The organism is Streptomyces sp. NPDC051907, from assembly GCF_040681075.1.
Taxonomy (GTDB): Bacteria; Actinomycetota; Actinomycetes; order Streptomycetales; family Streptomycetaceae; genus Streptomyces.
The window spans coordinates 56,109-101,104 of the sequence record NZ_JBFAYB010000016.1; the positions used below are offsets into that span (position 1 = coordinate 56,109).

The 44,996-nt window shown below is 69.8% G+C and carries 51 protein-coding genes and 1 tRNA gene (1 of these 52 only partly in view); 37 read left to right on the plus strand and 15 right to left on the minus strand.

Going from position 1 to position 44,996, the window contains the following annotated elements; translation table 11 throughout:
- On the plus strand, positions 1–121 hold the 3' portion of the coding sequence (locus AB0M39_RS12465) for a hypothetical protein (RefSeq protein WP_365363117.1). The gene continues 218 nt to the left of window position 1, outside the view; 121 of the gene's 339 nt are visible here — the last part of the coding sequence; the start codon falls outside the window, past its left edge; its stop codon occupies positions 119–121.
- Positions 118–900 (plus strand): hypothetical protein, encoded by a 783-nt coding sequence (locus AB0M39_RS12470; protein ID WP_365363119.1) that lies wholly within the window; start codon positions 118–120, stop codon positions 898–900. The genes AB0M39_RS12465 and AB0M39_RS12470 overlap by 4 nt, the downstream gene beginning before the upstream one ends.
- 561 nt (positions 901–1,461) lie before the next feature.
- Here the strand turns inward: AB0M39_RS12470 and AB0M39_RS12475 are convergent.
- On the minus strand, positions 1,462–2,088 hold the full coding sequence (locus tag AB0M39_RS12475; protein ID WP_365363121.1) for a hypothetical protein: 627 nt from the start codon (positions 2,086–2,088) through the stop codon (positions 1,462–1,464).
- A gap of 111 nt (positions 2,089–2,199) precedes the next feature.
- Positions 2,200–2,808, minus strand: a complete 609-nt coding sequence (locus AB0M39_RS12480; protein WP_365363123.1) for a hypothetical protein — start codon at positions 2,806–2,808, stop codon at positions 2,200–2,202.
- A 205-nt stretch (positions 2,809–3,013) separates the two neighbouring features.
- Between AB0M39_RS12480 and AB0M39_RS12485 the strand changes: the two genes are divergently transcribed.
- The 4 genes from AB0M39_RS12485 (at position 3,014) to AB0M39_RS12500 (ending at position 6,660) form a co-directional block, all read left to right on the plus strand.
- Positions 3,014–3,460, plus strand: a complete 447-nt coding sequence (locus AB0M39_RS12485) for a helix-turn-helix domain-containing protein (protein ID WP_365363125.1) — start codon at positions 3,014–3,016, stop codon at positions 3,458–3,460.
- On the plus strand, positions 3,457–4,689 hold the full coding sequence (locus AB0M39_RS12490) for a terminase family protein (RefSeq protein ID WP_365363127.1): 1,233 nt from the start codon (positions 3,457–3,459) through the stop codon (positions 4,687–4,689). The genes AB0M39_RS12485 and AB0M39_RS12490 overlap by 4 nt, the downstream gene beginning before the upstream one ends.
- A gap of 68 nt (positions 4,690–4,757) precedes the next feature.
- A complete protein-coding gene (locus AB0M39_RS12495; RefSeq protein ID WP_365363129.1) occupies positions 4,758–5,195 on the plus strand; it encodes an HNH endonuclease signature motif containing protein in 438 nt (145 codons plus the stop codon).
- Positions 5,179–6,660 (plus strand): phage portal protein, encoded by a 1,482-nt coding sequence (locus AB0M39_RS12500; protein ID WP_365363131.1) that lies wholly within the window; start codon positions 5,179–5,181, stop codon positions 6,658–6,660. The genes AB0M39_RS12495 and AB0M39_RS12500 overlap by 17 nt, the downstream gene beginning before the upstream one ends.
- Before the next feature lie 170 nt (positions 6,661–6,830).
- On the opposite strand, the gene AB0M39_RS12505 is transcribed toward AB0M39_RS12500, so the two are convergent.
- A complete protein-coding gene (locus tag AB0M39_RS12505; protein WP_365363133.1) occupies positions 6,831–7,097 on the minus strand; it encodes a hypothetical protein in 267 nt (88 codons plus the stop codon).
- Positions 7,098–7,105: 8 nt separating this feature from the next.
- On the minus strand, positions 7,106–7,546 hold the full coding sequence (locus AB0M39_RS12510) for a hypothetical protein (protein ID WP_365363135.1): 441 nt from the start codon (positions 7,544–7,546) through the stop codon (positions 7,106–7,108).
- Positions 7,547–8,049: 503 nt separating this feature from the next.
- Here AB0M39_RS12510 and AB0M39_RS12515 point away from each other — a divergent pair.
- Together AB0M39_RS12515 and AB0M39_RS12520 are read left to right on the plus strand one after the other, a co-directional pair.
- Positions 8,050–10,305 carry a phage minor capsid protein gene (locus tag AB0M39_RS12515; RefSeq protein ID WP_365363137.1) on the plus strand — a complete coding sequence of 752 codons (2,256 nt, stop codon included), beginning with the start codon at positions 8,050–8,052 and terminating at the stop codon, positions 10,303–10,305.
- A gap of 11 nt (positions 10,306–10,316) precedes the next feature.
- On the plus strand, positions 10,317–10,532 hold the full coding sequence (locus tag AB0M39_RS12520; protein ID WP_365363139.1) for an Rmf/CrpP family protein: 216 nt from the start codon (positions 10,317–10,319) through the stop codon (positions 10,530–10,532).
- On the opposite strand, the gene AB0M39_RS12525 is transcribed toward AB0M39_RS12520, so the two are convergent.
- Positions 10,520–11,167, minus strand: a complete 648-nt coding sequence (locus AB0M39_RS12525; RefSeq protein ID WP_365363141.1) for a restriction endonuclease — start codon at positions 11,165–11,167, stop codon at positions 10,520–10,522. The two genes, AB0M39_RS12520 and AB0M39_RS12525, sit on opposite strands and share 13 nt — an antisense overlap.
- Positions 11,168–11,214: 47 nt before the next feature.
- Between AB0M39_RS12525 and AB0M39_RS12530 the strand changes: the two genes are divergently transcribed.
- From AB0M39_RS12530 to AB0M39_RS12560, 7 genes are read left to right on the plus strand one after another with little or no spacing between them, the layout of a single operon-like run.
- Complete coding sequence (locus tag AB0M39_RS12530) at positions 11,215–11,904, plus strand: hypothetical protein (protein WP_365363143.1); 690 nt, start codon at positions 11,215–11,217, stop codon at positions 11,902–11,904.
- Between the two features lie 14 nt (positions 11,905–11,918).
- Positions 11,919–12,926, plus strand: coding sequence for a major capsid protein (locus AB0M39_RS12535; protein ID WP_365363145.1), 1,008 nt, complete (start codon positions 11,919–11,921; stop codon positions 12,924–12,926).
- On the plus strand, positions 12,926–13,168 hold the full coding sequence (locus tag AB0M39_RS12540) for a hypothetical protein (protein WP_365363147.1): 243 nt from the start codon (positions 12,926–12,928) through the stop codon (positions 13,166–13,168). Before AB0M39_RS12535 ends, AB0M39_RS12540 begins: the two co-directional genes overlap by 1 nt.
- A gap of 10 nt (positions 13,169–13,178) precedes the next feature.
- Positions 13,179–13,577, plus strand: a complete 399-nt coding sequence (locus AB0M39_RS12545; RefSeq protein WP_365363149.1) for a hypothetical protein — start codon at positions 13,179–13,181, stop codon at positions 13,575–13,577.
- Positions 13,574–13,891, plus strand: a complete 318-nt coding sequence (locus tag AB0M39_RS12550) for a hypothetical protein (protein ID WP_365363152.1) — start codon at positions 13,574–13,576, stop codon at positions 13,889–13,891. Before AB0M39_RS12545 ends, AB0M39_RS12550 begins: the two co-directional genes overlap by 4 nt.
- A complete protein-coding gene (locus tag AB0M39_RS12555) occupies positions 13,888–14,247 on the plus strand; it encodes a hypothetical protein (RefSeq protein ID WP_365363154.1) in 360 nt (119 codons plus the stop codon). Before AB0M39_RS12550 ends, AB0M39_RS12555 begins: the two co-directional genes overlap by 4 nt.
- Positions 14,237–14,662: a minor capsid protein gene (locus tag AB0M39_RS12560; protein ID WP_365363156.1), complete on the plus strand. Its 426-nt coding sequence runs from the start codon at positions 14,237–14,239 to the stop codon at positions 14,660–14,662. Before AB0M39_RS12555 ends, AB0M39_RS12560 begins: the two co-directional genes overlap by 11 nt.
- A 16-nt stretch (positions 14,663–14,678) precedes the next feature.
- On the opposite strand, the gene AB0M39_RS12565 is transcribed toward AB0M39_RS12560, so the two are convergent.
- The gene (locus tag AB0M39_RS12565; RefSeq protein ID WP_365363158.1) at positions 14,679–14,879 is read right to left on the minus strand and encodes a hypothetical protein; all 201 of its coding nucleotides are present in this window, start codon (positions 14,877–14,879) and stop codon (positions 14,679–14,681) included.
- 435 nt (positions 14,880–15,314) lie between these two features.
- Here AB0M39_RS12565 and AB0M39_RS12570 point away from each other — a divergent pair, with 435 nt between their 5' ends.
- The 11 genes from AB0M39_RS12570 (at position 15,315) to AB0M39_RS12620 (ending at position 25,787) form a co-directional block, all read left to right on the plus strand.
- The gene (locus AB0M39_RS12570; protein ID WP_365363160.1) at positions 15,315–15,788 is read left to right on the plus strand and encodes a hypothetical protein; all 474 of its coding nucleotides are present in this window, start codon (positions 15,315–15,317) and stop codon (positions 15,786–15,788) included.
- Positions 15,785–16,240, plus strand: a complete 456-nt coding sequence (locus tag AB0M39_RS12575) for a hypothetical protein (RefSeq protein WP_365363163.1) — start codon at positions 15,785–15,787, stop codon at positions 16,238–16,240. The genes AB0M39_RS12570 and AB0M39_RS12575 overlap by 4 nt, the downstream gene beginning before the upstream one ends.
- Positions 16,241–16,488: 248 nt before the next feature.
- Positions 16,489–18,657 carry a hypothetical protein gene (locus tag AB0M39_RS12580; RefSeq protein ID WP_365363165.1) on the plus strand — a complete coding sequence of 723 codons (2,169 nt, stop codon included), beginning with the start codon at positions 16,489–16,491 and terminating at the stop codon, positions 18,655–18,657.
- A gap of 3 nt (positions 18,658–18,660) precedes the next feature.
- Entirely contained in the window at positions 18,661–19,569 is a 909-nt protein-coding gene (locus AB0M39_RS12585; protein ID WP_365363167.1) for a hypothetical protein, read from the plus strand.
- A gap of 12 nt (positions 19,570–19,581) precedes the next feature.
- A complete protein-coding gene (locus AB0M39_RS12590) occupies positions 19,582–20,565 on the plus strand; it encodes a hypothetical protein (RefSeq protein ID WP_365363169.1) in 984 nt (327 codons plus the stop codon).
- Between the two features lie 14 nt (positions 20,566–20,579).
- Entirely contained in the window at positions 20,580–21,683 is a 1,104-nt protein-coding gene (locus AB0M39_RS12595) for a hypothetical protein (RefSeq protein WP_365363226.1), read from the plus strand.
- Positions 21,683–22,540, plus strand: coding sequence for a hypothetical protein (locus AB0M39_RS12600; protein WP_365363171.1), 858 nt, complete (start codon positions 21,683–21,685; stop codon positions 22,538–22,540). The genes AB0M39_RS12595 and AB0M39_RS12600 overlap by 1 nt, the downstream gene beginning before the upstream one ends.
- A gap of 36 nt (positions 22,541–22,576) precedes the next feature.
- The gene (locus tag AB0M39_RS12605) at positions 22,577–24,334 is read left to right on the plus strand and encodes a hypothetical protein (RefSeq protein WP_365363173.1); all 1,758 of its coding nucleotides are present in this window, start codon (positions 22,577–22,579) and stop codon (positions 24,332–24,334) included.
- 66 nt (positions 24,335–24,400) lie between these two features.
- Entirely contained in the window at positions 24,401–25,195 is a 795-nt protein-coding gene (locus tag AB0M39_RS12610; protein WP_365363175.1) for a peptidoglycan-binding protein, read from the plus strand.
- Between the two features lie 77 nt (positions 25,196–25,272).
- A complete protein-coding gene (locus tag AB0M39_RS12615) occupies positions 25,273–25,536 on the plus strand; it encodes a hypothetical protein (RefSeq protein WP_365363177.1) in 264 nt (87 codons plus the stop codon).
- Positions 25,533–25,787, plus strand: coding sequence for a hypothetical protein (locus tag AB0M39_RS12620; protein WP_365363179.1), 255 nt, complete (start codon positions 25,533–25,535; stop codon positions 25,785–25,787). Before AB0M39_RS12615 ends, AB0M39_RS12620 begins: the two co-directional genes overlap by 4 nt.
- Before the next feature lie 66 nt (positions 25,788–25,853).
- On the opposite strand, the gene AB0M39_RS12625 is transcribed toward AB0M39_RS12620, so the two are convergent.
- On the minus strand, positions 25,854–27,206 hold the full coding sequence (locus AB0M39_RS12625; protein WP_365363181.1) for a transcriptional regulator: 1,353 nt from the start codon (positions 27,204–27,206) through the stop codon (positions 25,854–25,856).
- A gap of 136 nt (positions 27,207–27,342) precedes the next feature.
- Here AB0M39_RS12625 and AB0M39_RS12630 point away from each other — a divergent pair, with 136 nt between their 5' ends.
- The 5 genes from AB0M39_RS12630 to tgmC all read left to right on the plus strand — a co-directional run bounded on the left by AB0M39_RS12630 (position 27,343) and on the right by tgmC (position 31,302).
- A complete protein-coding gene (locus AB0M39_RS12630) occupies positions 27,343–27,759 on the plus strand; it encodes an ATP-binding protein (protein ID WP_365363183.1) in 417 nt (138 codons plus the stop codon).
- Positions 27,753–28,253 carry a hypothetical protein gene (locus AB0M39_RS12635; RefSeq protein WP_365363185.1) on the plus strand — a complete coding sequence of 167 codons (501 nt, stop codon included), beginning with the start codon at positions 27,753–27,755 and terminating at the stop codon, positions 28,251–28,253. The genes AB0M39_RS12630 and AB0M39_RS12635 overlap by 7 nt, the downstream gene beginning before the upstream one ends.
- A gap of 662 nt (positions 28,254–28,915) precedes the next feature.
- Positions 28,916–29,179: a putative ATP-grasp-modified RiPP gene (tgmA, locus tag AB0M39_RS12640; RefSeq protein WP_365363187.1), complete on the plus strand. Its 264-nt coding sequence runs from the start codon at positions 28,916–28,918 to the stop codon at positions 29,177–29,179.
- A gap of 1 nt (position 29,180) precedes the next feature.
- Positions 29,181–30,152: an ATP-grasp ribosomal peptide maturase gene (tgmB, locus tag AB0M39_RS12645; protein ID WP_365363189.1), complete on the plus strand. Its 972-nt coding sequence runs from the start codon at positions 29,181–29,183 to the stop codon at positions 30,150–30,152.
- Positions 30,142–31,302 (plus strand): ATP-grasp peptide maturase system methyltransferase, encoded by a 1,161-nt coding sequence (gene tgmC / locus AB0M39_RS12650; RefSeq protein ID WP_365363191.1) that lies wholly within the window; start codon positions 30,142–30,144, stop codon positions 31,300–31,302. The genes tgmB and tgmC overlap by 11 nt, the downstream gene beginning before the upstream one ends.
- Before the next feature lie 153 nt (positions 31,303–31,455).
- Here tgmC and AB0M39_RS12655 read toward each other — a convergent pair whose 3' ends face one another.
- Positions 31,456–31,674 carry an integrase gene (locus AB0M39_RS12655; RefSeq protein WP_365363192.1) on the minus strand — a complete coding sequence of 73 codons (219 nt, stop codon included), beginning with the start codon at positions 31,672–31,674 and terminating at the stop codon, positions 31,456–31,458.
- A 137-nt stretch (positions 31,675–31,811) separates the two neighbouring features.
- Between AB0M39_RS12655 and AB0M39_RS12660 the strand changes: the two genes are divergently transcribed.
- Together AB0M39_RS12660 and AB0M39_RS12665 are read left to right on the plus strand one after the other, a co-directional pair.
- Complete coding sequence (locus AB0M39_RS12660) at positions 31,812–32,510, plus strand: hypothetical protein (protein ID WP_365363194.1); 699 nt, start codon at positions 31,812–31,814, stop codon at positions 32,508–32,510.
- A complete protein-coding gene (locus tag AB0M39_RS12665; RefSeq protein ID WP_365363196.1) occupies positions 32,507–34,165 on the plus strand; it encodes a tyrosine-type recombinase/integrase in 1,659 nt (552 codons plus the stop codon). Before AB0M39_RS12660 ends, AB0M39_RS12665 begins: the two co-directional genes overlap by 4 nt.
- Positions 34,166–34,209: 44 nt before the next feature.
- Here AB0M39_RS12665 and AB0M39_RS12670 read toward each other — a convergent pair.
- A tRNA-Thr gene (locus AB0M39_RS12670) sits at positions 34,210–34,283 on the minus strand.
- Positions 34,284–34,464: 181 nt separating this feature from the next.
- Between AB0M39_RS12670 and ugpC the strand changes: the two genes are divergently transcribed.
- The 3 genes from ugpC (at position 34,465) to AB0M39_RS12685 (ending at position 36,987) form a co-directional block, all read left to right on the plus strand.
- Positions 34,465–35,601, plus strand: a complete 1,137-nt coding sequence (gene ugpC / locus AB0M39_RS12675; RefSeq protein WP_365363198.1) for a sn-glycerol-3-phosphate ABC transporter ATP-binding protein UgpC — start codon at positions 34,465–34,467, stop codon at positions 35,599–35,601.
- Between the two features lie 202 nt (positions 35,602–35,803).
- Positions 35,804–36,226 carry a hypothetical protein gene (locus AB0M39_RS12680; RefSeq protein WP_365363200.1) on the plus strand — a complete coding sequence of 141 codons (423 nt, stop codon included), beginning with the start codon at positions 35,804–35,806 and terminating at the stop codon, positions 36,224–36,226.
- Between the two features lie 38 nt (positions 36,227–36,264).
- A complete protein-coding gene (locus AB0M39_RS12685) occupies positions 36,265–36,987 on the plus strand; it encodes a nucleotidyltransferase family protein (protein ID WP_365363202.1) in 723 nt (240 codons plus the stop codon).
- Between the two features lie 149 nt (positions 36,988–37,136).
- Here the strand turns inward: AB0M39_RS12685 and AB0M39_RS12690 are convergent, their stop codons facing one another.
- The 6 genes from AB0M39_RS12690 to AB0M39_RS12715 form a co-directional block, all read right to left on the minus strand.
- Positions 37,137–38,705, minus strand: coding sequence for a DoxX family membrane protein (locus AB0M39_RS12690; RefSeq protein WP_365363204.1), 1,569 nt, complete (start codon positions 38,703–38,705; stop codon positions 37,137–37,139).
- 162 nt (positions 38,706–38,867) lie between these two features.
- Positions 38,868–39,821, minus strand: a complete 954-nt coding sequence (rlmB, locus tag AB0M39_RS12695) for a 23S rRNA (guanosine(2251)-2'-O)-methyltransferase RlmB (protein ID WP_365363206.1) — start codon at positions 39,819–39,821, stop codon at positions 38,868–38,870.
- Positions 39,822–39,905: 84 nt separating this feature from the next.
- Complete coding sequence (gene cysS, locus AB0M39_RS12700) at positions 39,906–41,303, minus strand: cysteine--tRNA ligase (protein WP_365363209.1); 1,398 nt, start codon at positions 41,301–41,303, stop codon at positions 39,906–39,908.
- A gap of 134 nt (positions 41,304–41,437) precedes the next feature.
- Positions 41,438–41,944: a 2-C-methyl-D-erythritol 2,4-cyclodiphosphate synthase gene (ispF, locus tag AB0M39_RS12705; protein ID WP_365363212.1), complete on the minus strand. Its 507-nt coding sequence runs from the start codon at positions 41,942–41,944 to the stop codon at positions 41,438–41,440.
- A complete protein-coding gene (ispD, locus tag AB0M39_RS12710) occupies positions 41,934–42,671 on the minus strand; it encodes a 2-C-methyl-D-erythritol 4-phosphate cytidylyltransferase (RefSeq protein WP_365363214.1) in 738 nt (245 codons plus the stop codon). The genes ispF and ispD overlap by 11 nt, the downstream gene beginning before the upstream one ends.
- 517 nt (positions 42,672–43,188) lie before the next feature.
- Positions 43,189–43,671, minus strand: coding sequence for a CarD family transcriptional regulator (locus tag AB0M39_RS12715; protein ID WP_003953493.1), 483 nt, complete (start codon positions 43,669–43,671; stop codon positions 43,189–43,191).
- A gap of 571 nt (positions 43,672–44,242) precedes the next feature.
- Between AB0M39_RS12715 and AB0M39_RS12720 the strand changes: the two genes are divergently transcribed.
- Complete coding sequence (locus AB0M39_RS12720) at positions 44,243–44,953, plus strand: DUF461 domain-containing protein (protein WP_365363217.1); 711 nt, start codon at positions 44,243–44,245, stop codon at positions 44,951–44,953.
- Positions 44,954–44,996: the final 43 nt, after the last annotated feature.

Consider the following 44,996-nt stretch of genomic DNA (forward strand, 5'->3'; position numbering starts at 1 on the left):
GCTCCGACTGCGCCACCGGGTCGACGCCGCCGAGCAGACCATGCGCGAGATCGAGGCCGAGCGCGACCGGTACGCCGCCGAGGTCGAGGCGCTGCTCGCTGCCAAGGAGGGGAGCCGATGAGTTACGCACAGGCTGTGGGCGAGACTGTGCGCGCCCTGCGGACGATCCGGCGTCAGTGGGCCGATCTGCTGCTCGCGATCGAGACGCCGCCGGCGGCGGATCACTGGCCGCCGAGGCAACTCGCGCACACCATGCGCGAGGGCGACGACGAGCTGCTCGTCGAGGACCGAGCGCCGCTCGTGCTGCGCGAGCACCCCGCCCCGCTGAACCTGTCCGCCCTCGATGCGGGGCGGGCGGTCGAGCGGCTGCTCTTCGATCTCGCCGACACCCTCGCCGCCGCCGTCCAGCGCACCGAGCAGGGCGACCCCCGGGGGTGGCTATCCCGGGACCCGAACGCACCCGACAGCCGGCGCACCGCGGGCAGCAGACGGCACGGTCTGCACTGGGCGTCAGTGTGGGTCGAGGGACGCGTGCTCGACGAGGACACCGCCCCCGAGCACGAGCTCGACGGAGCAATCAGCGCGCCGCCGTTCGAGGTACTGCCGCTCCACCTGCTGCACGAGGCACGGCGTACCGCGCAGATCGCCGAGGGTCGGCTGCTGCGGACGCTCCGCCTCGACCAGCGCACCACGCCCGTACCCGACCGACCGTGCCCGTGGTGCGGCGGCAAGCTCACCCTGCACACCACACCGGACGGGCCACCGAGCGTGACCTGCTCGACCGGCAACGACTGCACCGCGCCCGTGCCGCTCGACAGCCGCGGTCGCCGCGTATGGGGATGGGCGGACCTCGTCGCCTTGGTCGGAGCACTCGCCGCCGCGGAAAGCATCGCAGCGTGAGGGAGTGTCTCGGGGCGGCGCCTCGCCGCCCCGAGGGCCGTTCACTTCCGCCGCCACTCGGCGCGGAGCCGCCGCGCGGCGGCGATGGCACGTACTCCCTTGTCGGAGAGTGCGGGCACTTGATCGAGGACGTACCCAGCACGAGGACACACCCACCGAGTCCAGCCACCGACGTAGCCCAACCGACCGTTGCCATACGGACCGATCCGCCTTCCATGAAGGGTGATCGATCCGGAAACGTGGCATGCTCAGACCGACCACCAGTGTTGGTGATCTAGTCGAGAGCCAGGCCCGCACGCCGTTTCTCGGTGCAATATTCGAGTCAGTGCCTCTTGGGGGTCGCGTACCGCTTCCCCGCCTAAGAGGGAGTGAGTGCCGCCCCATCACAGATCCCCGGAGATGTGTCGGATATACCGGAGTTACCGCCCAAGCGGAGTCTTCCTCGGCCCGAGCCCCGCTCGGGCTTGCGTCGTTATTGGTTCGTGACCTAATGTTGGGGGCACCTCCGGCGTGCCCAGAACTCACACGTCGGTCGAGCGCACTCCACAACCCAGTGCCCGCTCAAGCACTCTGATCGAGCTTGAGCCTCTCCCCGGACTGATCCATCTGCCACCGCCGCCCGTTGGCGTCAGTGAACGTGAGGACCGGCGGATAGTTGCCGATGCGCGTCGACACCCCCGGGGTAATGAAGAAACTGAACTTGCGTCCCGGGCCGATCACAGGCACTGGTGCCCCCACTCGTCGCGGGTTTCCGTCATCGGTGCGCCCTGGCGTGAAGTCCCATACCGCGTCAGCGTTGTACGGGTCGCACCGCACATTGACGTCGCGAATGGCCTCGTCGCTGTCATTGGCGATGGTCACTTCCCAGCAGCGATGGTTCTCGATCCCGGCGTACAACTCCTCGGGGCCGACTCGCATCACGGCCAGCATCGAGACCCGCCGCGCCTGTGCCACTGCTCGTTCGTCTGCCAGCGCGACGAGCTCGCTCTCTTGCAGCGCGAGAACCTCTGACTGCCGCTCGATGAACGCCCGTTGATCGCTCATGAACGTTATCTGCTCGTCGATGAAGGTGCGCTGCTCACCGATCTGCTGTCGCTGACTGGCCAGCGTCCAGATCGCTCCAGCCGCGGCAGCACCAGCAAATATCGCGCCGAACCACGTAGGGACGTCTCCCCAATTGATCGCCATGCGCCACACCCTACGGCGACCGGGAGATGAGCAGTCGTGGCCGAGCCGCAGCAGGCAGGATCTCGCGACTCGTCCCGCCGCCCCCGCCGGGCCAGACATCGGTAGCCTCGATCACAAAGTGACTTCGCGCATGACCTTGATCTGCCCGATAACAACTTCAGCGGCAACTGTGTAGAAGTGTGCCGTAGCGTTCGTGGGAATCAGACCTTGAGAACCAGATTGCATCGGGGCTGGTTCCATTCCGTGAATTGCTCCTCCCACCCTCACCAGCTTTGCGACATTGTCGCCGACTACGAGCCATCGCAGGTCCCTGGTCTTTTCTGCTAAGTGTCGCCCTGCCCTCTTGTTGCGATTTCCCCACTGTGGCGGCGCTACCCCAGCTTGGCTACAGGCGGCTTCGAACTCGCATGTCACCCTATATAGCGCATCGTCTACAGCCTCGATTTTGAGCGGTGGCGTGATCCAATACCCCGTGACGCCCTTCCAGCTCAGCTCCCTCTTGAGCCTCCCCAATTGAATGGGCCGCACCGCAGCTAGCGCGCGTTCCCGCTGCCGCTTCTCGTCCCGCTCCCGTGGCTCCCGGTCACGCCGTTCCTGTTCTTCCCGCTGCCGCTGCTCTTCCTGCTGACGCTGCTCTTCCAGCTGACGCTCTCGCCGCCATTCCATAGAACCAGCGAAGGCGTAGATCAATAGAGCTCCCAGAATTACCCACAATTCCATACCGTTGGGGACTTGGATAAAACTAGTGACCACACCTCCAACGGAGCTCACAATTACTGTGGCCAGAAGCCAACGACCGATTACCGATGATCTCCCCATTTCCCCCCCAGCGCCGATTTCGAACGACCGATCGAATCCGGCCGTCTTGTGACTCACTTCCTACGCTTCCCAAGGTAGAGCGATTCACATGTCGCCAGGAGGGCATGTGGCCAAATCGATCCATGACGACGACCGCGAGCAGGTTCGCCGGCTGCACGCCGAGGGCATGACTCGTAACCAAATTGCACGGACGACCGGGCGCGCCGCCGCCACCGTAAGCAAGATCGCCGGCGAACTCGGTCTTACCTTCGCTGGCGGCGCCCGCGTGGCTGCGGCGACCGAGGCGCGGCAAGCCGATGCCGCCGCGCGGCGCGAGCAGCTCGCCGACGAGGCCCTCGACGGTGCCCTCGGCCAAGTCGCCCGCACCGCCGACGCAGAGAGTGCACGGGATGCTCGCGACCACGCCACCGCCGCCCGCGCGCTCACCGAAGTGCACGCCAGGGTCGCCGAGCTCGCTCGACACAACGGCACCGGAAGCAAGGGGGCCGCCATGCTCGACCGCCTCGCCGACGCCCTGTACGGGCCGGCTGGAGGTGACACAGAGGGGGAGTGATGCCCACCCTTCCCCTCTCCGAGAAGCAACTCGGCTCGATCAGGCAGGCAACCGCCCGCATCAACACTTGGCACGGCAGCGTGAGGTCGGGCAAGACCATCGCGTCGTTGATCGCGTTCCTGCTGGCAGTGCGACGGGCGCCGGCGTCCGGGCTCATCCTGATCTGCGGGCGCAGTCTCCAGACGATCGAGCGGAACGTTCTTGAACCCCTCGCCGATCCGGCTCTGTTCGGGCCGGTCGCCGCCGAGGTGCGCCACACCCGGGGCGCGACGACGGCGGTCGTCCTCGGTCGAGTCGTCCACCTCGTGGGCGCGAGCGATGCTCGGGCCGAGGGCAGGCTGCGCGGTCTGACCGCCTCGCTCGCCTACTGCGACGAGATCACCCTCATGCCCGAGGGCTTCTTCACACAGTTGCTCGCGAGGCTCAGCGTGCCCGGGGCGCGGCTGCTCGGCACCACGAACCCCGACTCTCCGAGACACTGGTTCAAGGTCAATTACCTCGACCGGCAGGGCGAGCTCGACCTCGCGTCGTGGCACTTCCGCCTCGCCGACAATCCCTCTCTAGCCCCTGCGTACGTCGCTGCTCTGTCCGCCGAGTACTCGGGCCTCTGGCGCCGGCGGATGATCGACGGCGCATGGGTGATCGCCGAGGGCGCGGTCTTCGACATGTACGACGAGCAGCGGCACGTCGTCGCCGAGCTGCCACCGATGCGCCGGTACTGGACCGGCGTGGACTACGGAACCGTGAACCCGTTCGCCGCGCTGACCCTCGGGCTCGGCGACGACGGCCGGCTCTACGTCACGAGCGAGTGGCGGCACGACTCCCGAGCGAAGCATCGGCAGTTGACCGACGCGCAGTACAGCCGCGCCGTGCGCGAGTGGCTCGACGAGCTCGACGTCGAGCCCGAGTGGACGTTCGTCGACCCGTCGGCGTCGTCCTTCTCCACGCAGTTGTGGGCGGACGGACACCCCGGGGTCACTCGGGCCAGGAACGACGTGATCGACGGAATCCGTTCGGTCGCGTCCGCGCTCGACGCCGACCTGCTGCTCATCCATGAGTCGTGCGAGGGGCTGCTCGCAGAGCTCCCCGAGTACGTGTGGTCGGACGAAGCGGCCGCGCGCGGCGAGGACCGACCGGTGAAGCTCAACGATCACTCGGTCGACGCACTGCGCTACGTCGTCCACTCCACCGCGCACGAGTGGCGCGGGCTGCTGGCCTCCGCCGCCTGAACCTGCCTCCTCTCTCCTGCCCCGAGTGCGGCCGCGCCCGGGGCCTGATGTGTCGAGGGGGTGATCGCGTGCCCTCTGCGCTGACCGACCGGTTCCTCGCGAAGATCGTCGACGGTCCCCTCGGCTGCTGGGACTGGACGGGGCACGTCAAGCCCAACGGGTACGGGCAGTTCAAGGTGAACGGCCGACCGCAGTACGCCCACCGGGTCGCCTACACGCTGACGCGCGGGAAGATCCCCGACGGGCTCGTGATCGACCACCTGTGCCGACGGCGGCACTGCGTGAACCCCGACCACCTCGAACCCGTGCTCATCCGAATCAACATCCTGCGCGGGGTGAGCCCCGCAGCGCGCCGTGCCCGGCAGACGCACTGCCTCCGGGGCCACGAGTTCGACACGGCGACGACGTACGTCGCCCCGAACGGCACCCGGCACTGCCGACGCTGCTCGGCGGCGCGCGCCCGGACGAGACGACGGCGGGGGGTGCACTGTGCCCCTGCCCGATAACGGCGTCGCCTGGCCGCCGCCCCAGCTCGCCCGGCACTACGCCGAGATCAAGGTCGACGACGCCTGGTACTCCGGTGATCACGGCAAGCTCGCCGCCGTCTACCGCGACAACCCCGTGCGCCGCGACGGTCGCCGCCGCCTGTGGGGGCGCGACCGGCAGCAGCGCCCCAACGTCCGCGATCAGCGGCTGCACATCCCCCTGCCCGGCGACATCGCCGGCGCGAGCGCCGATCTCCTGTTCAGCGAGCCGCCCGAGCTGACCGTGACGGACACCGCCACGCAGGACCGGCTCGACGAGCTCGCCGAGTCCGACGGCATCGCGAACACGCTGCTCGAAGCCGCCGAGGTCGCCGCCGCGCTCGGCTCCGTGTACCTGCGCGTCACGTGGGATCGGTCCCTTGCCGACCGGCCCCTGCTGACCAGCGTCCACCCCGACGCCGCCGTGCCCGAATTCCGGTGGGGCCGCCTCGCCGCCGTCACCTTCTGGCGCGAGCTCACCTCGACCACGGCTGTCGTGTGGCGACACCTCGAACGACACGAGCCGGGCCGCATCCTGCACGGGCTCTACCAGGGTTCGGCCGACTCCCTCGGCGTCCGGGTTCCGCTGACCGAGCACACCGAGGTCGCCGCCCTGGCCGTATCCCTCGGCCCGGACGGCGACGCGATCGAGACGGGGATCGAGCAGCTCACCGCCGCCTACTGCCCCAACATCCGGCCCAACCGCCGCAACCGCGGTTCGGTGTTCGGCCGCTCGGACTACGCCGCCCCGATCTATGACCTGTTTGACGCGCTCGACACGACATGGACCTCGTGGATTCGCGACCTGCGCCTCGCCCGCGCGCGGCTCCTCGTGCCCGACGGTTACCTGCGCGACCACGGCCCCGGACAGGGCACGAGCTTCGACGACGACCGGGAGATCTGGCAGCTCCTGAACATCCCGCCGACCGAGCAGGGCGGGAATCAGATCACCCTCTCGCAGTTCGCGATCAGAGTCGACGAGCACGATCGGACCGCGAACGCGATCACCCGGCAGGCCGTGCAGAGCGCCGGCTACTCGGTGCAGACGTTCGGCCTCGGCGACCAGGGCGCGGCTGTGACTGCGACCGAGGTCAAGGCGCGCGAGCGCCGGTCCATGACCACGCGCGGAAAGAAGGTCCGTTATCTGTCGCCGCCTGTCACCGACATGCTGCTCGTGATGCTGCTGCTCGACCGGCAGTTCTTCACCCCGTGGATCGTGCCCGCTCGGCCGACGGTGTCGTTCGGCGACTCAGTCACCGAGGACACGTCCTCGCTTGCCCAGACCCTGACTCTCCTTCAGCAGGCGCAAGCGGTCTCAACCGAAACAAAGGTTCGGATGCTGCACCCCGAGTGGGATGCCGTCGACGTGCAGGCCGAGGTCGACCGCATCAACATCGAGTCGGGCGCAATATTGCCCGACCCGATGCAGAGCGGGCAGCTTTCCTAGCTGACCGGCCACCCGCAGCGCCACCTCGTAAACGAGGGGTCATCACGGCAGCGTCGGCCAAGGCCCACCGATCGCGGTCGGGGCAAGCCTTGTTGAGCCAGGCGTCATCGAATGATGGCGACTACCCCTTATGCCCGTTGATTTACTCCAACATTACAAGCGAATTTTCCTCAGCGTTCAATTTGAGGCCTCTTGACGAGGTTGCCGTATTTCGTCCAAAGAACAGCCTTTACGCCACACTTCTCCTCGATTTGCGGATCGATGTGATTCATGATGTCGGCAGCCGCCTTTGGGTACCGCTCAATACTCTCCCCGTAGTTCTGGTACTGCTCACCACAGGGAACCGTTTCATGCGTTTCCGACACATTCCCCCATACGGTGGCGGAAATATCGCACCCTCCTACAACCAGTGCGGCGAGAAGGGTCGCCTTTACCATAGGATCACTCAGCCAAGAGGCCACGTGTCACCGACTTCACGGCGGGCCGCGGCAACGCGACGAGCGGCGCTGTAAGCTCCAGAGCGGATCAGAGAAGACTCGACGTACCTCAATGCTGCGATATCGCGCCGCACAGCGTCACCTTTGCGCCCATCGCGAGACCGAATAGCTGCCGCGAGATCCAGCGCCAGGTTCTCCATCTGAGAAACAATCTTTCCCCTTCTGTGGAGCCCCGCCACAATGAAACCAGTCAACGCGATCAGATAAATGGTGCCGATGTCAAATAGAATTTGCACGAGCGCACCATTCGCTTCGCCATTTGCATACTCAAACAAGGACAAGGCGGCCATGAACCCTGCAAAGAGGCCGGCTCCTGCATAGAAGGCAATTGGCGGCGGCTGCGGAAGTTCCCTAATGAGCGAGTCAATGTCAACGCTTGACCTATCCACGCCAGTCAGGTTAACCCCTTTTGCGTGCGTCAACTTCCGCGCCATGCTCGGGGCAGCCAATTCATGCATTCGGCCGCAAGACGTGGTCGAACATGCCGCAGCGGGATTACATCGCTCGTAGTGGCCATGATCGGCTTAGGTGCGGCTAGAACCAATTCGCTGATGGGCGCCGTCGGCAGCTCGGTAATGACCGTCTCGTCAGCGACCGGACGAAGTCCTTGGGCGCCTGCTCCACTACGGCCATGAGCCGCAGTCGGAAGGCGTACACCCAAGCTATTGCCTGCGCAGAGACGAGACCTGCCGCATGACAACGGGTTCGTCCTCGTCGACGGTGGACTCGCCGACGTACCTGTGTATCCGAGTGCCCGGTGCCCCCGCCGACGTACCCGCCAGTGATGGTAGGTGCAGCACGCTGCGTGGCGCTGCCCGCGCCTTCCTGGTGCTGGGCTTGACCTGCGCAGGCCAGGTCTGGCAGTTCATGCCGACCCGCGTTTGGGGGTGCCATGCCGGTCAACCCCGCCGTGGCGGAGGATCTCTCAGCCACCGTCCGTGACCTTTACGCGGACGCCGAGCAGCGGCTGCTCTCGCTCGTCGCGCGGCAGCTCACCGACGGGTTCGAGGCACCCGGTTGGGCAGTCGCGAAGCTCGCCGCGATCCAGCCGCTGCGGCGCGCAGCGCAGGGCGTCGTCGACGTCCTCGCGACCGCGATGCAACTGGAGGTGTTCTCGGCGGTCACCGAGGCGTACGACATCGGGGCGCGGGCCGGCCTCGCCGAGCTCGGCGCGCTTTCCGACGCCGATGCTCGACTGGTCGCCGACAGCACCCCGAACACTCAGGCCGTTGACCGGCTCGCCGCCGAGACCGTCGAACTTGTCACCGAGACCCATCGGGGCATTCTGCGCGGCGTGCTGGACGCCTTCCGGACGGTCATCGCCGCAGTGTCGGCGACGCCGCTGCTCGGTATCGACACCCGCCGGCAAGCAGCGCAGCGCGCCATGCAGCAGTTCGCCGACCGGGGGTTGCGGTCGTTCGTCGACCGGCGCGGCCGGTCGTGGCAGATGACGAGCTATGCCGAGATGGCTGTACGGACCGCCGTTGGGCGTGCCGCGGTCGCGGCGCATGGCGACCGATTGCGTGCCGCCGGAATCAGCCTGGTGATCGTCTCCAATGCCCCTCATAACTGCGAGCTCTGCGCCCCGTACGAGGGCAAGGTGCTTGCGCTCGACGGGCCGGACGGCGCGCGGACGATCGAGGTCGAGCACGCCATCGACGACGACCGCATCGTGCGGGTACGCGTCGCCGGATCGCTCGACGAAGCGAGGCAGGCCGGTCTCCAGCACCCCAACTGCCGCCACTCGACGAGTGCCTACCTGCCCGGCGTCACCCGCGCTCCGGTCGAGCATTCCGAGGATCCCGACGGGTACGCCGCATCCCAGCGGCAGCGCGCGATCGAGCGGGCCATACGCAAATGGAAGAACCGCGGTTCGGCCGCGATGACCCCCGAGGCCAAGAGAGCGGCCGAGGCCCGGGTGCGGCAGTACCAAGCCAAGATGCGCGAGCACCTGGCGGTGCATCCCGAGCTCATCCGCCGACGCGAGCGCGAGCAGCCCGGGGCCGGAAACCTCCCGAGCACCGCGCCGCTGCCGCCGGCCGATGCGGTCGAGGCCGCCCGAGTTCGGGCGGGCGACGTGCGCACCCTGCCCGAGATGGCCGACGAGCAGCTCGGTGCCGCACTGCGGCCCGGGGTGCTCGACGCGCGCGACCGCGACCGGATCGCCGCCGAGGCGGACCGCCGCGACGAGCAGGCGCTGCTCGACCGCATCCGTCCCGGCGGGCGCATGGTCGACAGCCTCGCCGAGTTCAGCGACGACGAGCTCGCTCGCGTCGCGCTGCACCTCGACGACGAGGGGCTGCTGCGTGTCATGGCCGAGGCCGACCGGCGCGACATCGACGCCGCATTGCCCGACGTCCGACGCGACTTGGTCGGCATGTCCGAGCAGGCGCTCGCCAACCGGGCTCGTAACGTCTCCGAGGACCGGCTGGCCATCGGCGCCGAGATCCACCGCCGTCGTCTGCTCGATGTCCTGTTCCCCGGCGGGCGCCTCGCCGGGGATCTCTCCCAGCTCGGCGACGAGCTACTCGTATGGGGCATCCGCTACGCCCGCCCCGCCGAGGCCGAGCGGATCGCCGCCGAGATCGACCGCCGACACCCGCCCGCGCCGCCACCGCCCGCGGTCGGCGCGACGGTCCGCGACACCCTCGCCGCCCGAGACGCCCTCGATGCCGCCATGCACCCGATCCGCCTCGACGATCCTCCGCCAGCGGACTCTGACGAGTGGGGGCCGTACGGCGCCGACGTCGAGCGCGGCCCGGACGGGACCGAGAACATGTCCGCAACCGAACGGTGGGTGTACGAGCGCGAGCTCGAAGCCCGCGCCGCACGCGAGGCATACAGCCGCGACGAGATCCGAGCCATGTACGAAGAGCACATCTATGTGCAGTGGCTCGCCGCCGAGGACGCCACCCGCGGCCACATGCTCACCAAGAAGGCTGAGGCCGCCGGCGTCGACCCGCGCAACCTGTTCAAGGGCCCTGCACACGTCGCCTACGCCCGCGCGTCAGAGGACCTGATTCGCTATTGGGAGGACGTCTCCCCGCGAATCACCCTCGCCGAGTTCACCGAGCAGGTGACGGGCGTGCGGACGGGGGCCGGCGAGACTGCCCGGCAGTCCACACACGCCCAACGGCTCAAGCAGTAGGGGGTGATCCGTTGGGGTTCCGTGAGGACGCGCTGCGTGCCCGCCGCGAGGGGCTCGCCGCCGCGCGAGCCGGTCGGCCTCCCACTGTGTGCCCTCGATTCACCGACCCGCGACTCACCCTCGCTTGGGTCCGGGGATACCGGACTGCCCAAGTACCTTTCGACGCCGCGCAGTCGAGGCAGGAAGTCACGTCAGGCGCGGTGCCGAGTGCAGCTCACGCCTTATAGAAGAAGGCTTCACCGAGCAGAAAGGCCCGGTAGTTGGTGGTGGTGGGTGCGGACGGCTTGTACGGCTCTTCGATCAGGAGTGCCCTCTCCACCGCCAGCAGGTTGTGCGCATCCGAGCGTTGCGAGAGTCGCGAGAACTCGTGCACGAGCGGTGGGGTACGGGTGAGACGAGCCATGTCGTCACGGTCGTCACGACGTGGTGCCGCGTCAGGCACTGGCCGGGGCGGGATGAGGTTCGCGAGGTGTTCAAGGGCAACACGGGGGTTCAACGCCCGCTCCGCCCGCTTGACCGCTCCGTCTGTGAATCCGCCTGCGGCATAGAGAATGCCGCGCTCAGCGCCCAGATCGATCAACTTGCCGATGAACTCATCAACGGTGCCGATCGAGACACGTCGCCCATAGCACTTGGCTTCGATGACGACGTTCATCTTCTGACCGGCGACAGAGCCAACAGCCAGCGCATCGATCTGGCGCGGGACCCCGCTCAGCGCGCCGATCTGCTTCTCGTTGTGCGTGATCGTTGCGTTGGCATCCAGCGCCTTGACGAGTTTGGCCACCCGCTTCTCATACGCCAGCCAGAAGGCGGCGTCAGCAGGCTTCCGCTTCTTGGGCCGCCTGTTCACAGCTTTGGTCATTCAGGAACTCTAGCGCCGCCACCCACCCCGATTTGGAGATCATCATCATGCGCCCCACCAAGTCTTTGCCGGTCCACCCGCGTACGGGCGACCGCGCCCTCGGCTACCGCCGAGACGGCCGCCCGATCTGGCCCGTCAAGGGCGGCTCGGGAGAGAGTGGCGAGCCCGCCACCCCACCCGCCCCGCCGACCGGCGTCCCGAACACTCCGCCGACCCCGCCGGCATCGGCGGGCGATCCGGCTGGCGAGCAGCAGCTCGCCGACGCCAACACCCGTGCCGAGCAGGCCGCGACCGAGCGCGACGAGCTGCGAGCCGCGCTCGATGCCGTGACCCGCGCGCTCAATCCCAACGGCGGCGAGGCCGAGCAGGACCCCGCCGCCCTCGCCGCCGCCGTAGCCGAACGCGACCGGCTGCTCTCCGAGAACGCGACCGCTCTCCGGTCGGCGCGCGTCGAGCTCGCCGTCGCCCGGGGCGCCGCCGACCAGGGCGCGCGCGGCGACCGTCTACTCAATAGCCGCTCGTTCCTGGCCTCGGTCGCCGGCCTCGACCCGCTCGACAGCGGGTTCGGCGACAAGCTCACGGCCGCGATCAAGGCTGCTGTGGACGCCGATCCCGACCTGTACCGCGCTGCCTCGACGCCGCCGCGTGGGGGCGGCGAGTTCAACGGCCCGCCCGCCGGCGAGCGCCGCGCGAGCACCCTGCATGACGCCATCGCCGCCCGTATGAGCAGCGGCTGACCTAGGAGAATCGTTTGCCTACCTCTCTCGCCGAGGCGCGGAACAACGCGGTCGATGACGTCGACCTGAACGTCATCGACGAGTTCCGCAAGTCCTCGGACATCCTCGACCGAATGACCTTCGACGACTCGGCTAACCCGACCGGCGGCGACACCATCAGCTACGGGTACCGGCGCCTGATCACGCAGGCGAACGCCGAGTTCCGAGCGCTGAACAGCGAGTACACCCCGGCCGAGGTCACCTCGCAGCGCTACACGGTCGACCTCGCACCGCTCGGCGGTAGCTTCCGGATCGACCGCGTAATCTCGCGCATCGGTCCTGCGGCGTCCGGCGCGGTCGCACTGAACATGTCGCAGAAGATCAAGGCGTCGCGGGCGAAGTTCGCCGACGCCGTGATCAACGGGGACAAGGCTGCGGACGCGAACGGGTTCGACGGTCTGTCGAAGATCCTCACTGGGACCGACACCGAGTACCTGCCGCTCTCGAACGGGGTCGCCTCCGGTTACCTCGACTGGACCACGATCGGCGACAAGGCCGCAGCGCTTGCCGCGCAGCGGCATATCGACTCGTGGCTCGCCACCATGGATGACACGCCGGATGTGATCTACGGCAACGCGAAGACGCTCGCGCTGTTCAAGACCGTGGCCGCGTGGACTGATCAGCTCGACAAGGGTACGGACGCTTTCGGTCGCCCCGTCACCGCGTACAACGGCATCCCCCTTATCGACCTCAAGAGCAAGGCAGGCAGCAACGCCCCCGTAATCGGTCTCGTCGCCCGCGACCCCGACGGCGCTGGTGCCGGCGGCAACGTGTCCGGGCTCGGCGACCTTTACGCGATCCGCTACGGACTCGACGGTTTCCACGGTGCCTCGGTCGCGTCCGTTCCGCTCGTGCAGACATGGCTCCCCGACTTCAACAACGCCGGTGCCGTCAAGCTCGGCGAGGTCGAGATGGGGCCTCTCGCCCCGGTCCTCAGGGCGACCCGCGCCGCGGCCGTTCTGCGCAGCATCAAGAGCGCGTGATGCCCGTGAACGTGCGCATCACGGCCCCGATCAGCGACTACACCGGCGACGGTCCCGGCGGTCTCCAGTTCATCGACGGCACAGCGACCACGGACGACGTGGCGATCATCGGCTACTGCCAGGGGGCCGGCTACGCGGTCGAGACCTTCGACGATCTGCCTCCGCCGACCGTTCTGCAGGACGTCCCGAACGGCCCGCCCGACGAGGACTCGGCGGGCCGTTCTGCTGCCCCCGGCGAGTAGAGGGGTGAACGTGGCCCGACAGCCCTACGCGACCCCCGAGGCCCTCGCCGCGTGGCTCGGCACGCCCGCGCCTCCGGATGCCGACCGGCTGATCGCTCGGGCCGGCGAGGACATCGACTCGGCGCTGCTCACCGCGATCTACGCCGTCGACGACGACGGCGACCCTGCCGACTCGACGATCGCCGCCGCCCTCGGCTCGGCGGTCTGCGCACAGGTCGAGTTCTGGCTCGCCGCCGGCGACGACGGCACGGGCGCGTCGGGCAAGTGGGACTCGGTCTCGATCGGTCCCGTGTCCCTGTCCGGCCGCGCCGCCTCGACCGCCGGCGCGTCCGGCGTCGAACTCGCCCCACGTGCCGTGCGCGCGCTGCGCCGCGCTGGACTGACCCCCGGGGAGGTACAGCAGTGGTGACCCGCGTTCCCCCGTCCCTGCTCCGCCACCGGATCGGCGTCCAGCCGTACGCCGGCGACTCGGCGTACGGGCCGACGTACGGCCCGCTCGTCGAGCACCCCGCGCTCGTCGGCCAGGCGGTCCGCACCGTGCGCGCCCCCGACGGCCGCGACGTGATCAGCACCGCGCAGATCATCGCCGCCCCCGGCATGGAATGCCCGCCCGGATCGCGCGTCACCCTGCCCGGCGGACGGATCACCACCGCGATCAGCACCGCCTCGCACACCGCCCCGGGCCTGCCGGTCCCCGCGTCCACAGAGGTGATGTGCGAATGAGTCCGCAGCGTTCCCGCCTCCGGCTCACCGGCGACCAGGTGCTGCGCGGCGCCCGCGCGGGCGCGCTGCGCGGGCTGCTGCTCGGCGCCGAGCACGTCCTCGCCGAGTCCCGGAAGCTCGTCCCGATCGACGAGGCGACCCTCGAACGGTCTGGAACGGTGTCGGTCGACGAGCAGGAACTGACCGCCGCCGTCAGCTACGACACGAAATACGCGGTCAGGCAGCACGAGGAGCTCGCCTACCGGCACGCCCCCGGGCGGTCCGCGAAGTACCTCGAACGCCCGATGCAGAGCGAGGCGGCGACCGTCGCCGCGCTGATCGCGGCCCAGCTCCGGCGGTCGCTCCGTGGCCGCTGACCTGCTGGACGGGGTCGCCCGCTACCTCGAGGAGCAGGGCCTGCTCGTTTACTCCCCGGCCGGCACGAGCGGCGACTGCTTCATCGAAACGCTTCCGCCCGAGCCGGCCGAGGCGGTCGGGCTGTGGCTGTACGACGCCGGCCCGCAGGACGCCCGCAACGCCTACGACACCCGCGCCCTACAGGTGCGCGTGCGCGGCACGGCCGACCCGCGGGTATCGCGTCGCCGCTGTGAGGCGATCTACGGCGCGTTGCACGGGCTCGCCGGAGTCCAGCTCCCGGGCGGTCCGTGGCTGATCCTCGCCGCCGCCCGCTCCACCCCGGCCCCGATGGGCGCCGACGCGACCGGACGGCACGAGCACGTGGTGAATCTCGTCGTCGACGTCGCCAACCCCACTCAGCACCGTGCTGAATGAGCGATGGTCGGGTGCTCTACGCCGCAGAAGGCGGCTCGTCCTCCCCGCCTGTCACAGGCAAGGTGCCGGGATCCCGGAAGCGTCGCCAGGCATCGCGGGCTCGTCTCGCAGAATCGAGCAACTCGCGCACCTGGTCCAAAAGGCCCTTCAGGGCAGAGAGAAATATCGCGGCCACGCCAGCGATGGCGAGAATGAAGCCGATGGCTGTGATCTCCACCGATCCTTACCTTCCCTGTCATGGGTCGGATCGGGTGCGCAGGCAGCCTCGATCCGAACCCTTCGGTTCGGACCGAGACACCTACGCCGACGCACTGCACGCAAATGTTCTCGGGTGGGCTGATTGCAGCCCGTGTCTTGCAAGTGGTTCGTCCTTTGGCGGTGGCCCCGGCTTCACAGCTTTGTGCGTCCAAACCCCCCACAGGATGGAGGGGGGTTCGCAGCTCCAACGGGGCGGCGCGTCCTGGTTCCCGGCGTGATCGCCAGGCCGCCCAGGTGCGAGAGGCCGTGATCGGCCTTCCATCACGATCGTAGCGCACAGCGATGACCAGGACAGCGATTCACAAGTAGTCCCAGCACAAGGGGAGTCGAGTCATCCAACGACGCCCAAGACAAACGACAGCCGAATCAGATGACCCCCTAGGAGGTACCGGCATTGGGCCGCCCCATTGACGCCCGCGGCTGGATCTTCGAGGTTCGCGACGAGAAGGCCGCCACCGAGACGTGGCTGCGGATCGGGAACCTGAAGAGCTGGAACCGCAACGAGTCGGAGAACGAGGAGACCGCGGACACCACCACGAACGACAGCGAGGGCTATTACGAGCAGGACGTGATGCAGCGCGGCGCCACGATCGAGGTCGAGGGCCTTTACGCGCAGGTCACGACCGGCGCCCCCGACCCCGGGCAGGCGTACATCGACAACGTATGGACTTACCGCCTCGGCGCCGACTCCCGAGGGCGTATCCGCTGGCGCCACCAGACGCAGAGCGTATGGGTCCTGTGGGATGCCACCGTGACCCCCGGCGAGCAGTCCGGCGGCACGAACGACAAGACTTCTTGGGGCGCATCGTTCACCCGGTGCGGCAAGCCCAAGACCGAGGCCGTCGCGGGCGGAGGCACGCCGACATGAGCGAGGAAACCCGCGACCTGGTCGCGCAGTCTCAGAGCGTCGCCGACTTCGACGCCTTTTTCACCGAGCAGGCCGAGCAGCACGAGGGCGTGCCTCTCAAGCTGTACGGCCGCGAGTACGTGCTGCCGACAAGCCTGCCGCTGCTGTTCACTCTCCAGATGGAGCGGCTGAAGAACTCGGCCGACCCCGACGACATCCGCAAGATGCTGGCCTCGCTGTTCGGGCCGGACGCGCTCGACGCATGGGCCGTGCGCGGCATGACCGACCGGCAGCTCGGCGTCGTCCTCGTGTGGTCGACGGCGAACTGCCGTACGCCCGGCTCGGTCTCGATGGCCGAGGCCGCGCGGCTGTACGACGAGCGCGAGGGCACGGCGGGAAAAGCGCCGGGCAATCGAGCGGAGCGCCGGGCCAAGCCCAAGGGGAAGAAGCCAGCGAGCTCTGGCAGGCGGTAGTCGCCAACTGGGCTGCGGTCGAGTCCGATCTCGCCCGCGAATACCACCTCGGCGCCGGGCAGCTCGCTCGCCTGTCTACCCGCAGGTTCCTTGTCCTGCTCGGCGGACTGCCCGCCGAGTCCGCGTTCGCCCGCCTGTGGCATCGCACGCCCCGCACGGTCACCGACCCGTCCGAGATCGCACGGCTCACCGGAGTGCCCATGGATCGCTGAACAACTGAATAGCGCAGCCGAGGGGGTGGTCGCCCCTTGGCTCTCACGATCGGCGAGCTCACCGGTTTCATCGACCTCGACGACAGCGGCGCGCAGCGCGGCGTCGCGGCGGCCGAGGGCGCGCTGCGCGATTTGCAGCGTGGTGCCGACGGCAGGCTGCGTGACATCCGGGGCCGGTTCGTCGCCGAGGCCGCCGAGATGGGCGCCTCGCTCGGCGAGGGGGTCGGCGACGGCGCCGATCGAGCGTCGGGGCGGCTCGCGCTGCTCGGAAAGGCCGTTGCCGGGGTCGGCGTCGGTCTGCCCGCAGTGGCGGCCGTCGGCGTCGCGGTCGGCGGACTCGCCGCCGCGGCGGCGTCGGCGCAGGCTGCGGTCAAGGCGTTCACGCTCGCCGCCGGACCGCAGCTCGAACAGGTCACCGGCGCTTACGAGCTCTACACCGCGGCGCAGGCGGCCGCCGCGAAGGGCGGCGCGGAAGCCGCCGCAGCGCAGAAGGCGTACCAAGACGCCCTCGCCGAGATGCCGCCGGCGACGCGGGAGACCGCGCGCTCGTTCATCGGCCTGAAAGAGGACGTCAGCAAGTGGTCGGACTCGCTGAGCTCCACCACGATGCCCGTCTTCACCAAGGGCATCGAGCTGCTGCGCGACCTGCTGCCGGCCCTGACGCCGTTCGTCAAGGGGGCGGCGGCCGCGTTCGGCGGGTTCCTCGACGAGGTGCGCGCCGGGGTCGAGTCGGCGCCGTTCAAGCGGTTCGCCGCCGACATGGGCGAGGCCGCCGGGCCGAACCTCGCGAACTTCCTCGCCGTTCTCAAGAACATCGCGGTCGGGTTCGCCGGCGTCCTCTCGGCCTTCCTGCCGGTCTCGACCGGCATGTCGGGCGGGCTCGTCGACCTGACTGCGAGGTTCGCCGCGTTCGGCCAAGGGCTCGGCGACTCCTCCGGGTTCGAGACGTTCCTCGATCTGGCCCGTACCGGGGCGCAGACCCTTGGCAGCCTCGGCGGCGCCGCGGTGAACCTGCTCGTCGCGCTCGCCCCGCTGCTCGGCGTCACCGCTCTGCTGATCAACGTCTTCGCGCAGGTGATCAGCGCCGTGCCGACGCCGGTCCTGTCGGTACTCGCGACCCTGATCGCCGTCGTCACGATCGCGGTCAAGGCGTGGACCCTGTGGCAGACGATCAGCGCGACCGCCACGAAGGCTTGGGCGTCGACGCAGGCCGCATGGAACGCCGTGATGGCCGCCAACCCGATCCTGCTCGTGGTCGGGCTGATCGCGCTGCTCGTCGCCGGCGTCGTCCTGGCCTACCAGAAGAGCGAAACGTTCCGGCAGATCGTTCAGGCTGCTTGGTCCGGAATCCAGGCGGCGGCGTCGGCCGCCTGGGGGCTGCTGAAGGCAGCGTTCGACGGGATCGTGTCCGGCGCCGGGTGGGTGATCGCGTTCGTCAAGGCCAACTGGCCGACGCTGCTCGCGATCTTGACCGGGCCCGTCGGGATCGCGGTCGTTCTGATCGTCACGTACTGGGACAAGATCGCTGCCGCTTTCGATGCGGCGTGGTCCGCTGTGCGCGACCTCGGCGTGTCCGCCGTCGTGTGGGTGACCGGGCTGCCGGGCCGCATCGTCGGCGGACTGGCGAGCCTCGGCTCGAAGCTGTGGATCGCCGCGACATCAGGGTTCCGTCGTTTCCGCGACGGACAGATCCAGCTCGCGCTCGCCGCCGTCGACTGGCTGCGCGGACTGCCCGGCCGCCTCGCCGGCTCCCTCGGCGACCTCGGCTCGCTCCTGCTCGACAAGGGCAAGGACATCGTCCGCGGGCTCTGGAACGGGATCAAGTCCATGGGCGGGTGGATCAAGGACAAGCTGATCGGCTGGGCCACGGACATGGTCCCCGGGCCGATCGCGCGGGCGCTCGGCATCGCCTCGCCCTCGCGCGTCATGGCCCGCGACGTCGGGCGCTGGATTCCCGCCGGTCTCGTGCGCGGCATCGAGAGCGGGCAGAGCGCCGTCGACCGCACCATGCGCCGACTCGTCACCCCGCCCGCAGTCCCCGCGATGGGGCAGCTCGCCCCCGGCTCGTACGGGGCGGGCGGCGCGCTGCTCGGCTCGGGCGGCGCCGGCGGCCCGGCGGTCCACATCGAGCACTGGCACGGCGGCGAGCAGAGCCCCGAGCAGAACGCGACCGCGCTCGCGTGGCACATGAAGGCAAGGGGGTGAACCGTGGCCCCTGGCGACAAGGTCACCCGCCCCGGGCACGTCCAGTTCGGCGACGAGCTGCTGCTCGGCCCCGACACGCCGTACCGGTGGCGCTCCCTGTCCGGGTGGGAGGACCTTCCCGCCCTCGACTCAGGCAGCGTCAACCGGGCCGACGGACACGGCAGCTACCCCGGCCGCCTGCTCGCGCAGGCACGTACGATCGGCCTCGACGACGTGATCGTGCGCGCCCCGCACGGAACCATCGGCGCCGTGGTCCGCGCGCTGAACGCCGCGACCGCCCTCGGCGACGCCGAGCAGCCGCTCGTGATCTGGCTCGACGAGCGCGGCCCGATGCTCAGCTTCGCCCGCGTGCTGCGCCGTGCCGTGCCCGTCGGCAACGGCTACCGGCTCGGCACGATCACCGGGGCCGCGATCCAGTGGGAGGCATCCGACCCGCGCCGCTACAGCGTGATCGAGCAGCAGGCGACGACGAGCCTGCCCGCCCCTGAGCCCGGTCTCGAATGGCAGGCGACCCCCGGTCCGGAACGGCTCGCCTACCCCATCGACTTCGGCGCCCCGGGCAGCACCGGAACCCTGCTCGCCCTCAACGACGGCGACGCCCCGAGCCACCCGCTCGTGACGATCCGGGGCCCGGTCTCCCGACCGTCTGTGACCAACCTCCGCACCGGCGAGGCGATCGAGTACGACATCGACCTCGCCGCCGACGACGAGCTGCTCGTCGACACCGGCGACGGCGCGGTGACGCTCAACCGCACTGCCTCGCGCCTCTACACGGCGACCGCACGCAGCGTGCCCGAGCAGCTGTTCGCCCTCGCCCCCAGCAGCGCGACGACGCTCGCGTTCCGAGCCGCGCCCGGATCGACCGACCGTCGCGCCGCCGTCTCCATCCGGTGGCGCTCCGCCTTCTGGTAAGGAGGACCCCCCTTGACCGTGCGCGCCGGATGGCTGCTCCCCAACGGGCAGACCCGCGAGGACACCCGACTAGTGCCGCTCGGCGTCATGTCGCCCGACGCTGCGATGACCACCCGCGACGGCGTGATCGCCGGCGGAACCGCGCTCGCCGCGACCGGCGTCGGCGCCATGCAGGTGCAGATCGCCGTCGGGCGCGCCCTGGTGCAGGGCACCGAGGCACAGGGCGCCTACCCCGTCGCCGTCACCGCCCCCGAGACCCTCACCGTCGCCGACGGGAACGCGCAGCACGGGCGGATCGACGCCGTGGTGCTGCGCGTGTACGACGAGCTGTACGACAACGGCGACAAGACCCTCGCCCGCGTCGAGATCGTCCAAGGCGCCCCCAACGCGACGCCGACCCCGCCCGCCCTGCCGCCGGCCGCACTGGGGCTGTGGGAGATCACGGTTCCCGCCGGGGTGTCCGCCGGCACCGGCGGGATCACGTGGGGCTCGGCGCTCGCGGACCGGCGCCGCTACACCTCCGCGTACGGCGGGATCATCCCCCGAGGCTGGGGGCTCAGCTTCCCCGGGGCCTACGTCGGGCAGTACCGCGACAACGGGACCGGCCTTGACCGGTGGGACGGCGCGGCATGGCAGACCCTCGCCCCCGTCGTCGAGTGGACCGCGCCCGCGCTCGCCACCGGCTACACCAACGGGGGCAACAGCCAAGGGCCCCTGCGCTACCGGCGGATCATGCTTGGCGGCGTCCCGCACCTGCAATGGCGGGGCGGCGTCGCGTGGACGGCGAACGCGGCCCCGCCCAACAGCGGCCAGCCCCTCGCCGCTCCCCTTCCTGCTGAGGCCCGTCCCGCGCTGCCCGCCTCGGCGTCGATCGCCGCCGGCGGCGTGCCGATCAAGGTGGACTGCCTGACGAACGGACATCTCAAGTTCATCGGCAATCCGAGCCTGACCACGTGGGCCGCTCTGTCGGGCCTGATCTATCCGCTCGACGCGTAGGGGGTGATCGGTTGATCGCCCCCACGTACAGGGTCGTCTTGTGCGACCTGCGCACCGACCAGGTGCTCGACGTACTTCCGATCACCGACGTCGCGCTCGACGACTACATCGGAAAAATCGGGTCGGCCACCGCGACGGTCCCCCTTCCGAACCGGACGGTCGCCGCCCGCGCCCGCGCCGCCGTCGAGCCCGGCCGCACTGCCCTGTGGATCGAGCGCGGCTCGGAGATCTGGTGGGGCGGGGTGCTGTGGACAGCGAACCTCACCAGCAGCACCCGAGGGTTTCTCGGCCTACAGGTACAGGCCGGCGGGTGGGCGTCGTACCTCGACCACCGCGCGATCCTCCACACGCAGCAGGCCGTGCGCGTTGATCAATACGACATCGTGCGGGGGCTGCTCGACTACGCGGCGAGCCTGCCCGGGGGCGACATCGGCATCGAATACGACGCCGAGCAGCTCTCGGGCACCCTGCGCGACCGGACTTTCCGCCGCTACGACGTCCCCCGCGTTCGCGAACTGATCGACCAACTCGCCAGCGTCGAGAACGGGTTCGAGTGGCGGATCGCAAGCTATCGAGACCCAAGCAGCGGCCGACGCGTCAAGCAGCTACAGCTCGGCGCCCCCGTGATCCGCACGGGCGCGAGCGAGGTCGTCCTCGACCACCCGGGCCCGATCCTGTCCTACGGGTGGCCCGTCGACGCGACCGTGCAGGCCAACGCATGGCAGGCCCGGGGCGCGTCGGGCAACCGGAACCAGACGAAGGAGTCGCTGCCGCTGATGAGCGAGCTCCTCGTCGACGAGGGACAGCTCGCCGCCGGGTGGCCGCGACTGGACGGCACCTCGGACTACTCCACCGTGGTCGAGCAGGCCACCCTCGACGCGCACGCCCGCGCCGACCTGGCCGCCGCGCTGCATCCGCAGACGATGCCCGAGATCACGGTCGCCCTCGACCGCACTCCTCTGTCGCCGGCGCTGCTCGGCGCCACCGTTCGCGTGCGCATCCGTGACGACTGGTGGACCGAGGGACTCGACCGCCGGTACCGCGTGGTCGGCCTCGCGATCTCCCCTCCCCTTCGCGGTCGTTCCGAGACCGCCAGACTCCAGTTGGAGGCCGCCTAGTGGCAGCGATCCCCCTCGACCTGCTCGACCAGATCCGGACCCTTCAACGCGATGTGCGCGCCCTCATGGGACGCGTGAACATCCGGCCCGCCCTCGACGAGATCACCGCCGGCCGCGTCAAGATCGGCGAGGGCGGATCGCTGGAGGTGTACGCCCCCGACGGCACCGGGATCTTCGGCGTCGGGCGCACGGCGGACGGATCGTACGGCGTTGAGATCCAGCGTCCCGACGGCTCCAACGCGTTCACCGTGGGCGGCACCGGCGAGGGCTCGAACATGATCCGCACATGGTCGCGCGTCGGCGACGTCATCCTCATGGACGACTACCACTCGCCGCGGTTCCTGGGCCGACCGTGGATGCCCGTTCCGCTCTATCCGACCAAGCAGCAGGGCACCACGTCGTCGACCTACCAGTACGGATGGGTCGGCGGCGCCCCCGCGCACAACGCCGTCATGGTCCTGAACATCTCCTCGTTCGCCGGACCCGGGGGCGGACAGGTGCGAGTCAACATGCTTCCGCCCTCGGGCGGGAGCGTCGAAGTCGCCGAGTACGACATCCCCGCCAACAAGTGGACCGACAAGACGATCGTGAAGCCCCTGAACGGCGTCGGATTCCTCGAATACGTCGGATGGAACATCGCGCACCGCGCCAAGACAGACGGCACAGCGGTCGAGACGCGCGTGTTCACCGCCTACACCCGAAACACCTTCACCGCAGCCGAGGCGCCAGCCGCGCCGGCCGGCGCGGCCGCAGCGGAGCATCAGCCGCTCGGCGCACCGATCCACAGCGCCGCACCGTCGACCCGGGAATCGGCTGCGGACCGCGTCGAGCCGGGGCTGCGCACCATCGACGACTAAGGAGGGTCCGCCCTGCTGCCCCCGTCCATTCCCACCGTGACTGTGCGCGGACGGTTCCTCGCCCCCGACGGGCGCCCGCTGTCGGGGGCGATCGTCTTTCGCGCGCCCGCGCAGCTCACCTTTCCTCAAGCCGACGTGATCCTCGGCGGTCCGGTGACCGTGCAACTCGACGCGCAGGGCGCGATCGAGGTCACGCTGCCCGCCACCGACGCTCCCGACATGGACCCGTCCGGGTGGGCGTACATCGTGACCGAGCAGCTCGCCGGAATCCCCGTCGGCCGCTCGTACAACGTGCTGACGCCGCGGGCGCGGCCCGAGGTCGACCTCGCCGACATCGCGCCGACGGACCCCTCGAAACCGAACTACGTCGGCGTGCCGGGACCGCAAGGCGGCCCGGGGCCGGTCGGCGCTCCCGGATCGCAGATCTTCACCGGCTCGACCGCGCCCCCGGCCGCCCTCGGCCGCGACGGCGACCTGTACGTGCGGTACGAGAACGGAACGTTCCTGGACGTCGCCTCGACGACCGTCACGACGTGGCAGAAGTCGGCGGGAACGTGGGCGCAGTTCGGCGGCGACGTCCGCGGAGCGTCTTGGTACGCCAGCACGACCACGCCCCCCAGTGCGAGCACCCGCCCCGGCGACCTGCTGCTGCGCACGGACACCGGCGACGTCTGGCAGCGCTCCGCCAACGGGTGGGGAACCGCGCTCGGCAGTCTCAAGGGACCGAAGGGCGACCCCGGCGCCGCGGGCGCCGCCGGTCCGGCCGGCGTCGTCCAGTCCGTCAACGGCCGGTCGGCGGCCGCGATCACCCTCGCAGCGGACGACGTCGGCGCCGTCGCGGTGGGCGCGGCAGGCGCAGCGAACGGCGTCGCGACCCTCGGCGCCGACGGCAAGGTGCCCGCCGCGCAGCTCCCGACGAGCTCGGGAGGGGGCGCGGTCGACTCGGTCAACGGCAAGACGGGCGCCGTCGTGCTCGTCGCCTCGGACGTCGGGGCGCTCGACCAGGGCGCGGCCGACGCGCGGTACCTCCAGCCGTCCGGCATCCCCGTGCAGTCCGTGAACGCCCAGACCGGTGCCGTCTCGCTGACCGCCGGCGACGTCGGCGCACTCGCCGCCGCCGCCCGCGGTGCGGCGAACGGCGTCGCGTCCCTCGACGCGGCGAGCCGACTGCCCGTCGCTCAGCTTCCGAGCGTCGTCGCCAAGAACACGTGGACGCCGCAGGCCCTCGGCTTTCAGGCGTGGTCGTGCGACCCCGCCCACGTGCCCAACCCCACCACGCCCAAGGCCGCTGTAGTACAGCGCGTCTACATGAGCGGCATCTGCATATCGGAGCCGACGCAGGTCAACCGCGTGGTGATCTTCGCCCGAGGCTGGGCCGGCTCCAGCGCTGTGCCCGCCGCACGGTTCTTCGCCGGCATCTACAACGAGGCCGGCTCGCGCGTCGCCACCTCCGGGCAGATCTCCAGCCTGCCGGCGGCCGGTCAGATCACCGGCACGGCCCCGGGCGCGAACGCCAACCACATCGGCGTCGTCCCCGTCCCGCTGACGGGCACGGTCACCCTGCAACCGGGCCGGTACTGGGCCGCGTTCCTGCTCTCAGCGGGCAGCGCCACCGATTTCTACTACATGCACGTACAGAACGAGAGTCCGAGCGCGCCCGCGAACTTCTTCATGGGCACGGCCTTCCAGCGCGCGTGGTGCATCAACGCGCAGACCTCGCTGCCGGCCACGGTCAACCAGGCAACGGGCGAGGTCGGCCTCGACCCGGCGATCATGGCGCTCGCCCTCGTCTAGCCCGCACCCGATACCGCACGCCCCCGGCACCCCGCCGGGGGCGTTTCTCATGCCCGAGGAGGGCTCTTGCAGTTCGTATCCCGCGCCCAGTGGGGCGCCCGTCCCTCACGCTACGAGCTCACCCGCATAGGGAGCACCCGAGGCGTGAAGATCCACTATGAGGGGACCTACGTCCCTGAGGGCCTTGCCCGGCCCGAGGCCCACGGACAGTGCGCGTCCCGCGTCCGCACGATCCAGGCGAGCCACCTCGCCAACCCCAAGGAGGACTACTCCGACATCGCGTACAACGCGGTCGTCTGCCCGCACGGCCACGTCTACGAGGGCCGAGGCGCGCACCGCAAGACCGGCGCCAACGGCACCGGCCCCCTGAACCTCGTGCACTACGCGGTCTGCGCCATGGTCGGCGACAAGGGACTGACCACGCCGACCGACGCGCAGCTCGGCGGGCTGCGCGACGCGATCGAGTGGCTGCGCAGGAGCGGGAACGCCGGCGACGAGATCAAGGGCCACAAGGACGGCCACGCGACCGCCTGCCCCGGACCGGCCCTGTACGCGTGGGTCCAGCGCGGCGCCCCTCGCCCCGGCGGTGCCACACCGCCCAAGCCTCAGCCGGGGTACGAGCCGTTCCCCGGGGCCGACTGGTTCCGACGCGCCCCGCGCTCCGCAGTCGTCACGGCCATGGGAAAGCGGCTCGTCGCCGAGGGCTGCTCCGCCTACGCCACCGGCCCCGGACCGCAGTGGACCGACGCCGACCGCCGCAGCTACCAGCGGTGGCAGAAGCGCCTCGGCTACTCCGGCACGGCCGCCGACGGATGGCCCGGCCCCACGTCGTGGGCCGCGCTCAAGGTCCCCAAGGTCTGACCCCTCGCACCACCGCGCCCGCCCGCACCCGCGGGCGGGCGCCCCTGTCTCCCCACCCCAGAAAGAGGTACTCCCGCATGACCGACTCCACCCGCCGCACCCTGCGCACCGTCGTGCAGACCGTGCTCGGCCTCGCCGCCGGACTCCCCCTGATCATCGACGCCGCAGGCATCCCTCAGACCGCCTCCGGCGTCGCGCTCGCACTCGCCGTGGCCAGCGGCGCCACCCGCGTCATGGCGCTCCCCGTCGTCGAGGCCCTGCTGCCCCGATGGCTGCGCGCCGCGCCGCACTCCGACGACGAGCTGCTCACCCTCGACCGCAACCAGGACGGGCGCCAGTGACCGATCCCTCTCCGTCCGACGTCGCCCTCGAACTGGAACGCCTGCGCGGCGTCGTCGAGGCCGGTTTCGCGCGGGCTGACGGACAACTCGCCTTGCTCGTGCAGCGCGGCGACCAGGTCGACCGGCAACTCGCCGACCATGAACAGCGCCTCGACACACTCGAACGCGGCCGGTGGCCGCTGCCGAGCGTTCTCGCTCTGGTCGCCGTCGTCGGACTCGCCCTCACCCTCTGGCAGATCGCCAACCGCTGAACGCATCACGCCCCCGCCCCCGGCTCATGCCGGTAGGCGGGGGCGCTGTTTGCGTGGTGCCCCGTCCTAGGCTGCGACGACCAGTTCCCGGGCCCGCTCGTTGAAGTCGGCAACGAGGCGATGCGTTCCGAACGGTTCCATCCGGCGCTGCAAGTCCTGCACGGCCTCGACACAACGCGAGCTCTTGACCCGCCGCGACAAGGTGAGCGTTCGCACCCCTGCCGCGTGGGCTGCTTCGAGGTCGCCCCGCTGGAGATGAGACACGGCGAGGGCAGCCTGCGACATCGCTCCGCGACGGGCTCGCTCCTGCTTGCGAGCGTGGTCGATGGACTGTTGTGCGTGTTCCTCGGCGGTTGCCGCATCCTCGAGGTCGCGGAAGGTGTTCGCGTGTTCGCCATGCAGATATGCGGGGTCGATGAACGCTGCCCACTCCGGCTCGCTCTGGAGCTGTACGCGGCCGTAAGCCGTTTCCGACTGAGTCACCGCACGAGTTGCGGCGGATTTGTCGCCGAGCTTTGCGAGGGCTCGCGCTTCTAGGGCCCACAGATCGGCCAGGCACGCCGCCGATGTGCTCCTGCCGAGTCCGGCCCGGCCTGCCTGCGCCAGGCGCCGCCCCTCAGCAGGATTGCCGAGCAGCGTCGCTTGATCGGCCATGCCTGCGAGGACGTGCGCACCGAGCGCTGCGTTCCCGGACTCTTCGGCGAGCCGCAGAGACTGGATCAAGTAGCGCTGCGCGGTTCCGTGCTCCCCGTTGTCGTAGCTCATCCAGCCGAGAAGATAGGTCTGCTCTGCCGCCGCCTCGCACAGGGCACGCCGAACGTCCTCGGAGTGCGTACGGCGCAGCAGCGGGTAAACGTGCTGGTTCATGTACTGCGCGAGGATGAGACGTCCCGAGCCGCCGCCTTGCAGTACATCCATCTTCTGGAACTCGCCGAACATGTTCTTAACGGCAGTCACGTCCTCAAGACGGACGCGCTGTCCCGGTTCGGGCTGCTGGTCGAGAGTGTTGAGCAGCCAGTCTCGCGACGGTCCAACGGCGGCGACCGCAGCAAAGGGCGCCGCTGCCAGGAACTTACGACGGTCCACGTCTGCCCTCCCCAAATCGGCAACGGCTTCAACCGTAACGGCGAACGAGGAGTTGTAGACGAGGGACCGGTCTGCGCTGCCGCCCTCGGTGAACCCCAAATCGTACGTAGTGACTCGAAATCCAACCTTCGCCGAGATGACGTCGGCGATGATCTCCGGCACGGGCTGGCGCGGCTGAAGTCCGTTGAGCCATCGACGGACAGCTGTCGCGTCCGGCTGAATGTTCGGCTGGCCCCACACTTGAGCTGCACTTTTGATCTGGCGAGCGAACTCCTTATTGCTCATTCCGGACCGTTCAAGCCACATCGCGAGATCAGTATTTGGCGACGTCATGCTCGGTACCTACCCCTTCGACAGGTGCGGTAGTTCAAGTGCCACCCTTTGCCACCCCCGCTGACGGTACCCCTGCTGCTGGCATCCCGGTTGGCTAGTTGCTTGAACCAACCGCGCAGGCAAGGGAGTTGCACTCATGCCGAGATCGGTGGCGCACAGGTTCCCGCGGGCAGATGACGCGGTACCCGAGGCGCGTTCCTTCTTAGGCGGCGTACTGGAGGACTGGGAGATCACGGACCGCTCAGACGATGCGGTGCTGTGCCTGTCCGAGCTCGCGACCAACGCGATCCGCCATAGCACCGCCCCTGGCGGCTTCCTGGTCGAGGTCTCCCTCGATGACGAGCTCTTGCGCGTCGAGGTGCACGACACCACGGACAGCACGCCCCGAGTCAGGACGCCAAGCACGGAGGACACCGACGGGCGAGGGCTGCTCATCGTGACGTCACTGGCGGACGGATGGGGGGTGAAGCCGCACGACTCGTGCGGCAAGACCGTATGGACGGAGTTCAAGACCAGTACGGGCGGGTTACAAGGCGGTGCGGCCCCGTGGTGACCGATACCGCTGCCGCGCCTACTGCCGGTCTTCTGGCATCACTTGGTATTTGGTTCTGGGTCGACCTCACCGAGGCCGGTCACGTCGCATTCCTGCTTCTCGCGCACCCTCCGGCGCGTCGAGACGGCGAGTCGTCGGAATCGATCGAGGACCGGATGCGCGGGCTCGCCAACGCGCTGACGCTCGCCGATCCATCCGCCCAGCTCCCCGACATCGGACCTCGCCTCTTCGTCCACGGCCGGTACGCCGTTCTGGACCTCGACGCGTGCAGCTTCGTCCTACGCGTGCCAGTCAGCGCCCAATGGGCAAGTTTCGTATCCGCCGGCGCTCCGGTCGTGGTCTCGGTCGGCCTCGATCCTCTTCAACCGCTCACGCCGTTCGACGCGATCAGGCCGTACCTATCGGGCGCGGCTCGGCACGCACGGCTCTACCTCGGCAAGACCCGGGCCGAGGACCCCCGGAGGTTCACCGGAACAGTCGGGCCGCCCGTCTGACCCCGGCATGCCCCCCGTACCACCACAACCAAAAGACCCGACGGTCGCGGACACGACCGCCGGGCAGCGACGCCAACAGCTGATTAGGAGCTGACGACGACATGCGCGACTTTATCCCCTGTCTCTGGATCTGGTTAGGGCCGGGCATTTGCCGGGCCTTCTGCGCCGCGCGCCGGCGCTTATCCGAGCACCGCAGGTGCTCGGCGCCCTCCACGCAACTCCCCCCGGTGCTTCCCCCCATTCCGGCCTACGCCCGCCAGCCTCTTCCCTCCCACGTTCGTGCCCGCCTGCTGCCGATCGACGGTCACGCCTTCTTCCTGCGCCCGTATGTGCAGCCTCATGCATCGGTGATCCACCGTGGATAGCGCCGCTGTACTCGTGCGGTGCGGTACGCCTGCCGGAGCTCCCTGAGTGAACCGCGCCCGGACCGTCGGTCAAGCGCGCCCCGCCGTCCGGGCACCGCTCCACCCTCGCCGTGCTTGCGGCGCCCATGGCGACCATCCGGGTCAGGGTCGCACCAGAACTCCCGCATCGCGGGGCGGCTCGTCGCCGCTCCCCCGGCGCGGGCTACCTCGTCGGCGCGGCCTTGTCGCCGAGCCGAGGAGGGCGCACCGTATGGCAACTCACAGCATGTGCCCGTTACTCAGAGATCAGGAGACTCGATGACCACCGCTGTAGCACCGTGGGGAACCAAGCGTTTAGCGCCGTACCCCAGCATCACCGAAGTGCCTTACGTACGAACGGAGATCGACCCGGACACTCAGACGACCCGCTACTTCGACGCGAGCGGCAAGCGCATCGAGATGGGTGAGCACGGCACCGGTACCGCCACGGCCAACCAGACCTCGACGTCGGCCGACGGCGGGGGCAAGAACCCGCCCCCGCCCGCCGACTCCGACCTCACCGAAGACAGCGACTCGGACTGACATGGCCGATGGACCGGTTCTCGTCGTCACCGCGCTCGGTGACATCACGGCGGATCTGGTGTTGGACGAGCTGTGCGGCCGGGGTGTCCCGGCCGTACGGCTCGACCCCGGCACCGACTTCCCAAACACCGCCAGCATGAGCGCTCGGATCGAACGGGGCGCCTTCACCGGGGATCTCACCACCTCGACTCGGCACCTCAACCTGTCCGACGTCCGCTCTGTCTACTGGCGCCGCCCGAGCCCCTTCAGCGACCCGCAGGCGTCCGAGACTCCCGAGCAACGGTTCGGGGTCGAGCAATCGCGCCGAGGCTACATAGGGGCCCTGACCGCGCTCCCCGGGGCGTTGTACGTCAACCACCCATCACGGAACCGCGATGCCGAGAACAAGGCGCAACAGCTCGCCACCGCCGCACGCCTCGGATTCACGCTCCCCGACACCCTGATCACGAACGTGCCGGCGGACGCCCGGAAGTTCGCGGCCGACCACGGAACCGTGATCTACAAGCCCGTTCATCGCGTACACCTCGCTGGCGAGGACGGACAGAACCGAACCGTTTGGGTGCGCACCCTCCAAGCTGACGAGCTCGACGACTCGATCGCCCTGTGTCCCCATCTCTTCCAAGCCTGCGTGCCGAAGATCGCCGACATCCGTCTCGCCGCCATCGGGGATGACGCGTTCGCGACCCGGATCGACACCGACGGCGACCACCTCGATTGGCGCCAAGACCAAAGCCTGATCACCTGCTCCCCGATCTCGGTCCCCTGTTCCGTTCGCGAGGCTGTACGCGCGTTCCTTCACGCGTTCGGACTCAGCTTCGGCGCTTTCGACTTCGCCCTCGACTCGGACGGTCAATGGTGGTTCCTCGAATGCAACCCGAACGGGCAGTGGGCGTTCGTCGACGAACCCACAACCCGTGCCATCGCGAGCGCACTCGCCGACACCCTCCAGAAGGGCACCCCGCATGACCAATGAAACCGCCGCCGCGCTACGCCGCCGACTCGTCGAGCAGCTCGTCGCCGACGGCGTGGTGCACGACGCCGAGGTGCGACGCGCAGCCGAGACCGTCCCTCGTGAGTTGTTCCTCGGCCCCGCGATCTACAAGCCGAGCAGCCCCCCGGGCGTCACGGTCTGGACCCCCACCCGCCGCGACGACACCCCCACCGACGAATGGCTGCGCCTCACCTATCAAGATCAGACATGGGTGACTCAACTCGACGGCGTGCTCGCCGAGGACGCCGCCGGCCCCGTCACTGGAGGTAGTCCGACCTCGTCCTCGACCCTGCCCAGTGTCATTCTCTGGATGATCGAGCAGGCGGGCGTCACCCGGGGAAAACGCGTGCTGATCGTCGGCGCCGGAACGGGCCTCTCGACCGCCTACGTCTGCGAGGTGGCCGGCGAGGACCACGTGACCTCGATCGAGACCGACGCCGCCGCAGCAGAACGGGCTCGAAAGGCCCTCGCCGAGGCCGGCTACGCCCCGACGCTCATCACCGCCGACGGCCTACGCGGCTACCCCGACCGGGCCCCGTACGACATCGTGATCGCGTTCTGTTCGATGCGACACGTCCCCTACGGCCTGCTACAGCAGATCGAGGTCGGGGGAACCCTGCTCGTCACCCTCGCGGGGTGGGGAGTCGCACACGGCCTCGCTCGCCTCGCGGTCGAGACGGACGGCGTCGCGGAGGGCCGCTTCCTGCCCGGATACACCTCGTTCATGATCGCCCGTCCCCACGATCGGCCGCCGCACGGACCGTTCGAGCTGCTGCCCGGGGACGAACGTCCGAGCCGGATCGACCCTGCTCTGCTCGACGACTGGACTGGTCGATTCGTCGCACAGCTCGCCGCGCCCTCGGCCGAGCGCCTCGGCGCCGGGGCCGAGCAGATCCTGCTCGACGTCGCCACCGGCTCGCAGGCACGGACGCGCCGGGCGGACCATGGCGACGGGTGGACAGTCATCCAGCGCGGACCGATCAAGCTCTGGAACGCGGTCGAGGACTCCATCGCGTTGTGGGAGAGCCAAGGCTCGCCGCACCTGTCCGAGTTCGGAGTGACGATCACATCGGACACTCAACGGGTCTGGCTCGGCGAACCCAACGGGCCGAGCTGGGCACTGCCCATCTAGCAAGGCCAAACACGGCATGCCGCCGCCGGCCCGCTCCCGGCGCGATTGGCCATCTCGCTCACGACTGGGTGACCTACTGGCGCGTGCAAGCCGCATAGCCCTCCGCCCGTCGGCGCCCCTCCCCCGAGGCCCGGCGGGCGGAGTCCTTTCGAGCTACAACTCGCGGTCTGAGGGCACTTCCGCCGCGACGCCGAGGTGCCGGTGCAGGTCGTACCGCGACACCTTGTACGCGCGCCCGTGGCGCAGGACTCGCACCGGGTACCGGCCTGTCCGGGCAAGGTGATATCCAGTCGTCCGGCCGAGGTGCAGCGCCCTGTTCGCGGTCTCCAGAGGGACCGCGACGGGAAGCGTCATCAGCTCGTCGTGTGTCATCCCCTGCTCTGTGGTGCCCATCATCTGCCCCCTGCGACATCGGTGTGCACGACGGCCTGTTGGTGCCGAGTAGTGCCTAGATCAGCAACGTACGATCAAGACTGGCGCTTTGCAACTAACAAAGTTAGTTTTGCAATATGCACAGTCACCACACGGCGGGCGACCTCCTCGCCTCGCAGATCCGCCGACACCGCGAGCGCCTCGGCATGAACAGGCACGAGCTCGCCGCCGAATGCGCGCGCCTCGGGCGCCCCGACATCACGTACGCCGTGATCGTCACCATCGAGACCGGGCGCGCGGACGGCAAGAGCAAGAAGCGCCGTCCGGTGACCGTCGACGAGCTGCTCGTGTTCGGCCTCGCGCTCGCCACTCCTCCGCTGCTCCTGCTGCTCCCCCTCGGAAGCGAGCAGGCCGTGCCCACCGTCCCGTCCGCCGACGCGCGCGACCCGTACACGGTGTGGCAGTGGATGACCGGCGAGGCAACGCCAACGCTCGACGGCCCGATCGACGGGCGGTACGTCCCCGACTCCCGGCAGATCGCCGGAACCGGGCAGACGTGGGCCGCCGCATGGGCCACAGCGGCCTATCCGGCCTCGCTGTACCCCGAACTCGCACGGCGCCGCGAAACGGCCCACAAGGCCCGGCTACGCGCCGCGCTCGCCCCATCCGCACAGACCGATTACCTAGACCGCCTCGAGGAGCTCGCGCAGACCGTCAACGACATGCACCAAGCGAGCCTCACCGTCCCCGACCTACCAACCGAGTTGACCGAGGACTTGAAACGGCTCGACCTGCTCGACCACCCAGACCAGATCAACCCGAGAGGTATTGAGTGACCGCGAAAGGCACAACGACGAAACGCTGCTACTGCCGCCGCAAGGACGGCAAGCCGCTGGGCAGCTCCTGCCCCAAGCTCAAGCAGCGCGCACACGGCGTGTGGTCGATCCGGCAGGAACTGCCGCCGACCAAGGACGGCGATCGCCGACTCTTCCGCCGCGCTGGATACGACACGCAGACCGAGGCGCAGGCAGACCTCGACAAGGTTCGCGCCCTGCTGAACATCGCCGACAAGGACGACAAGGACGGCCGCGCCCGCATCGGGGACCTGCTCGAATCCGTCGGCGCTGCCAAGGAAGCGATCCCCGACTACGACGAGACAAAGCGCAAGTTCGGCACCGGGCAGTCGCTCACCCAGCACATGACTGTCGCCGAGTGGCTCGACCTGTGGCTCGCCGGCAAGAAGGCGCTGCGCAAGAGCGGACGCGACCGGTACGAGCTCGACATCCGATGCCATCTGCGCCCCCGGATCGGTCACATCCGGCTCGACCGCCTCACCGTGCCGCACCTCGACGCCATGTTCGAGGGCATCGCCGAGACGAACATCGAGATCACCGAGGCGAACGCCACCCGCCGCGCTGCGGTTGCCGAGCTCAAGACGATCCCGCGGAAGGGAGGAGAGAACCGCGCACGGCGTAAGGCCATGCGAGAGGCAATCGACGCGATGAAGCCGTTCCGGCGAATCACCGGTCCCTCGACGCAGCAGCACATCAGGGCGACCCTGCGGGCTGCACTGAACACGGCGATAGCCCGAGGCTCGATCACGTTCAACGCCGCGCAGCATGTCGAGCTTGGTCCCGCCAAGCGCCCAAAGGCCATGGTGTGGACCGACGAGCGCATCGCCGAGTGGGAGCGGACCGGCGACAAGCCGAGCGCCGTCATGGTGTGGACGCCCGAGCAGGCGGGCCACTTCCTCGACTTCCTCGCCGAGTTCCGGCACCGGCTGCTGCCGCTGTTCCACCTGATCACGTTCCGAGGTCTGCGCCGTGGCGAGGCGTGCGGCGTCCGGTGGTCCGACCACAACACCACCACAGACGAGCTCACCGTCGCGACACAGCTCGTGCAGGACGGTTGGGAAGTCGTCGAGTCAGCGCCCAAGACCGACAGCGGCGAGCGGGTCATCTCGCTCGACGAGTACACCGCCGAGGTGCTGGAGGCGCACCGGATCAAGCAGGGGGCCGAGCGTCTCGAATGGGGCGAGGCATGGACCGACACCGGCCGCATGTTCACGCAGGAAGACGGATCATGGCTGCACCCCGGCACCCTGACCGACACCTTCGAGCGGCTCGTCGAGGCGTCCGGTCTGCCACCGATCCGGCTGCACGACCTGCGGCACGTCGCGGCCTCGCTCATGCTGGCCGCCGGCGTCGACGTCAAAATCGTGTCCGAGACGCTCGGCCACAGTGACAGCCGGATCACTCGGGACATCTACCAGTCGGTCATGCCCAAGGCCGCGCGCGACGCCGCCGAGGCGACGGCCGCCCTGGTGCCGAGGGGGGCCGTGCGGCGGCCCGTCGCGGTCGACACTGAGGTCGAGGTCGAGCCCGCGAACGCCGAGGCCGCACCGATTCCTGCCCAGCAGATTGGGCACGCAATGGGCACGCAGGGGGGTACGAAGATCATCGCGTTCCTCTCCCGCTTGATCAGGGCATAAGAAAAACCCCAGGTCACGGCGAGTGAGTCCTAGGGTTCCTCTAGAGCCCCCTGTCGGATTCGAACCGACGACCTACGCATTACAAGTGCGTTGCTCTGGCCAGCTGAGCTAAGGAGGCGCGTCCGCAGCAGTCTAACCGGACCCGGCCCGCCGCCCGCTCGAAAATTTCATCGCCCACCGGCTACTGACAGAACGGACATCGCCAGGTAGCGTCACGGCAGGTCTACCCCCGGTGGACTACACCACTCCCTTACTCGGATCGTCCGGCACGTTCCTGCCGGTGAAGGAGCTACATCACCATGGCCACTGTCACGTTCGACAAGGCGACCCGGATCTACCCGGGCTCCGAGAAGCCCGCCGTCGATCAGCTCGAGATCGAGACCGAGGACGGCGAATTCCTCGTACTCGTCGGCCCCTCCGGCTGCGGCAAGTCGACCTCCCTGCGCATGCTCGCCGGTCTCGAGGACGTCAACGGCGGATCCATCCGGATCGGCGACCGCGACGTCACCCACCTGCCGCCCAAGGACCGGGACATCGCCATGGTGTTCCAGAACTACGCGCTCTACCCGCACATGTCCGTCGCCGACAACATGGGCTTCGCCCTGAAGATCGCCGGCGTCAACAAGAGCGAGATCCGCAAGAAGGTCGAAGAGGCCGCGAAGATCCTCGACCTCACCGAGTACCTCGACCGGAAGCCCAAGGCCCTCTCCGGCGGTCAGCGCCAGCGGGTGGCGATGGGGCGTGCGATCGTCCGTGAGCCGCAGGTCTTCCTCATGGACGAGCCGCTGTCGAACCTCGACGCCAAGCTCCGCGTCTCCACCCGTACGCAGATCGCCTCGCTCCAGCGCCGTCTCGGCATCACCACGGTCTACGTCACCCACGACCAGGTCGAGGCCATGACCATGGGCGACCGCGTCGCGGTCCTCAAGGACGGTCTGCTCCAGCAGGTCGACTCGCCGCGCAACATGTACGACCGGCCCGCCAACCTCTTCGTCGCCGGCTTCATCGGCTCCCCCGCCATGAACCTCGTCGAGGTCCCGATCGCCGACGGCGGCGTGAAGTTCGGCAACAGCGTCGTCCCCGTCTCGCGCGAGGCCCTGAGCGCCGCCGCCGACAAGGGCGACACCACGGTCACCGTCGGCGTCCGCCCCGAGCACTTCGACGTGGTCGAGCTCAACGGCGCGGCGTCCGCCTCGCTCTCCAAGGCCGCCGAGGACGCCCCGGCCGGTCTCGCCGTCTCCGTGAACGTCGTCGAGGAGCTCGGCGCCGACGGGTACGTGTACGGCTCCGCCCAGGTCGGCGGCGAGCACAAGGACCTCGTCGTCCGCGTCGGCGGCCGCTCCGTCCCGGCCAAGGGCGCCGAGCTGCACGTCGTGCCGCGGCCGGGCGAGATGCACGTCTTCTCGACCTCGACGGGCGAGCGCCTCACCGACTGACGGGCCGAGCCCGGCCCCGAGTTCGACGACGGCCCCGCGCCTCAGCGCGCGGGGCCGTTCTTCGTATGTCGACAAATACCCCGGCAGATCGGGCATTTCGCTCCCGTGGCGTCAACGCCCCTTTCGAAAAGGTTCGTCGAACCATCCCCCGCACGAGTGACTAAATGTCGCCAAATCATCACTGACCGCTACGCTCGCTCGCGTGACCCACACAGCACGCCGAATCGGCCGCACTCTCGCCCTCGTTCTGCCCGTCGTCCTGGTGCTCTCCGGAACCCTCGCGGTCACCAGCGTCCCGTGGGCAGGGCCGAAAACCGAGTCGCAGATCCTCACCGCGTCCTCGGAGAACGTCTCCGTACGCGCCAAGCCCCGCGCCGCCCAGGACATTCTCCGCGACCGGCTTCTGACCGAACTCCAGGAGAAGAACCCGGGCGTCGCCCTCACCGGCCTCCAGCGCGCCGTCGAGGAGAAGCCCTCGCTCGCCAAGTACTGCGTGTCGATCGCCCGCGCCCTCGGCGCCGCCGCCGTCGAGCGCTTCGGGCCCGCCCGCGCCCAGTCCTACTCCCGGCCCGTCTGCGACACGGCCTTCGCCACCGGCGTCGCGCAGCAGACCCAGGGGAGCTGACCGCGGGCCCCGAGCCCGCGCCGCATATCGTTCACGGCATGCATACGCCTACGTATCCGACGCAGGCCGTGGTCCTGGCGGGCGGCCAGGGCTCGCGGCTGCGCCCGTACACCGACGACCGCCCCAAGCCGATGGTCGAGATCCCGGGGACCGGGACCCCGATCATCGGCCATCAGCTTGCCTGGCTGGCCGACGAGGGCGTGACCGACGCGGTCGTCTCCTGCGGCCACCTCGCCGAGGTCCTCCAGGAGTGGCTCGACAGCGCCGTGCTGCCGCTGCGCGTCACCACCGTCGTCGAGACGGAGCCGCTCGGCCGCGGCGGCGGCCTCAAGTACGCCGCCGCCCGCCTGCCCAACCCGGACCAGCCCTGGTACGCCACCAACGGCGACATCTGGACCCGGTTCTCGCTGCGCGAGATGGCGGCCTTCCACGCCGAGCGCGACGCCATCGCCACCCTCGCCCTCGCCCGCCCCCGGATCCCGTGGGGCGCCGTCGAGACGGACGCCTTCGGCCACATCACGGACTTCATCGAGTCCCCGCCGTCGCCGTACCTCATCAACGCCGGCGTGTACGTCTTCTCCGCGGCTTTCCCCGCTCTCCTGCCCGACCAGGGCGACCATGAGCGCACCACGTTCCCCCGCCTCGCCCGCGAGCGCAGGCTGGCCGGCTTCCCGCTGCCCAACGGCGCGTACTGGCGGGCCATCGACACCGCCAAGGACCTCACCGAGGCGGCCAAGGAGCTCGACGCACAGGCTCGTTGAGGCCCGTCTGCCAGAGCAGCACACACGAGGCCACGCACGAGCAGCCAAGGGCGCCCGTCTGCCGGCAGCGCGCACGAGACGCACGCACAAGACTGGGGCGGCCACCGGATTCCCGGTGGCCGCCCCAGTCTCGTCCTGACCCGTGCCGCTCAGCCCAGCAGGCCGCCGATCACCCGGCCGCCGCCCGAGCCGCCGCTCGACGAGCCTCCGCCACCGCCGCCGCTGCCGCCCGAGCCGCCGTCGGAGCCGCCCGACGAGCCGCCGCTGCCGGTCCCGCCGGTGGAGGTGGGCCCAGAGCTGCTGGAGGGGGGCTGGACGGGCGCGGGCTGGCCGGGAGGCTGCTGACCCGTCCCCTGGGTCTGGCTGGGCGCTCCGACGCCCACACGGCCCGTCTCGCGGACCGTGCCGCCGGAGGGCGTGGACTTCTCCGCCGGCGGGGCGCTGGAGCTGGTCGACGCGGACGGCGACGGCTTCTCGTCCTCGGCACTGGCGCTCGCGGAGCCGGAGCTGGACGCGCCCGGCTCCTTGGGCAGCGGGGATCCGGGCAGATGGTTGGTCGGGTCCTGGTTGGGCCCGGGCACCGTCACCATGTCCGTGGAGCGCACCGCGCCGCCGAGCACCGAGCCGATCAGCAGCGTCAGGCCGACCACGACCGCCGAGACCACGCTGCCGCGCCGCAGCACGCGCCGCCGCAGCTCCCACAGCTCCGAGCGCGGACCGAGCTTGCGCCAGGCCTCGCCGGCGAGCTTTCCGTCCACGGAGTACACCGGCGCCCCCGCGATGATCAGCGGGGACCAGGCGGCGAGGTAGATGATGTCCGGCGCGTCGTACGCAGCGACGGTCTTCCAGCTCACCGTCAGCAGCAGCGCCGCCGACAGCAGCACGCCGAAGACGGCCGCGACCCGCTGCCAGAGCCCCAGCACCGTCAGCACGCCGACGACGACCTGGAGGAAGGCCACCGTGAGCCCCGCCCCCACCGGGTGGGAGAGCGCGAAGTCGCGCAGCGGCTCGGCCATCCCCCAGGGGTGCAGCGAGTTGAGCCACTTCACCATGGAGCCGCGTTCGCCGCCGTCGAAGTAGACGGGGTCGCAGAGCTTGCCCATGCCGGCGTAGATCGAGATGAAGCCGAGGAACACCCGCAGCGGCAGCAGCACCACCCCGAGGTTCATCCGGCGCCCGGGGTAGTAGGCGTGCCGCACGGCGTCGGCGGACTGCCGCTGCCCGTCGCCGTCGTATCCGCGCCCGTCCTGCGGGTCCTCGAACTCCTCCTCCTCGTAGGGCTCCTCGTAGGACTCCTGGCCGTAGGCGGGGTACGTGTCGTACGCGCCGACCGCCTGCCGCATCGTCGGCAGCAGCGGCCGGTCGGGAGCGCCGGGGTAGCCCTGCGGGCCGACCACCGGCGTCTGCGCGGTGTCGGCCATCACGTCGACGCCGACGCGCGGGATGACTTGGGTGGCGCCCGCGTCGTACGCCTGGCGCTCCGACGAGGAGTTGCGCATGGCCTGGAGCAGCCCGGTCGCGCCGACGTCTCCCGGCGCCGACCTCCCGCTCCATACGACGGGCGCCCGCCGGCGCACCGCGGTCCGCGCGCCGGCGACGGCGGGGATCCGTGCGGTGTCCGCCAGGGCGCGTGAGGAGCGCGGGCTCTGGGCGAGCTGCACCCGGAAGCTGGCGTGGTTCACGATGACCTGCGCGGGATCGCAGTCGACCTTGACCATGCTCAGCGCAGGCTGATCATCGAACCCTGGGCGGGGCGTTCTGGTGTCCACACTCATCTAACCGAGTGACTTGTGTTTAGGACACTGCCCTGGCGGCCCCGATCTGTCCGAGACCCGTCAAGCTGCACCGACCGTGCTGTTCGCCCGGGTTTCCGCCCACTTTCAGGGGCGGCGCTTGGCCGCCTCGTACAGCACGACGCCCGCGGCGACGCCGGCGTTCAGGGACTCCGCGCCGCCCGGCATCGGGATGCGGACGAGGTAGTCGCACGTCTCGCCGACCAGGCGGGACAGGCCCTTGCCCTCGCTGCCGACGACGATGACGACCGGGCCGCCGAGCGCCTCCAGGTCGCCGACCTCGTGCTCGCCGTCCGCCGCGAGGCCGACGACCGTGAGACCGGCCTTCTGGTACGACTCCAGGGCGCGGGTCAGATTGGTCGCGCGCGCCACCGGGGTGCGGGCGGCGGTGCCGGCCGAGGTCTTCCACGCGCCGGCCGTCATGCCCGCGGCCCGGCGCTCCGGGACGACCACGCCGTGGCCGCCGAAGGCGGAGACGGAGCGGACGACCGCGCCGAGGTTGCGCGGGTCGGTGACGCCGTCGAGGGCGACGATCAGCGGGTCCTCGCCGTCGTCGAAGGCGGCGGCCGCGAGGTCCTCGGGGTGCGCGTACTCGTACGGCGGGACCTGGAGGACCAGGCCCTGGTGGTTGAGGCCGTTCGTCATGCGGTCGAGCTCGGGGCGCGGCGCCTCCATGATGTTGATGCTGCCGCGGCCGGTGGCGAGCTGGAGGGCCTCGCGCACGCGCTCGTCGTTGTCGATGAACTGCTGGACGTAGAGCGTGGAGGCGGGCACGCCGTCGCGCAGGGCCTCGAAGACCGGGTTGCGGCCGACGACCATCTCGGACGTGCCCTTGCCGCCGCGGCGGGCGACGGGGCGGCGCGCGGCGGTCTTCTTGGCCTGGGCGTTGGCGATCCGGTTCTTCTTGTGCCCCTTGCGGGCGGAAGCGGGCGGAGTCGGGCCCTTGCCCTCGAGGCCGCGGCGTCGCTGGCCACCGCTGCCGACCTGCGCGCCCTTCTTGTTGGACGTGCGGCGGTTCCTGCGCTGGCTGTTCCCGGCCATGACTACCTGTTTCCTGAAGCTTCGAATGCGTGCGTACGTAAGAAAGTGTGCCGCCCGGAGGCCCGGGCGGCACATTGTCGCTGGTCAGCGAGGGGCGAGCGTCCACCTCGGGCCGTCGGGGCCGTCCTCGACGGCCAGCCCGGACTGCTGCAGCTGGTCGCGGATCGCGTCGGCCGTCGCCCAGTCCTTGCGGACGCGGGCGTCCTCGCGCTGCTGGAGCACCAGACGCACCAGGGTGTCGACCACGCCGTGCAGGTCGTCGCCGCGGTCGCTCTCGCCGGCCCAGTGCTCGTCCAGCGGGTCGAGGCCGAGGACGCCGAGCATGGCCCGCACCTCGGCCAGCCGTGCGACGGCCGCTTCCTTGTCGTCGGCGGCCAGCGCGCTGTTGCCCTGGCGGACGGTGGTGTGGATGATCGCGAGCGCCTGCGGGACGCCCAGGTCGTCGTCCATCGCCTCGGCGAAGGCCAGCGGCACGTCGGCGGCGGGCTCGACGGGGCCCCCCGCCTTCTCCACCACGCGCTGGACGAAGCCCTCGATGCGCGCGAAGGCGGACTCCGCCTCGCGCAGCGCGTCCTCGCTGTACTCGATCATCGACCGGTAGTGCGGGGTGCCGAGGTAGTAGCGCAGGACGATGGGGCGCCAGTGCTTGACCATCTCGGAGACGAGCACCGAGTTGCCGAGCGACTTGGACATCTTCTCGCCGGACATGGTGACCCAGGCGTTGTGCACCCAGAAGGCGGCGAAGTCGTCGCCGTACGCCTTGGCCTGGGCGATCTCGTTCTCGTGGTGCGGGAAGATCAGGTCGAGACCGCCGCCGTGGACGTCGAAGGCGGCGCCGAGGTACTTGTGCGCCATCGCCGAGCACTCCAGGTGCCAGCCGGGGCGGCCGCGGCCCCACGGGGTCTCCCAGCTGGGCTCGCCCGGCTTGGTCGCCTTCCACATGGCGAAGTCGCGCGGGTCGCGCTTGCCCGCCACGCCCTCGTCGGGCTGGCGCAGATCGTCGATGTCCTGGTTGGAGAGCTCCAGGTACTCGGGCCAGGAGCGCACGTCGAAGTAGACGCTGCCGTCCGCCTCGTAGGCGTGGCCGCGCTCGATCAGGCCGCGCATCATCTCGACCATCTCGGTGACATGGCCCGTGGCACGCGGCTCGTAGGTGGGCGGGAGGCAGCCGAGGGCGTCGTAGCCGTCGTTGAACGCGCGCTCGTTCTCGTACCCGATGGACCACCAGGGGCGGCCCTGCTCGCCCGACTTCGTGATGATCTTGTCGTCGATGTCGGTCACGTTGCGGATGAACGTCACGTCGTAGCCGCGGTACTCGAACCAGCGGCGCATGATGTCGAAGTTCAGCCCGGACCGGATGTGCCCGATGTGCGGGGCGGCCTGCACCGTGGCGCCGCACAGGTAGATCGAGACACAACCCGGCACGAGCGGGGTGAAGTCACGGATCTGCCGGGCGCTGGTGTCGTACAGGCGAATAGTCACGCATCAAGGGTAGTGGCCCGATACCAGTGCCCCGCGACCCTTCCGGGCCGCGGGACAACTTTGTGACTTGCTACGAGCCGGCCGCGGGCCGGGCCCCGTCCGGGAGCCCGCTCGGGACCGCTCGCCTCCGCTTCTCAGCCGGACGTGCGGACGAGCAGCGCCGTCGCGATGGCCGCCAGGCCCTCGCCGCGGCCCGTCAGCCCTAGGCCGTCGGTCGTGGTGCCGGAGACCGACACCGGCGCGCCGACCGCCTCGCTCAGCGCCTTCTGCGCCTCGTCGCGGCGCTTGCCGATCTTCGGTCGTACGCCGATGACCTGCACGGACACATTGCCGATCGCAAAGCCCTCGGCTCGTACGATCCGCGCCGCCTCGGCGAGCAGCGTGACGCCCGAGGTGCCGGACCACTCGGGCCGGGAGGTGCCGAAGTGCGCGCCCAGGTCGCCGACGCCGGCGGCCGAGAAGAGCGCGTCGCAGGCGGCGTGCGCGGCGACGTCTCCGTCGGAGTGGCCGGCGAGGCCGTACCCGTCGTTCTCGGCGGCGTCCCACAGCAGGCCCGCGCACCACAGCTCGCGGCCTCGCTCGAAAGCGTGGACGTCGGTGCCGACGCCGACGAGGGGGAGGTTGGGGACGTCAGAAGCCATCGTTGGCCCTCCTGCGGGCGAGAACCGCCTCGGCGAGTACGAGATCGAGCGGACGGGTCACCTTGAACGCCTCCTCGTGGCCGGGCACGACCACGACCTGGAGGCCGAGCTGCTCGACCATGCTCGCGTCGTCGGTGACGTCCTCGGTGACGGTCTCATGGGCGCGCAGCAGCGTCTCGCGGTCGAAGCCCTGCGGGGTCTGCACAGCCCGCAGCAGCGCCCGCTCGGGCGTGGCGACGACCGGCTCGGGCTCGCCCGCCGGCCGCGGCTCGACCCGTTTGACGGTGTCCGCGAGCGGCAGCGCGGGCACGACGGCCAGGGCCCCGTCCCGTACCGCCTCGACGACCGCGTCCACGGTGTCGACGGGGACCAGCGGGCGGGCCGCGTCGTGGACGAGGACGCAGTCGACGTCGTCCGGGAGCGCGTCGAGGCCCAGCCGCACGGACTCCTGGCGGCTCTCGCCGCCCGGCACGACCAGGTAGTCGGTGCGCTCGGGCAGCGCGTGGGCGTCGAGGAGGTTCTTGACCTCGGGCGCGCCCTCGGGAGGGGCGACCACGACGACGAGGGAGACGGCCCGCGAGGCCGCCATGGCGCGTACCGCGTGGATCAGCATGGGCGTGCCGCTCAGCGCGCGGAGGGCCTTGGGGGCGCCCGGCCCCAGCCGTACACCCCGCCCGGCGGCCGGGATCACGGCTGCGGTGCGGTACGGGCGCGATTGGTCTGACATCGGTTGCACTCCGGCAGGTTTGTTTCCTCGGGCGGCGTGGGTATGGCCTGGGAGTACCCCCGACCGTAGGTTGGGGGTGTGCCGGGCGCGACGCCTTGACCGGACCCTTCCGTGACAACTGGTCTGCGCCAGCCGCCCGGGCCCGGCACACCAAGTAGGCCACGTGGGACCGGCGTTGGCCATCGGCAGGGGGAAAGTCAGCGGGGTTCGGGGTCGGTTCGTTCGAAGTCGGCGGGGGATCTCAGTCGGCGTGTCAGGCGCGGTTCAGTCGCGCCCAGTGCGCGGTACGACTCCTCAGTACGACGCGAGTGCGCCGGCGGGATGCGGGCACTCTCACAACTGGACACTCTCAGGCGCCTGGACATTGGCACCTGGGGACATTCTCAGGACCGCGCGGCCTCAGGGCCGGGCGAGCCGGAGGACGAACATGCCGCAGCGCCCGGCGACAGGACTGTTCTCACAGCTTGTCAGCGGGCACCGCGGCATATGATCCGACGTGATCAACGCTGGTGCGTCGTCAGGACGCGAGGACCTCGTCGAGCAGGGCCTCGGCCTTGTCTTCGTTGGTGTTCTCCGCGAGGGCGAGCTCGCTCACCAGGATCTGGCGCGCCTTGGCGAGCATCCGCTTCTCACCTGCGGAGAGCCCGCGCTCGCGCTCACGACGCCACAGGTCGCGCACGACTTCCGCGACCTTGATGACATCGCCCGAGGCGAGCTTCTCGAGATTTGCCTTGTAGCGACGGGACCAGTTCGTCGGCTCTTCGGCATACGGTGCGCGAAGCACCTCGAAGACCCGGTCGAGCCCGTCCTGACCAACCACATCGCGTACGCCGACGAACTCCGCATTGTCCGCTGGCACGCGAACCGTCAAGTCGCCCTGGGCGACCTTGAGCACCAAGTAGGTCTTGTCCACGCCTTTGATCTGGCGAGTTTCGATGGCCTCGATCAGCGCGGCCCCGTGATGGGGATAGACCACGGTGTCGCCAACCTTGAACGTCATGTGACAGGTACCCCTTCCGTGGCTATCCAGGGTAACACGAGAACGGCTTCTTCTGAATGGCGTTTTCGCAGGTCAGGGCGCATCTCGGGGCTTGACAACTGCAACACGAACGTGCTGCGGACGGGTTCCGGAGGGGGGTATTCGCAGGTCGGAGCGGCTACGCGGGCGGGCGGAAACACGCACGCCACACGCAGTGCGACCCCCTCCCAAGTGGACGAACGTCCCGATTTGCCTGGTTCCCAGCGGTGAACTTTGCGTACTCCGTTCGGCGGTCGGCCGCCCGTCCGGACGGAGTGTCGGCGAATCCCGAATTGATCAACGAAGGCTATTCGCAGGGAATGTGTGACGACCCCTGAAATTGATCACTGTGGTTATGTGAACGGCCCGCGAAATACCAAGATCAGCACGGTGGTCGCACGCCCGGTCCGCCGGCCTTTGGAGCGAGCGGCTGCCGGCGACCGCGAAGGCCGCCGTCCGCGAAGGGGCGGGTCGGGTGCGGGGCGGACCCGGGTGCTCGGTAACCTAAGCGCGAACTGACAACCTGTCCGTACGTCAAGGAGATGCCGCCGCCGTGAGCCGCAGCCTTCGACGCGGCGTCTTCGCCGCTTCTGCCATCGTGTTCTCGATCGCCTCGCTCGCCGCATGCGGTGCGGGCAACGACGCGCAGACCCTCGGCGTCAAGCCGGACAACGCCGCCACCGCGGTCGACGACCTGAAGATCCAGAACGCGACGGTGGTCACCCAGCCGAAGGCGGACGCTCCGGGCCCCGCGGTCGTCAGCGGCACGATCTTCAACAACGGCAGCAAGGCCGAGACGATCGAGTCCATCACCCTGCCGGGCACGGGCACGACGGCGAAGCTGTCGCCCGCCAAGGGCCAGTCCGGCTCGGTCTCCGTGCCCGCCCAGGGCTACATCGTCCTCGGCGGCAAGGACAACGCCTCCGCCGTGATCGAGGACGGCCGCGAGGCCGCGGCCGCCGGCAATGTGCAGGAGGTCGTCTTCAAGTTCAGCGAGACCGGCGACGTGAAGCTCCAGGCGTTCGTCGTGCCGGCGACCGGCTACTTCACGGGCTACGGCCCCAGCACGCCGCCCAAGCCCCCGGTCGCCAAGCCCACGCCCGCCGCCCCCACGGGGTCGCCGACCGGCTCGCCGACGGGCTCCCCCTCGGGCTCGCCGAGCGGCGCGGCCACGGGCGGCGCGACCACGCCCGCCGCGGGCGGCTCCGGCCAGCCGGCGGACCCGTCGGACGCCGCGTCGGCGTCGCACAGCGCGGGTCACTGACACTGCGAGAAGGGGCGGGGCGGCCGCGGTACCCCGCGGGGCG

Coding starts and splice junctions, on each gene's coding strand:
- AB0M39_RS12470 (WP_365363119.1), top strand. CDS start 118: ATGAGTTACGCACAGGCTGTGGGCGAGACTGTGCGCGCCCTGCGGACG.
- AB0M39_RS12475 (WP_365363121.1), bottom strand. CDS start 2,088: ATGGCGATCAATTGGGGAGACGTCCCTACGTGGTTCGGCGCGATATTT.
- AB0M39_RS12480 (WP_365363123.1), bottom strand. CDS start 2,808: ATGGAATTGTGGGTAATTCTGGGAGCTCTATTGATCTACGCCTTCGCT.
- AB0M39_RS12505 (WP_365363133.1), bottom strand. CDS start 7,097: ATGGTAAAGGCGACCCTTCTCGCCGCACTGGTTGTAGGAGGGTGCGAT.
- AB0M39_RS12515 (WP_365363137.1), top strand. CDS start 8,050: ATGCCGGTCAACCCCGCCGTGGCGGAGGATCTCTCAGCCACCGTCCGT.
- AB0M39_RS12525 (WP_365363141.1), bottom strand. CDS start 11,167: ATGACCAAAGCTGTGAACAGGCGGCCCAAGAAGCGGAAGCCTGCTGAC.
- AB0M39_RS12530 (WP_365363143.1), top strand. CDS start 11,215: ATGCGCCCCACCAAGTCTTTGCCGGTCCACCCGCGTACGGGCGACCGC.
- AB0M39_RS12540 (WP_365363147.1), top strand. CDS start 12,926: ATGCCCGTGAACGTGCGCATCACGGCCCCGATCAGCGACTACACCGGC.
- AB0M39_RS12555 (WP_365363154.1), top strand. CDS start 13,888: ATGAGTCCGCAGCGTTCCCGCCTCCGGCTCACCGGCGACCAGGTGCTG.
- AB0M39_RS12575 (WP_365363163.1), top strand. CDS start 15,785: ATGAGCGAGGAAACCCGCGACCTGGTCGCGCAGTCTCAGAGCGTCGCC.
- AB0M39_RS12615 (WP_365363177.1), top strand. CDS start 25,273: ATGACCGACTCCACCCGCCGCACCCTGCGCACCGTCGTGCAGACCGTG.
- AB0M39_RS12625 (WP_365363181.1), bottom strand. CDS start 27,206: ATGACGTCGCCAAATACTGATCTCGCGATGTGGCTTGAACGGTCCGGA.
- AB0M39_RS12630 (WP_365363183.1), top strand. CDS start 27,343: ATGCCGAGATCGGTGGCGCACAGGTTCCCGCGGGCAGATGACGCGGTA.
- tgmA (WP_365363187.1), top strand. CDS start 28,916: ATGACCACCGCTGTAGCACCGTGGGGAACCAAGCGTTTAGCGCCGTAC.
- tgmB (WP_365363189.1), top strand. CDS start 29,181: ATGGCCGATGGACCGGTTCTCGTCGTCACCGCGCTCGGTGACATCACG.
- tgmC (WP_365363191.1), top strand. CDS start 30,142: ATGACCAATGAAACCGCCGCCGCGCTACGCCGCCGACTCGTCGAGCAG.
- AB0M39_RS12655 (WP_365363192.1), bottom strand. CDS start 31,674: ATGACACACGACGAGCTGATGACGCTTCCCGTCGCGGTCCCTCTGGAG.
- AB0M39_RS12660 (WP_365363194.1), top strand. CDS start 31,812: ATGCACAGTCACCACACGGCGGGCGACCTCCTCGCCTCGCAGATCCGC.
- ugpC (WP_365363198.1), top strand. CDS start 34,465: ATGGCCACTGTCACGTTCGACAAGGCGACCCGGATCTACCCGGGCTCC.
- AB0M39_RS12685 (WP_365363202.1), top strand. CDS start 36,265: ATGCATACGCCTACGTATCCGACGCAGGCCGTGGTCCTGGCGGGCGGC.
- AB0M39_RS12690 (WP_365363204.1), bottom strand. CDS start 38,705: ATGGTCAAGGTCGACTGCGATCCCGCGCAGGTCATCGTGAACCACGCC.
- rlmB (WP_365363206.1), bottom strand. CDS start 39,821: ATGGCCGGGAACAGCCAGCGCAGGAACCGCCGCACGTCCAACAAGAAG.
- ispF (WP_365363212.1), bottom strand. CDS start 41,944: ATGGCTTCTGACGTCCCCAACCTCCCCCTCGTCGGCGTCGGCACCGAC.
- ispD (WP_365363214.1), bottom strand. CDS start 42,671: ATGTCAGACCAATCGCGCCCGTACCGCACCGCAGCCGTGATCCCGGCC.
- AB0M39_RS12715 (WP_003953493.1), bottom strand. CDS start 43,671: ATGACGTTCAAGGTTGGCGACACCGTGGTCTATCCCCATCACGGGGCC.